We start from the raw sequence: 55,409 nt of genomic DNA, 5'->3' as shown, positions 1-55,409 counted from the left end.
ACGCCGCGCGCATCACCGAGAACATGTCGCCGGGGGCGTCGGTGACGGTGTCCACGCCGAGCCCCGTCGCGATGCCGGACGACCGCAGCCTGCCGGTCTCAGGGTGGCCGTGCCCCATCTGCGACTCCACCACCGGGGCCACCGAGGCCGTGCCGCCGCTGCCGGCGACCAGCTTCAGCGCCTCGTCCGGGATGCCGTTGCAGTGCACGAACAGCACGTCCGGGCCGAGCAGGCCGGCGTCGTGCAGCCGTTCGACCGGGCCCGCGCCGGTGGCGTGCAGGCTGACGCGCAGGCCGAGGTCGCGGGCGAGCGCCCAGTCGGCCCGCGCCGCCTCCACCGAGCCGTAGACCGGGCCCCAGGCGGCCAGGGCGGGGGTGACCAGGCCGTCGTCGGACGGCAGGAGCGCCGAGCGCACCCGACGCACCTCGTCCTCCGCGCGGTCGGCGTCGCCCGTTCCCCGATGGGCGTACCCGAAGACCGCCCGTACGCCGGACTCGCGCAGCGCCTCCACGGCGGCGTCGGTGTGGCCGGGGGTGAGCTGGATGTGCGACCAGTCGTACACGGTGGTGACCCCGGCGTCGAGCGCCTCGATCGCGCCCCACAGGTTGGCTGCGTACACGTCCTCCGCGCGGAACGCCGGGGTGAGGGTGCCGAGGACCAGGTCGAGGTACGCGCCGAGCGTCGCGTCGGCCGCGATGCCGCGCAGCACGCTCTGCCAGACATGGCGGTGGGTGTCCACGAAGCCGGGGAGCACGATGCCGCCCGCGGCGTCGATGATCTCGGTGCCCTCCTCCCAAGCGCCTGCCCAGCCGCCCGCCCGGTCGTCCGGCCGGTCGTCCGGCCGGTCGTCCGGCCGGTTCTCTGCCCGGTTCTCTGCCCGGTCATCGGGTCTCGGCTCGACCGACACGATGACGCCGTCCTCGATGACGACGGTCGCGTCCGGCACGACGTGTGGACGTGGTTCGGTGTCGACGACGGTGCCGTTGACGATGATCGTTTTCATACCGCAGACCTCTTTCCCAAATGCTTTTGGTAAAGCTTTTTAGAAAGCTATCAGGATGAAGGACTAAGCTCAAGGGCATGCGAGAGCGGGACCGGGTCGACGAGATGATCGAAGGGTGGCGGGCCGAACTGCCGGAGGCGGCCACCGTCCAGTTGGAGATCGTCAAGCGCGTCAGCCTGCTCAAGTCCCGCATCGAGGAGGTCACGCAGGCGGTGCTCGGCCGCCATGGCCTGACGTACGCGGAGTTCGACGTGCTCGCCACCCTCCGCAGGGCCGGCCGGCCATACCGGCTCAAGCCGAGCAGGCTCGCCTCTCACCTGATGCTCACGACCGGGGGGACGAGCAACATCCTGCAGCGGCTGGTCGCCGGGGGGCTGGTGGAGCGGGAGCCCGATCCGGCGGACGGGCGCAGCTCGTGGGTGCGGCTCACGCCGCTCGGCGTCGAGAAGGCCGAGGAGCTGGCGCTGGCCACGACCGTGGCACACCGGGAGCTGCTGGCCGACGTGCCGGAACCGGCCATGCGAGCCCTGGCCGACCAGCTCAGGGACGTCCTGCTCGCGCTGGGCGACCGCGCCCGGCCCTGAGCGTCCGCCGGTGCGGCGGCCGAGCCGTCACTAGGCGAGGGCGATCATGCGCCGGACGGTGTCCGGGTCGTCCAGCGCCTTGAGCAGGTATCGGGCCAGGTCCTCCCTGGAGATGCGCGTGCCGCCGCGCACGCTGTCGCCGACGGCGACGCGGTAGGCGCCCGTGGCCGGTCCGTTCGTGAGGCGGGGCGGCTGCACGACGGTCCAGTCGAGGTCACGGCGCTGCTCGAACAGATGCCCGCCCTGGCCCCCGCGGTGGCCCGGTTGCGCGCGACCCTGGGGGAGGGGGACCCGGCCGCGAGCCTGCGGGAGTTCGCCGTGGCGGCGATCCCTACTTCGGCAGGTCGCTGCCGCTCATCGCCGGCCTGCTCGCGGAGGCCTCGCTGCGGGAGGGCTTCCGGGAGATGCTCGCGGGCACCGGCGGCGGTCCGCACATACCCGTCGCGGTCCTCGGCCGTCACCTCGCCGAGGAACAGCGGCTGGGCAGGTTCCCGGCGGGGACGAAGCCCGACGCCGCGGCGGCGCTCCTGCTAAGAGCGTGCTTCCAGCGGGCGGTCGTCGTGAGCCTCGTCGGCGGCCTCACCGACCTCGGCTCGGACGAGGACGCCGCCGCCGATCTGGTGGCGGCGGTCCTGGGAAGCGCGGGCCCTCGCGATCCGGCGCCCCGAAGCCGGCTCTAAGGTGCTTGTCATGCCGCGCAACCTCATCGTGTCCGGGGGAGTGGCCCACGACTTCCCGGCCACCTCCGCCGCCCTCGCGGACGTGCTCGCCGGGATCGGCGTCGAGTCGGAGATCACCGAAGACGTCGCCGGCGCCCTGGCCGCGCCCCCGCCGACCGGCCTCATCACGGTCAACGCGTTCCGCTGGACGATGGACGGCGACGACTTCGCGGACGAGCGAGACCGCTGGCGCTTCGAGACACCCGAATCCGTGAGGCGGACGGTGCTCGACCACCTCGCGAGGGGCGGCGGGCTGCTCGCCGTGCACACCGCCTCGCTCTGCTTCGACGACTGGCCCGAGTGGGCCGAGATCATCGGCGGCGCCTGGAGGTGGGGCCGGTCGTACCATCCGCCGATCGGCCCGGCGAAGATCCGCCTCGGCTCCGGCCACCCGATCGTCGACGGCCTGAGCGGCTTCGAGGTGACCGACGAGGTCTACACCGACCTCGACGTCCTCCCCGATGTGGAGCCGCTGGCGTACTCGGAGGACCAGCCCCTGTTGTGGGCGAGGAGCATGGCGGGCGGCAGGGTCGTGTACGACGCGCTCGGCCACGACACCCGGTCGTACGCCCACCCGGTGCGCCGCACGCTGCTCCGGCGGGCGGCGCGGTGGCTCCTCGGAGACCGACTCTGACCCGCCGGCCCTGGCTGACCCGCCGGCCCTGACCCGCCGGCCCTGGCACGCCCGACTTACACACCGGCCCTGAACGCCGGCCCTCCCCGCAGGCCCTTACGCTTCGGGCATGTTGCGCAGCGCCTCACGGCGGCTCAGCCCGCTGAGGCCCTGGTGCTTCACGTAGCGGAGCACCTCCTGCGGGTTGGTCTTCGCGTACTCGCGCAGCGCCCAGCCGATCGCCTTGCGGGCGAAGAAGTCGGTGTCCGACAGGCTGGGCTCGATGCAGGCGTAGAGCAGGTGGACGTCGGTGCGGTCCTTGAAGGAGTTCTGGCACAGGATGGCGGTGCGCCGCTTCCACAGGTCGGGGTCGTGCGCCCACTCCAGCACCATGCGGCGCATGCTGTCGGGATACAGCCGCAGCAGCGTGCCGATCCGGTGCACGGCGATGTCGTCCACCAGGTCCCACCACGCCCCTGTGACGATCATCTCCTCGTACATGGGGATCGTGTAGAGCGTCTGCCAGGACCGGTAGAGGCGGTGCGCGGACAGCTCGATGGCGGCGTAGCGCTCCTCGCGGTATTCCGCCTCTCGCCACAGCGCCAGCACCGCCCTGCGCCACTCGGGGGCGCTGTCGAGCCGGTGCTCGTTGAAGACCTTGCGCAGCGCGGCCCGCCGCGGCACCGCCGGGACCCCGAGGAACGGCATGTCCGACTTCATGTACGACCGCATGCCCGCGGCCCGGGCGGGGTCGGCGAGCTCGGTCAGCGCGAGCCGTACGGCCTTGAGGAGTGTCATCACGGCTGGCTCGCCCGCTCTCCGGTCGCCAGGCCGTCGAACAGCAGCTTGACGAAGTGGTCGGCAAGGGCGTCGGTGTCGAGCCTGCCGCCGGGACGGAACCAGCGCACGGTCACCCAGATCGTGTCGCGGATCATCCGATAGGTGAGCTTGGGATCGACGTCGGGACGGAACTGGCCGATGGCCTGGCCGCTCGTGATCTGCTCCACCCACAGGCGCTCGACCTCGTCCTCGGCCCGCACCAGGTAGTCGAACCGGTCTCCGGGCAGCGAACGCAGGTAGTTCCAGTCGTTCTGCATGACCGTGATGGCCGCCCGGTGGTCCTCCAGGGTGCCGAAGCCGATGCGGACCATCTCCGCGAGGATCGAGCGCGGGTCGGTGTGCGTGCCCAGCGCCGCGCGATAGCGGGCGATCAGATCCTCGAGGAAGGTGCGGAGCACCTCGTCGACGATCGTCTCCTTGGAGTCGAAGTGGTGGTAGAGGCTGCCGGACAGGATGCCCGCCTCCAGCGCGATCTCCCGCACCGTGGTGGCCTGGAAGCCCTTGCGTGCGAACAACTCGGCGGCGAGCTTGACAAGGTGGTCACGCCGTTCGGACGCCGAACCCGCCGTCCCCCGCTTCGCCCTGACCGGCGCGGCCGTGCCGCCGGAGTCCTTACGCTGGTTCACGGCTCCCATTATGACTGTCGAGCAAGAGCTTGTTCACATTCTCGCCTCGTACGACCTCCCCGCACGGGCGGGATCGGTAGGGCAGGATCGAACCCATGGCGAAAATGGGGTATCCGTTCACCTTGGGGGTGGCATCAGGAGAGCCGTTATCCGACGGCGTGATCCTGTGGACCCGCCTGGCCCCCGAGCCACTGCATCCGACACAGCCCGGCGGCATGCCCAACCGGGCGATGAGCGTACGGTGGGAGCTCGCCGAGGACGACAAGTTCAAGAGGATCGTCCAGTCGGGCACCGCGCCCGCGCAGCCGGACTGGGCGCACAGCGTGCACGTACGCGTCGCCGGGCTGCGGCCCGCGGCCGACTACTTCTACCGCTTCTCCATCGAGGGACACGTCAGTCCGGTGGGTCGCACCAGGACCGCGCCCGCTTCCGATTCGACCGCCCCCGTCCGGTTCTGCTTCGTCTCCTGCCAGCGTTACGAGCACGGCTACTTCACCGCGCTGCGCCACCTCGCCGCCGAGCGCCCCGACCTGGTGCTCCACCTCGGCGACTACATCTACGAGTACGGCAAGCCGAAGAACCCCAAGCCGGGCCGCTGGGTGCGCCCGCTGGAGTCGACGGCCGAGTGCACGACGCTCGGCGCGTACCGCAACCGCTACGCCCGCTACAAGATGGACCCGGACCTGCAGGCCGCCCATGCCGCCGCGCCGTGGGTCGCGATCCCCGACGACCACGAGGTCCGCGACAACTGGGCCGGCGCGCTGCCCGGCGACGGCGGCAGCCCCGCCGCCTTCCTCAAGCGCAGGGCCGCGGCGTTCAAGGCCTACTACGAGCACCAGCCGCTGCGCGTCCACCCGTCCGGCTCCGCGCTGCAGAACTACCGCTGGCGGCCGTACGGCCGGGTGGCCGACTTCCTGCTCGCCGACACGCGGCAGTATCGCGAGGGGCGCGACATGCTCGGCGCCGAGCAGGAGAAGTGGCTGACCGGCCGGCTGCGCGGATCGACGGCCCGGTGGAAGGTGCTCGCGCAGGCGGTCTTCTTCTCCCAGCGCAGGTTCCCGCTCGAAGCCGTCAGCGCCGACGCCTGGGACGGCTACCCGGACTCGCGGGCCCGCGTGCTCGCCGCCGCCCCCGACGGGATGGTCGTGCTGAGCGGCGACGTGCACAGCGCGTACGCGAGCGACGTGCGCGCCGACTGGGCCGATCCGGCCTCGCGCGCCCTCGGGGTCGAGTTCGTCGGGCCGTCGGTGACGAGCGCGCCGGGCATCACCGACGCAAGCGAGATCCTCTCGCTGAATCCGCACATCGCGTTCTTCGACAGCCGCCACGGCTACGTGTCCTGTGCGGCCGACATGGAGAACTTCCGCGCGGACTACCGGGCCGTGGCCTTCGTGGACCGTCCCGGCGCGCCACTGACGACCATCGCGGGCTTCGAGGTGAAGGAGAACCGGCTCCACCGCACCGACGTGTGATCCAGGGCGACAACCCAGGCCCGCCCCCTAGCAAATAGGAAACTTTCCTATTAGATTGCGGGGCATGCCTGAGCGATGCCATGTGGGCGCAGCATGAAGCGAAGCCCTGACCTGCTCCGTCTGGCCGACACGGTCCTGTTGCCCGGCTTCACCGGGACCACCGCACCCGACTGGGTGCGGCGGCGGCTCGCCGGCGGGCTCGCCGGTGTGGTGCTGTTCTCCCGGAACGTCGACACCCCGGCCCAGCTCGCCGCGCTGACCTCGGCCCTGCGCGCGGAGAACCCCGAGATCCTGATCGGCATAGACGAGGAGGCGGGGGAGGTGACGAGGCTGGAGGCCCGCACGGGCAGCTCGCGGCCGGGCAACTACGCCCTCGGCGTCGTGGACGACGTGGACCTGACCGAGCGGGTGGCCCGCGGCATCGGGCGGGACCTGCGCGCGGTGGGAGTGAACATCGACTTCGCCCCGGCCGCCGACGTCAACTCCAATCCCGACAATCCGGTCATCGGCCTGCGGTCGTTCGGCGCCGATCCGCTGCTCGTCGCGCGGCACACGGCCGCCTGGATCCGCGGCCTGCAGTCCACCGGCGTGGCGGCCTGCGCCAAGCACTTCCCCGGGCACGGCGACACGTCGGTCGACTCCCACCACGGCGTGCCGCGCGTCACGGTCTCCCGCGAGGAGCTGGCCGAGGTCGAGCTGTGGCCGTTCCGGGTGGCCATCGACGAGGGCGTGCGCTCGATCATGACCGGCCACCTGCTGGTCACGGCGTACGACGAGGAGCTGCCGGCCACGCTCAGCCCCCGCGTCCTCACCGGCCTGCTGCGCGAGGAGCTGGGTTTCGAGGGCCTCATCGTCACCGACGGAATCGAGATGGCCGCCGTGTCGGGCCGGTACGGCCTGGGCGGCGCGAGCGCGATGGCGGTCGCGGCCGGGGCCGACGCCGTCTGCGTGGGCGGGGAGAACGCCGACGAGGCGACCTACGAGCACATCCGCGCCGCCGTCGCGGACGCGGTGACCGAGGGCAGGCTGCCGGAGGAGCGGCTCGCCGACGCCGCCGCGCGGGTGCGCGCCCTGACCGCCTGGCAGGCGCAGGCCGCCCAACCCGTGGACGACGGCCGAGACGAGGGAGGGGACGAGGGAGGGGACGACGGCAGGGACGAGGCCGGGCTGGTCGCCGCCCGCCGGGCCGTACGGGTGACCCGGCACCGCGCGGACGGCCCGCTGCCGCTGACGGCCGCCCCGCACGTGGTGGAGCTGGCGCCGGAGACCAACCTCGCGATCGACAAGGACATGCCGTGGGGCGCGGGGGAGCCGCTGGGCAAGCTGCTGCCCGGCACCACGGTCACCCGGCTGCGGCAGCCGGACGTGCACAACGGCGTCGCCGGCACGGTGCTGCGCCAGGCCGCCGACCGGCCCCTCGTGGTCGTGGTGCGGGACGCCCACCGGCACCCCTGGCAGACGGACCTGCTGGAGAGCCTGCTGGCCGCCCGGCCGGACGGCGTCGTGGTCGAGATGGGGCTGCCGGGCCGTACGGACCTGGGCGCGGTGCACATCGCCACGCACGGTGCCGCCCGGGTCTGCGGCCAGGCGGCGGCCGAGGTGCTCGCCGGCCTCGCCTGACATTGCCCATAGCATTGGTCACTGCTGACATGCGAATGGGAGCGTAATGAAGGTCGCCTACGTCACCACGGACCATCCGGCCGCCGAGCAGGACGACGAGCGGGAGACCGCCCTCACCGCCTGGCTCGGGGCCGGCATCGAGGGCTCGCCGGTGAACTGGAGGGATCCCCGCGTCGACTGGTCGGACTTCGACGCGGCGGTGGTTCGCTCGCCCTGGGACTACATCCTTTATCGGGACGAGTTCGTCGCCTGGGCCCACCGGGTGGGGTCGGTGACGCGGTTGCTCAACCCCGCGCCGGTGATCGAGTGGAACACCGACAAGACCTACCTGCGCACGCTCGGCGTGCCCACCGTGCCGACGCACTGGGCGGAGCCGGGTACGGAGCTGCCCGAATGGGACGAATACGTGGTGAAGCCCGCCGTCTCGGCGGGGGCGCGCGACACCATCCGCACCACGGACCGGAACGCCGCCGAGAGCCACGCGGCGACGCTGCTCGCCGCCGGCCGCACGGTCATGGTGCAGCCGTACGTCCCGTCCGTCGAGCAGGAGGGCGAGCTGTCGCTGCTGTACTTCGGCGGACAGTTCAGCCATGCCGTACGCCGGCACCCGATGCTCACCGGGGTGGCCGAGACCGCGGAGAACCGCGCCACGCTGCGCGACCCGGACGACGACCAGTTCGCCCTCGCGGAGCGGGTGCTGGCCGCCGTGCCGGAGACCCTGCTGTACGCCCGGGTGGACCTGGTGCGGATGCCGGACGGCGAGCCGGTGCTGATCGAGCTGGAGCTCACCGAGCCCTACCTCTTCCTGCGGCACGAGCTGGCCGCGCCCGACCTGTTCGCCGAGGCCCTCGCCGAGATGCTCAAGGGCTGAGCGCCCGCTCCGCGGCGGCGAGCGCCAGCCGTACGGCGTCGGCCGGGTCGGCGGCGGACACCGGACCGGGCACGGGAAGGCCCTCGGCGTCGAGGACCCGCCACCCACCGAGGGTGATCACGGGCGTGCCGCCCCGCTGGGCGAGCGCCAGCTCGGACAGCGTGCCCCAGGAGCCGCCGACGACCACGACCGCGTCGGCGGCCCGCACGATCAGCGCGTTGCGGGCCTCGCCCAGGCCGGTCGGCAGGGCCACGGTGAGGTCCGGGCTCGCCCCGGCGCGGTCGCGGCCGGACAGGACGCCGACCACGACGCCCCCGGCCTCCCGCGCGCCCGCCGCCGCGGCGGCCATCCCCCCGCCATAGCCGCCGCACAGCACGACCACGCCGCGCCCGGCCAGCAGGCGGCCCACGGCGTGGGCCGCCTCGGCCTCCTGCGGGGTGCACTCGCCCGGCCCGCACACCGCCACCTGCCACATGGTGACCACGTTAGGCGGAGATGCCCCCGTCGACGGGGATCACGGTGCCGGTCAGGTAGGAGCCGGCCCGGGAGGCCAGGAAGATCGCCGCGCCCGCCATGTCGTCGGGCCTGCCGATGCGGCCCAGCGGGACGTTGCTCTCGATCGCGCCGCGCATCTGGGGGTCGTCGAGCGCGAAGGCCATCATCTTCGACTCGAACGGCCCGGGCGCGATCGCGTTGACCGTGATCGACTCCCGGGCGAGCTGGCGGGCCAGATGCCGGGTCAGCATGTGGACGCCTGCCTTGGCCGCCGAGTAGGCGTAGTTCTCCATGAACGGCACCCGGAGCCCGTCGATCGACCCGATGTTGATCACGCGGGCCGGGTCGCCGGGCGACGCGGCGGCGCGCAGCAGGGGCAGGAAGCGGCGGGTGAGGAAGAAGACGCCCTTGACGTTGATGTTCCAGAGCTTGTCGAAGGCGTGCTCCGGATACTCCTCCAGCGGCGCGCCCCAGCTCGCCCCCGCGTTGTTGACGAGCACGTCGAGCCGGCTCTCCCGCTCCGACACCGCCTGCACCAGCGTCTCGACGCCGTCGGAGGTGGACAGGTCCGCCTGTACGGCGTGGCAGCCCAGCTCGGCGGCCGTGGCCTCCAGCTCGTCCTTCTTCCGTGAGGAGATGTAGACGGTGGCGCCCGCGTCGAGGAACCCCCGCGTGATCATCTTCCCGATGCCCCGGGACCCGCCCGTGACGACGACCGTCTTGCCTTCCACCGAGAACAGAGTCATGCGGGCAGCATACCGACCGGTCGGTTCCGCGTCAGGCCCGGAAACCGCCGTACGTTCCGCGGAAGAACACCAGCGGGCCGCCGTCGTCGTGCCGGTCGAGCCCGGTGACCCGGGCGACGACGATCACGTGGTCGCCGGCCGGGTGTTCCGCGTCCACCGCGCAGTCGATCCAGGCGAGCGCGCCGTCCAGCACGGGCGCGCCCGCGGGGGACAGTGCCCACGACAGGCCCGCGAACTTGTCCCCGCCGGGGACGGCGAGCCGGTCGCACACCTGCCGCTGGTGGTCGGCGAGCACGTTGACGCACAGGGCGGGCGCGGCCTTCAGGCGCGGCCAGCTCGTGCTGGCCCGCGAGACGCAGAACGACACCAGCGGCGGGTCGAGGCTCACGGACGTGAAAGAGTTGACGGCCAGGCCGCACGGCTCCCCGGTTTCCGGGTCGATCGCGGTGACGGCCACGACGCCGGCGGCGTACCTGCCGAGGACGTTCCTGAAATGCTGGGGATTGACGGCCGGAATTCTCCTGGCGCCGTCACGGCCGACCTTCCGGGCCACAGGGATGCTCATCGCGCACGTGCCTCCTCGGTCGCCTCCCCATGAAGTCAAGGAGGGCCGGAGTCGATGCATTCCCTGCGCGTGATCAGCGGTGGCCGATTGACGGTGGCCGATTGACGGTGGCTGCTCGGCGGTGGCTGCTCAGCGGGGCTTTCTAACGGTGGCGCGTCCTGGCGGGCGTGGGGGACCCGCCAGGACGCGCTCCGCCCCGGCGCGAGACCTCGACCCCGGCGAGGGTTGGGGTCGAGACCTCGTTCATTCGCGCGGAGTCTGTGGGGAGCGGCCGTTCTCGACCGGACGCTCCGGCGCGCTGTCGTACCGCATGTTCGGGCATGTCACGCCGTTCCCGCACAAGGCGGTCATGTCGGTGGATACCGACAGCTCTGACATGCCGCTCCCGTCGCTCTGGTAGGTCTGGGCTCTGCAGGCCCGGCCTCTGTGGGTCCGGGTTGGGGGCTCGCGCCAGGGCGAGTTCGGCGTTCTCGCACCGACCGCCCTCACGTGTCCCTCCATTGGATGGATTTGTACCAACGTTTGGATAATGCGCGGCTGGGTGGGCTCTGGTCAAGGGGTTGTTTCCCGGTAGACCGAGATCCTCTAGATTTGTTGGAACAAAAGGGTGGATTGAGGAAAGATGGCACGATCGTCGCTCTACCAGCAGGTGGCCGCCGAAGTACGCAGGGCCATCTATGCGGGCGAACTCGCGCCGGGCGACCAGATTCCGACCGAGGCCGACCTCATGGAGGCACACGGCGTCAGCCGCAACACCGTGCGGCTGGCCCTGGGCGAGCTGGAGAACGAGGGTCTCATCCTGCGGATGCGCCGGCGTGGAACGTTCGTACGCGAGCGCCGCCCGCTCCTCATGCGCCCCCAGGACGAGTTTCTCCCGTACGACCAGGAGGGGCGGCGCTTCGACACGTTCGTGCACGCGGTCCGCTCCGAAGGACGTACGGCGGACCAGCGGATCGAGGTCTCGATCGTCGAGCCGCCCGAGGACGTGGCCACCCGCCTCGCCCTCGCCGACGGCGCGCTGGCCGTCGTGCGCCGCCGGCTGCGCTTCGTCGACGGCCAGCCGTACAACACCTTGGACTCCTACTTCCCCCTGGAGATCGTGGGGGACTCCGAGATCGCCCGGCCCGGCGACATCACGCGCGGGGCCAACCGGGTGCTGGAGGAGTTGGGTCATCTCCAGGTACGTGTGATCGACGACCTCTCGGCCCGCATGCCGACATCCGACGAGTCGTCGCGGCTCCAGCTTGAGCCCGGCACTCCGGTCGTCGTCCACACCCGGGTCGGCTACGACGCCGACGACACGCCCGTCCGCGTCGCCGTGTCCGTGCTGCCCGCAGACAAGCATCTGATCCGATACGAGCTGGAACGTCATTGACGAGGCCCGGACGCCCTCTGGCCTGAGCGGGCGTCCCCGGCCGACGGGCCCTCCTCCGGAGGGCCGCTTCCGCGATTCCCGTCCTGACCCCGGCAGGGGACCGCGCCGAACCCGCGCGCCCTAGCGGGCCCGCCGTCTCCCGGACGGACGCTGTACGGCATCCAGCCGTCACTCTCAGTGATCAAATCGCCGCCGTCGGCACGAAAGGAATCAGGCATGCCCGCGAACACCCTGGATCTTGTTATGGAACTCACGCTGCGTCGCGCCACCCCGGCCGACCTTGAGGGGGTCCTCGCCCTGCTGACGCGCACCGCCGGATGGCTGAACGGCCTCGGCGTCCGGCAGTGGCCCGCCGGGGGCTTCCCCGCCGAGCGCATCGAGCCGCTCATCGGCGCGGGCGTCATGTATCTCCTGGACGACGGCTCCCCGGAGCCGGCCGCCACGATCGCCGTGGACGGCCACGCCGACCCCGAGTTCTGGACCCCCGCCGACCGCCCCGGCGACGCGCTCTACGTCCACAAACTCGCCGTGAGCAGGACATGCTCGGGCCAGGGACTGGGGGAGGTGCTGCTCGACTGGGCAGCCCTGCGGGCCGCCGCGCACGACCGGCCCTACCTGCGGCTCGACTGCGCCAAGGACAACGCCCGCCTGCAGGCGTACTACAAGAAGGCGGGCTTCCGGCACGTCCGCACCGTCGACCTGCCGCATCGCGCCTCCGGCGCGCTGTTCGAGCGGGACGCCGGCGCCGCGATCCCGGCCGCGCCGTCCCGTCGGCGCACGCCGATGGTGCCGGCCCAGCGCTCGGGACATGCGGTGCAAGCCTGGAGAGTTCTTGACATCACCGCTCACAACGAGTTGATCGAGTGCTGAACAGGGCGGATGCCGTGAGGCCCCGCAAAGGGACCGGATACTGTTCACTTCATGACGGGATCCCTCCTTGAAGTGATCGCGCTCGACGTGCGTGACGCCGTGGCCGCCGAGGAGGGCGGAGCGGACCGCCTGGAAATCGTGTCCGGCATGGACGTGGGCGGGCTCACCCCCTCGGCGGACCTCGTCGCGGCGATCGCACGCGAGTGTGGGCTGCCGCAGATGGTCATGCTCCGCTGCAACGCCGGGTTCACCGTGTCCCCGGAGGAGCTCGACCGGCTGCGCGGCCACGTCAAGGAACTCGCCGAGGCCGGCGCGGCGGGCTTCGTCTTCGGCTTCCTTTCCGAGGACGGGTCGGTCGACAGGGAGGCGACGGACGCGCTGATCCACGCGGTCTCGCCGCTGCCCTGGACCTTCCACCGCGCCGTGGACAACGCCGCCGACGTCCGGGCCGCCTGGCGTGCCGTACGGCTGCTGCCGAACCTGGCGACCGTCCTCACGTCGGGCCTGCCCGAGGGGGTCGGCAGCGGCCTCGGCGTGTTACGCGCGCGGGCCGAGGCGGGGGACGCCTCGCTGGTGCTCGCGGGCGGCGGCCTGCGCGAGGAGCACGTGCCGGTCCTGCTCGACTACGGCATCCGCGCTTTCCATGTTGGCACCGCCGTACGGGGCTCCTGGCAGGAGCCGGTCGACCCGGGCCTCGTCAGGCGCTGGCGCGGCATCGTGGACCGGCTCTGAGCACCTGGCTCTGGCCACCCGGTTCTGGCCACCCTGGCCACCTGGCTCTGGCCACTCTGCCCTGACCGTCGGGCCCTGACCGTCGGGCCCTGACCGTCGGGCCCTGACCGTCGGGCCCTGACCGTCGGGCCCTGACCGTCCGGCCCTGACCGTCCGGCCCTGACCGTCCGGCGCCGAGACTCAGGCGCGGCGTCGGGCGACCAGGACGGCGTCGCGGCTGGTGACCTCGTGGCCCTCCGGGTCGACCGCCGTGCGCGGCCGGGCCTCGGCCGCCGCGATCTCCCACTCGGCCGGATCGAGCGACGCCGCGACCTCCTCGGCGGTGAACATCATCTGCGGGAAGTGCATCTTCCGGACCCTGGTCACCAGATCGGACGGGTGGTGCCCGACGATCAGCAGGGTGCCGCCCGGGGCCACCGCGGCCGCCAGCCGGGCGAACAGCGTCCGCCTGGCCTCACCCGGCAGGTGCATGTACTGCGCGGACACCAGGTCGTACGCGTCCTCGGGGAAGACATGGTCGCGCAGGTCCGCGCGCACCCACTCGGTGCGGTCGGCGACGCCCGCGTCGACGGCGTGGGCGGCGGCCCGCTCCAGCGCCGTGGCGGAGATGTCGGCTCCCGTCACCCGCCAGCCCCTCGTGGCGAGCCAGACGGCGTCGGCGCCCTCACCGCTGCCGACGTCGAGGGCCCGGCCCGGAGGAAGCTGCGCGGCCTCGGCGACGAGCTGCGGGTTGGGGTCGCCGCTCCAGATCGCCGGCCGGGAGCGGTAGCGCTCCTCCCAGGCCGCCTCCTCGAACATCGTGCGCATGTCGTCGCGGTAGGCCGCGACGGCCTCACGGGTCTCCTCGGCGACGAGGTCCGCGTTGATCGCCGCCCCTGCGGCCAGGCCCGCGGCGGCGGACGCGATCACCACGGCGCGTACGTCCGTCACGTTCCCCGCCACGTAGACCCCCGGCACGGCGGTCGCGCCGGTCGGCTCAGCGGCAATCCGGGTGCCCGCCAGGTGGCCGCCGAGCTCCACCTCGACCGGCTTGAGCCCGAGTGACTCCAGCACCTGGGACCGGGTGGTGAGCGGTGCGCCGACGACCAGCGCGTCCAGCGCGACGACCTCGCCGGAGGCCAGCCGCACCCCGGTGAGCGCGTCACCGGTCACCTCGATCCCCGTGACGGGGCCTTCGGCGACCGGGATCCGCCGCGCGGCGAGCCGCTCGGCATCCTCCTCGGACGGCGCGGGGCAGTGGTGGGCCAGGAACACCACGTCGTCGCTCCACTGCCGCCACAAAAGGGCCTGCTCGACGGAGAGCGGCCCCATGGCCAGCACGCCGATGCGCCGGTCGCGCACCTCCCACCCGTGGCAGTAGGGGCAGTGGAGCACGTCGCGGCCCCACCGCCCGGCCAGGCCCGGCACGTCGGGCAGCTCGTCCACGGCCCCGGTCGCCACCAGCAGCCGGCGGGCCCGGACGGCGCGGCCGTCGTCCAGCGTCACGAGGAAGCCGTCGCCCTCCCGCGTGGCCGTCTCGGCCCGCCCGGTGACGACCTCACCGCCGTACCCGATCACCTCCTCGCGCCCGGCCGCCCGCAGCTCGGCGGGTGGCGTGCCGTCCAGGCCGAGGTAGTTGTGCATGTGCGCGGCCGGGGCGTTGCGCGGCTCTCCCGCGTCCACCACCAGCACCGACCGCCGGGCCCGCGCCAGCGCCAGGGCTCCGCTGAGCCCCGCCGGGCCGCCGCCCACCACGACCACGTCGTACTTCTTCTCGTCCACCTCTGCCTCCCGTGTCGGCGTCTGCTGTCGACGTCGGGCCCACAGTGCGGCACAGGTGGCGAAGGCGGCAAGGAACCTTGCCGATATGGCAAATCCCGTGCGTACTGTCCAGGGTGGGCGCGGCCGGCCGGGGGCAGCAGGGGGCCATGGCCGGCCGGTCTCGGCAGAGGCCGTGGTGGGCCCGGTGTCGGCAGAGGGACCGGTCTCAGCAGAGAGCGCGGTCGGCCCGGGCCAGGGCGGCGACCAGGGTCCTGATCGTCGCCGGCTCGTCCAGCACGCCCCCCGAGGCCGCGCGCCGTTCCTGCCACGCGCGCACCCGGTCGGCGTACTTCTCGTAGCAGGCCAGGTGGAAGGCGTAGACGGTCGCGAAGCGGCTGACCAGATGCGAGGGGTGCATGTCCCAGCCCTGGTAGAAGCCGTGCGCCAGCGAGTGCGACACCAGCGCCGAGTGCCTGCGCAGGAGGGCGTGCACGTCGGCCGCCGCGTCCGAGGCCGGGGCCGCGGCCAGCGAGCCGTCCGACAGCTCCACGCCCGTCCCCGACAGCGCCGTCTGCATGACGTGCCGCGCGTGGTCGCAGGCCGGGTGGTCGAGCCGCTGCTCGTCCGGGGGCAGCCCGAGCGCGGCCGTGTAGTCGAACACGCCGAAGTGGGCGGCCGCCAGCCGGCCGCACAGCGAGGGCACCAGGTCGGCCGAGCGTTGGAGCATGAGCACGGTCTGCGGGGCCTCCACCTGCATCTCGAAGCGCAGCGTGCCCGGGGGCAGGCGCAACCCGTGCTCCAGCGCCTCCAGGCAGCGTGCGAACTGGTGCAGGTAGTCCTCCATGAGGACCTTGGGGAACGTGACCGTGAACCCGTCGGGGACCCTGCCGGCCCGCCGTACGACCCCGGTCAGGAACCCGTCGAGCGTGCGCACCGAGCGCACCGGGTCGCCGTCGGCGAACGACTTCACCCGCAGCCCCCACCTGCGGGGCAGCGTGCCCGCCTCGTGCATCGCGGCCACGGCCGCCGCCGCCGACTCGGCGTGCCCGTCCTCCTCCTCGGGGGAGCGCGTGCCGTAGCCGTCCTCGAAGTCGATCCGCAGGTCCTCGATCGGCTCGGCGTGCAGCTTCCTGCGCACCCGGTCGTGCACGGGCTGGGCCAGCTCGAGGTCGAGATCGAACAGCTCGGCCAGCTCGGTTGGGGTGAACAGGAGCCGGTGGAGGAGATCGGTCGCGGCGTGCCGCCACTGCTGGACGATCTCCGCCGTCACCCGGTCCGCGGGCACATACACCGTGTGCACCGGCTGCCACGCGGGCTCCCTTACGGGGAAGCGGGCGAGCTGCTCGTCATGGGTCCCGGCGAAGCCGTCGAGCAGGCCGTCGAGCAGGCCGCCTGGGCCGGTCAGCGTCGTCTCCATAGGGACGATCCTCGCAGAAGCCCTCGCCACGAAGACCTCATCACACAACGTCGCTGCGCGACCACGTTCGGTTGGCTATTCTTTTCCCCGAACGGCCGATCGAACAGGTGATCGAATCGGTGGGGGAAAAAGAAACGGCCCCCTGCCGGGGGCCGTAGAGCCCGGGGACGTAACCCCGGGCGCGGTGACTCCATGTTAGGAGATGATGGCGTTGCGCGACAACCCCGTTCCCCAGGTCCTGCGTGTCGGGGTCTACGTGGACGGGTTCAACCTCTACTACGGACTGCGCTCCCTGCGGGGACGCCGCTATCTCTGGCTCGATCTCCACGCGTTGGCGGGCCGGCTGCTGAGGTCCGGGCAGACGCTTGCGACCGTCCGCTACTTCAGCGCCCACGTGCGCGGCGAGCCGGCCGCGCTGCTGCGGCAGAAGACCTACCTCGCGGTCCTGGAGAGCCTGGGGGTCGAGGTGGTGCTGGGGCGGTTCCAGGAGCAGCGGGCCTCCTGCCGGGCCTGCGGCGTCTCCCGGCGGACCTACGAGGAGAAACAGTCCGACGTCGCGCTGGCCGCCGCGATGGTCGGCGACGTCGCCCTCGACCGGGTCGACATGGTGCTGCTGCTTTCGGCCGACTCCGACCTGTGCGCGGCCATCGAGGCGGTGCGTCAGGTGGACGCCCGGCGCGGCGGCAAGACCCGGGTCGTCACCGTCTTCCCGCCCGGCAGACGTTCGGACGGCCTTCGCCTCGCGAGCGACGCCTGGTTTCCTCTCGGCGAGGCGCTCGTCAGGCAGTCGCAACTGCCCGATCTCGTGCCCGGCCGCGACGGAGGGCGCTACCACCGGCCCGCCCACTGGTCCTGACCACGCCACCCCGTCAGGACGAGACGCCCGTTCAGGACGTGACCCCAACGAGCCGTGTCAGGAGGCGCCCGTGAGCGCTCGGCCCCGCCGGAAACGCGGCACTCGTCAGGGCGCGCCCCCGTCAGCACCCGGCACCCGCGAGAAATCGACACCCGCCAGAGCCTGGCACCCGCCAGAAACGCGGCACTCGTCAGGGCGCGCCCTCATCAGGACCCGGCACTCGCCAGGACGCGGCCTTGTCAGGCCCCGGTCCTTGTCAGGACGCGCCGCCTGGGCGGGAGAGCCGGCCGCACGCGTTCAGCATCGCGTCCCTGCCCACCAGCTTCACCCGTTCGCCCCTCCCGAGGCTGCCGGCCAGCGCCGCCTCCGCGGCCTCGATCGCCAGCCAGTCCTCGTACGTCACCGGGCTCAGCCCGCGCGCGGCGAGCAGGTCGTCCAGCCGGGCGGTCGCCGTTCCCGGCACCACCTCGGCGAGCAGCGTGCGCACGGTCTCGGCGGCGTCGGACTTGTTGGTCCCGATCACGCCCGTCGGCCCGCGCTTGAGCCAGCCCGCGACGTACTGCCGGTCGGTCACCTTGCCGGCGACGTTCGGCACCGTCATCGTCGCCGGGTCGAACGGCACCCCGGGCAGCGCCACGCTCTGGTAGCCCACCGAGCGCATCACCATGTCCGCCGGGATCGTCTCGAAGTCGCCGGTCCCGACGACCCGCCCGTTCTCCAGCCGGGTCCGCTCCAGCCGTACGCCCTCGACCCGGGACACGCCGAGGATCTCCACCGGGCGCAGCCAGAAACGCACCTCCAGGCGGCGGGGCCGGTCGGAAGGCTTGCGCTCCGACCACGACCGCAGCACGTCCACGTTGCCCCTGACCTGGCGCGACAGCGTGGTCAGGTCCGCGACCGCGACCTCGTCGGGATAGGTGAGGACGTCGGCGTTCAGCAGCTCGCCGAGCTCCCGCAGCTCCTTCAGGGTGAACTTCGCGTGCTCGGGCCCGCGCCGGCCGACCATGTGGATCCGCTTCACCTTGGAGGCGGCCAGCCGGTCGAGCACCTCTTCGGGCACGTCCGTGCCGCGCAGCTCGTCGGCCGTCTTCGCCATGATCCGCACCACGTCCACGGCGACGTTGCCGACGCCGATGACGACGACCTCCTCCGCGTCGAGGGAGAACGTGTCCGGCGGGACGTCGGGGTGGCCGCAGTACCAGTTGACGAAGTCGGTCGCCGCGACGCTGCCCGGCAGGTCCTCGCCCGGGACTCCGAGGTGCCTGTCGACCATCGCGCCCGTGCAGTAGACGACGGCGTCATAGCAGGACAGCAGGTCGTCCGCCGACAGGTCGGCGCCCAGTTCGACGCCGCCCAGGAAGCGCACCCCCGGGGTCTCCAGAACCCTGCGCAGGTAGCCGGCGATCGACTTGATCGACGTGTGGTCGGGCGCCACGCCATAGCGGACCAGCCCGTACGGTGTCGGCAGGCGTTCGAGAACGTCCACCTCGACGGGGTCCTGCGACTGTTTGACCAGCGCCTCGGCCGTGTAGATGCCGGCCGGGCCCGACCCGACGATCGCGACGCGCAGTGTCACCATGGCCTCCAGCATCTGCGGATGCTCCCTGTCTGTGATTCTTTATCACCGCCGGTTGCACTGCCAGTGGAACGCCGTGCCGCGCACACCGGATTGTCATCCGTGTTGTGATGGTTCGCGGGGTTGCGGCGACCATGCGGCCACGATCAAAGTGATGCCCGTGGGCAGTGGGGCTAAAAGACGGGGAAACCCGCGGACGAGAAGGCCGGGCGGTGGCACCCTCCCTGACATGAGGGGACTCCGCGGGGGGCGGGACGAGCCCGGGGCCTCACCGGCCACGGTGCCCGGCCCGCAGAACGGTCAAGAGGACGGCGACGCGCCGCCGTCCGGCTCCGTGCCGGACGGGCTGAGGTATGAGGCACTGGGGCGGGTCATGGCCGCCTTATCCGGTGAGGCGGAGACGCTGGAGGCGTGCCGCGACCTGACATGGTGGCGGGGCACCGACCGCTCCTGGCACATCGAGTGGCGCGACGGCCCGTACGCCGCCGAGGTGGCGGCGCAGCTCCTTGACCGGATCGGCGAGCCCGGCCAGGACGCCGTACGGGCGGCCCCCGCGGGCCCGGCGACCACGTCCACGGCGATGCTGAACGTGATGGGCGTGACCTTCGTGCTGCGCGCCATCGACCCGTTCGGCATGGAGCGGTTGCGGACCAGGCCCGGCCTGTGGCGGCTGTCGGCGGCGCTGGACGGCCCGGCAGGCTCGGTCGGCACGGGTGGACGGGGCCGTCAGCACTGGGAGGAACTGCTCGGCGGCTGACGCCGGCGGCCCTGTATCGGCTCGCCGTTCGTTTTACGTGAGGCGGTGTGGCCCCCGGAGTCGATAGCCTTGGGGGCACATCGTCTTCGTCTCGTCCCTCCGGTCGTCTCCGAGGGTCCGTGAGGAGATCCGCATCGCACCCCGAGGGGGCGCCGCGGACGAGACCTCTTACGAGCAAGGAGTAGCCGTGCTGCTGCGTATGTCGACCCTGTTCCTGCGCACCCTGCGTGAGGATCCGGCGGACGCGGAAGTGCCGAGCCACAAGCTGCTCGTCCGCGCCGGCTACATCCGCCGCGTCGCGCCCGGCATCTACTCCTGGCTGCCGCTCGGCAAGATCGTGCTGGAGAACGTCGCGCGGGTCGTGCGCGAGGAGATGGACCGGATGGGCGCGCAGGAGGTGCTGTTCCCCGCGCTGCTGCCCCGGGACTTCTACGAGCCCACGGGCCGCTGGACCGAGTACGGCGACACGCTGTTCCGGTTGAAGGACCGCAAGGGCGCCGACTACCTCCTCGGGCCCACCCACGAGGAGATGTTCACCGACATGGTGAAGGGGGAGTACTCCTCCTACAAGGACTACCCCGTCACCCTCTACCAGATCCAGACGAAGTACCGCGACGAGGCCCGGCCCCGGGCGGGCATCCTGCGCGGCCGCGAGTTCGTCATGAAGGACTCCTACTCCTTCGACCTCGACGACGACGGCCTCAAGCGGTCCTACGAGATGCACCGCGAGGCGTACATCCGCATCTTCGATCGCCTCGGCATCGACTACAAGATCTGCTTCGCGATGTCGGGCGCGATGGGCGGGTCGGCCTCCGAGGAGTTCCTCGCCCCCTGCCCGACCGGTGAGGACCCCTTCGTGGCCTGCCACAACTGCGGATACGCGGCCAACGCCGAGGCGGTCGTCACGCCCGCGCCGCCCGCCGTCACCGCCGAGCAGCCCCCCATGAAGGTGCTCGACACGCCCGACACCCCGACGATCGAGTCGCTCGTCTCGTACGTCAACGAGACGTACGGCCTGGACATCACCGCAGCCGACACGCTGAAGAACCTCGTCGTCAAGGTCCGTACGCCGGGCTCCGACGAGGTCAAGACGGTGATCGTCGGCGTGCCCGGCGACCGCGAGGTCGACTTCAAGCGCCTTGAGGCGGCGCTCGCGCCCGGCGTGCCGGAGATCTTCGAGGCCGAGGACTTCGCCCGCCACCCCGGCCTGGTGCGCGGCTACATCGGCCCCCAGGTGCTCAAGGAGCTGGGGATCACCTACCTGGTCGACCCCCGCGTGGTCGAGGGCTCGGCCTGGGTGACGGGCGCCAACGAGCCGGGCAAGCACGCCGCGCACGTGGTCGTGGGCCGCGACTTCCAGCCCGACGGCACCATCGAGGCCGCCGAGGTGCGGGCGGGCGACGCCTGCCCCCGCTGCGCGCACCCGCTGTCGATCGACCGGGGCATCGAGATCGGCCACATCTTCCAGCTCGGCCGCAAGTACGCCGACGCCGCCCAGCTCGACGCGCTCGGGCCCGACGGCAAGCCCATCCGCATCACCATGGGCTCGTACGGCGTCGGCGTGTCCCGGGCGGTGGCCGTGCTCGCCGAGCAGCGCCACGACGAGCTGGGCCTGGTGTGGCCCAGGGAGGTGGCGCCCGCCGACGTGCACATCGTGGGCACCGGCAAGGAGAACCAGATCGAGGTCGCGAGCAACCTCGCCGAGACCCTTGAGGCGCGGGGGCTGCGCGTGCTCGTGGACGACCGCCCCGGCGTGTCGCCCGGCGTCAAGTTCAAGGACTCCGAGCTGCTCGGCCTGCCCACCGTGCTGATCGTCGGCCGGGGCCTGGCCAACGGCGTGGTCGAGCTGCGCGACCGGGCCACCGGGACCAAGGAGGAGATCCCGCTGGACGAGGCCGTCGAGCGGGTGCTGGCCGCCTGCCGGGCCTGATCGCCGGGCACATCTGATCACCACACGGCGCCGCCGTCCCCGTACGAAGGGGGCGGCGGCGCCGTGTCGCTGAGCGCTGTCGTGGGCCGCCGTCCGCGGTGCCGGCCCATCGAGCCGGGATGGGCCTCCTGACGAGGGCGGCGGCGCCGCGTTGCTGTGCCTGTGGGGCGCTGCTCCGTGGGCCGCGCGACCTTGCCGGCTCGCTGGGCCGGACTGTTCCGGCAGGGCTTCCCGGTGCCGGGGCGGCGGGACCGTGTCGTTGTGCGCCGTCCGTGGGTCGCGCTGCTTACTCGCCGGGGCGGATCCTGCTGAACTCCAGGGCGAGGGCCCTATTGGCCGCCTTGGGCGGACTGCTCCGGCCGGGCCTCCTGGCCGGGGGCGGCGTCCGCCCCGGCCGATTCGGAGGAAGCGGCATCCGACCCTGCCCCCTCTGACCCTGCCTCCTCTGACCCGGCTTCCTCCGCAGGGGCGGCGTCGACGTCGGCGCCGCCGCGGCCCATGCCCGGGAACGGGTCGCCGATCTTCGGCTGCCAGCCGTACGCGCGGGTCGCGCACTCCTGCGCGGCCAGAGCGGCGAGCCGCCGCAGCGCCGGGTCGCGGTCGGCGGCGAGCTCCAGGGAGGCGGTGGTCACCCGCTGCTCCACCAGCACGGCCAGACGCACCGCGTCGGCCGGTTTGCGCACCTCGAAAGGCAGCAGGTAGGTGGGGCCGGGCTCGGCGGGCGTGCCGCCTCGCCGGGTGATGAGCGTCCGGAGCTGGTCGCGCCGTGCCCGGTGGGCGTCGAACCCTGCGGTGGCGCGTTTGAGCAGCGCGCCGCTGGTCTTCCCGCCGATCACTCCGTAGGCGTACACGGCGGCGTGCTCGGCGGACAGGGCCCGGTCGAGCGCGTCGCCGGTGGGCGCCTTGGAGGGCTCGGCCGCGCTCTCAGTCACGCACCCTCCCCAGGGCGACGACGTGGACGGCCTCGCACGCGCCGATGCTCGCCAGGAGCTGGGAGAGCGCGGGGGAGGCCGTGGCCATCTGCGCGGGTCGCGCCGACGCCGCGCGCCGTTCGGCGTCCCTGAGCGTCTCGACGGACACGACGGACACGGCGGACACGGCGGACGGCGACGGGGCCGCGGAGGACGAGGCCGGCGGCGCGGGGCTCGCGGGGAACGTTCCGCCCCCGGCGGGCAGGAGCGCGCGCAGCGCCTGGAGATGCGCCGCGTGACGCTGACGGAACGGCTCCAGCGCGGTGGCCTGGGCGGGCCGGGCGGCGACCGCCTGCCCGTAGAGCGAGACCAGGTGTTCCTTGCCCGTGATCAGCGAGGTGAGCAGCACGGTCTGCGGATCCGGAGCGGCCGGAGCGGCAGGCTTCCGCGGGGCCGGGGAACACCCCGCCGCGGCCAGACCGGCAGCGGCGGCGGAGCCCAGCAACACGCGTCTCGTCACCCGTGGCCCGCCGCTGTGTCTCACGACACAGCATCGTACGGCGCGGCGCGCACTGGTCATCGCCCGTGACCGTGTCGATCGTGCCCGTGTCGGATCGCCGCCCGGGTGTGGCGCTGTTTCCACCTCCCGGTGTCGATAGGCTGTTGGCACATCGGGCTTGGGCACCAGGGGCTTGGGCACTACGGTCACAGGCAACGATCACAGCCACACGGTCATTTGGGAGGTCGGCATGGGCAGCGACGCTCGACGCGGCCGCCTGGTTGAGCTGCTCGGCCCGGTCGTCGCCGCCGAGGGGTTCGACCTGGAGGACGTCACGGTCACACCGGCGGGCCGCCGGCGGCTGGTGCGCGTCGTGGTGGACCGGGACGGCGGTGTGAGCCTCGACGACGTGGCCGACGTGAGCCAGTCCGTTTCCAAGCGGCTCGACGAGGTGGACGTCCTCGGCGGCAGCCCGTACGTCCTCGAGGTCACCTCTCCCGGAGTCGACAGGCCGCTCACCGAGCCGCGCCACTGGCGACGGGCGCGCGGGCGGCTGGTGAAGGCCGAGCTGCGTGACGGCACCTCCGTGGAGGGCCGGGTGACCGAGGCCGGCGAGACCGATGTGGAGCTGGACGGCGCGCGCCGCATCGCGTACGGCGAGCTGGTGCGCGGCCGCGTGCAGGTCGAGTTCAACCGGCGCGACGCCGGGCTCGACGACGAACTTGACGAAGACCTCGATGTCGACGAAGACATCGACGACGCCGACGACGAGGGCTAGGGGGAGCCTTGTGGACATTGACATGAGCGTCCTGCGCAGCCTGGAGCGGGAGAAGGACATTTCCTTCGACCTGGTCGTCAAGGCGATCGAGGACGCGTTGCTGATCGCGTACTTCCGCACGGAGGGCGCGGCGCAGAAGGCGCGGGCCGAGCTGGACCGCGACACGGGCCATGTGATCATCTGGGCCGCCGAGCTGGACGAGAACGGCGAGGTCGTGCGGGAGTACGACGACACCCCGTCCAACTTCAGCAGGATCGCGGCCACCACGGCCAAGCAGGTGATCCTCCAGCAGCTGCGCGACGCCGAGGACGAGGTGAACTTCGGCGAGTTCGCCAGCCGCGAGGGCGAGCTGGTCGCGGGCGTCATCCAGCAGGGCAAGGACCCGCGGGTGGTGCTGGTCGACCTCGGCAAGATCGAGGCGATCCTGCCGCACAACGAGCAGGTGCCGGGCGAGGAGTACGCGCACGGCGAGCGCATCCGCTGCTACGTGGTGCAGGTGAAGAAGGGGCCCAAGGGGCCGTCGGTCACCCTGTCGCGCACGCACCCCAACCTCGTGAAGAAGCTCTTCGCGCTGGAGGTGCCGGAGATCGCCGACGGGACCGTGGAGATCGCGGCCATCGCCCGCGAGGCCGGCCACCGCACGAAGATCGCGGTGCGGTCGCGCAAGCCCGGCGTCAACGCCAAGGGCGCCTGCATCGGCCCGATGGGCTCGCGCGTGCGCAACGTCATGACGGAGCTGCACGGCGAGAAGATCGACATCATCGACTGGTCGGAGGACCCGGCCGAGTTCGTCGGGAATGCCCTGTCGCCCGCGCGTGTTTCCCGTGTCGAGGTGGTCGACGCCGAGAGCCGCACCGCGCGTGTGATCGTGCCCGACTACCAGTTGTCCCTGGCGATCGGCAAGGAGGGCCAGAACGCCCGCCTCGCCAACCGTCTTACGGGCTGGCGGATCGACATCCGTCCGGACACCGAGCAGGCACCTGCTGATCCCGCTGATGCGTCGGCAAGGTAAGCTGGAATATGGTTACCAGGCAGCCCCGCTGAGAACGTGTGTGGGCTGCCGGGTTCGCACGGTAAAGTCCGAGTTGCTCCGCCTGGTCGTGGTCGAGGGCGTGATCGTCCCCGACACGCGAGGACGGCTCCCGGGACGTGGTGCCTCGTTGCATCCGTCCCCGCGCTGTCTGGAGTTCGCCGAGCGTCGCCGGGCGTTCCCACGCGCGTTTCGCGTGGAGGGACCGCTCGATACGTCGCTGCTGCGGGCTCATTTGGAGGGGTTGACGCCGGGACGGTCCGGGTGAATGGTTACCGCTGGCCCTCGGTATCGGCTCCGGGAGCCAGGGCACGACGAAATTGTCATGTAGGACGCCGAGTTGATGGGCGGAGTCAGATTGCTATGAGCGCCTGATGAGCACGCGGCGATGAGTACGTTCAGGTAGCGACGGTCCGGCGGCACTGCGAGCCTCCCGGGCCGAGTTAGGGAGTGCAGTGGCGAAGGTCCGGGTATACGAGCTCGCCAAGGAGTTCGGGGTCGAGAGCAAGGTCGTGATGGCCAAGCTCACCGAAATGGGCGAGTTCGTGAGGTCGGCGTCCTCGACGATAGAGGCGCCGGTCGTCCGCAAACTGACCGAGGCGTTCAAGGGTGACGCCTCCAAGGGCGGGGGGAAGCCCGCCCGTCCGGCGCAGCCGAAGCCTGCGCCGAGGCCGGCAGAGAGCCAGGCCAACGGGGGCGCCGCGCAGGCGCCCGTTTCACAGTCCACCGGCGCGGTGGCCAAGCCGGGTCCGAAGCCCGGCCCGCGGCCCGCTCCGCGTCCGGTTCCGATGCCTCACCCGCCGGTGTCCCAGCCGGGCGCACCCGGCCCCGAGGCCGCCCGCCCGCAGGCGCCCCGTCCCGAGGGGCCGCGTCCGGCGGCCGCAGGCCCGAGGCCGGGCGCCCCAGGCGCCGGCGCGCCAAAGCCGGGTCCCCGGCCGGCGCCGGCTCCGCGTCCGGGCGGCGCCCCCGCCGGTCCCGGCGCGCCCACCGGTGGCGCTCCGCGTCCCGGTGCGCCCAAGCCGGGCCCGCGTGGCCCGCGTCCGGGCAACAACCCGTTCTCCTCGACCGCCAGCGGCATGGGCCAGCGCCCCGCGCGGCCCGGCGGCCGTGACGGCGGTCGTCCCGACCGTGGGGACCGTCCTGACCGTGGTGACGGAGCCCCTCGCGAGCCGCGTCGTGACGGCGCGCGCGACGGAGCCATGCCGCGTCCGCCGGGCGCGCGTTCCGGCGCTCCGGGCGCCGGTGGTCCGCGTCCCGGGCCTGCGGGTCCGCGTCCGGGACCGGGCATGGGCGGTCCGCGCCCCGGCCCCGGAGCCGGTGGCCCGCGTCCCGGTGGTCCGCGTCCGAACCCGATGATGATGCCGCAGGGCCGTCCGGCCGCGCCGGGCGGTCGTCCCGGTGGTCCCGGTGGCGGCGGTCGTCCCGGTGGTCCGGGCGGCGGTGGCCGTCCGGGTGGCGGCGGTGGTCGTCCCGGTGGCGGCTTCGGCGGTCCGCGTCCCGGCGCCGCGGGTGCCGGTCGTCCCGGTGGTCCGGGCGGCGGTCCCGGTGGTGGCGGCGGCGGTTTCGCCGGCCGTCCCGGCGGTGGCGGCGGCCGTGGTCGCGGTGGCGGCACGGCGGGCGCGTTCGGGCGTCCGGGGGGCCGTCCGACCCGTGGCCGCAAGTCCAAGCGCCAGAGGCGCCAGGAGTTCGACAACATGCAGGCCCCGGCGATCGGCGGCGTGCAGGTTCCGCGTGGCGGCGGCCAGACGATCCGCCTCCCGCGCGGCGCGTCCCTGTCGGACTTCGCCGATCGCATCGGCGCCACCCCCGCCTCGCTCGTGCAGATCATGCTGCACCTCGGCGAGATGGTGACGGCGACCCAGTCGGTCAACGAGGAGACGCTTCAGCTTCTCGGCGCCGAGCTGGACTACGACGTCCAGGTCGTCAGCCCGGAGGAGGAGGACCGCGAGCTCCTCGAGTCCTTCAAGATCGAGTTCGGTGAGGACGAGGGCGACGAGGCCGACCTCGCGCCGCGCCCGCCGGTCGTGACCGTCATGGGTCACGTCGACCACGGTAAGACGAAGCTGCTCGACGCGATCCGCCACACCAACGTGGTGGCCCGCGAGGCCGGCGGCATCACCCAGCACATCGGCGCCTACCAGGTGGCGACGACGCACGAGGGCGAGCCGCGGAAGATCACCTTCATCGACACCCCGGGTCACGAGGCGTTCACCGCCATGCGTGCCCGTGGTGCGCAGGCCACCGACATCGCGGTGCTGGTGGTCGCGGCCGACGACGGTGTGAAGCCGCAGACCATCGAGGCGCTGAACCACGCCCAGGCGGCGAACGTCCCGGTCGTGGTGGCGGTCAACAAGATCGACAAGGAGGGCGCGGACCCGACCAAGGTGCGGGCCCAGCTCACCGAGTACGGCCTGGTGGCCGAGGAGTTCGGTGGCTCCACCCTCTTCGTCGACATCTCGGCCAAGCAGGGCATCGGCATCGAGAACCTGCTCGAGGCCATCCTGCTGACCGCGGACGCCGAGCTCGACCTGCGGGCCAACCCGGAGATGGACGCTCAGGGACTCGCGATCGAGGCGCACCTCGACAAGGGCCGCGGCCCGGTGGCGACCGTGCTCGTGCAGCGCGGCACGCTGCGGGTGGGCGACTCGATCGTCTGTGGCGAGGCCTTCGGCCGCGTCCGCGCGATGCTGGACGACAACGGCGAGACGGTCGAAGAGGCCGACCCGTCGCGTCCGGTCCTGGTCCTCGGTCTGACGGCCGTCCCGCGCGCCGGTGACAACTTCATCGTCGTCACCGACGACCGCATGGCCCGCCAGATCGCCCAGCAGCGGGCGGCCAGGCAGCGCATCGCCGACATGGCCAGGTCCGGCCGTCGCCGCACCCTCGAGGAGCTGTTCAAGGACCTCGAGAAGGGCCAGGTCGACGAGCTCAAGCTCATCATCAAGGGTGACGTCTCCGGTTCCGTCGAGGCACTGGAAGACGCGCTGCTCAAGATCGACGTCGGCGACGAGGTGCGCCTGCGGGTGCTCCACCGCGCGGTCGGCGCCATCACCGAGCACGACGTCAACCTGGCGATGGGCGACGACAACGCCGTCATCATCGGCTTCAACGTGCGTCCCGAGGTGCGGGCGCGCGACCTGGCCGAGCGCGAGGGCGTGGACATCCGCTACTACTCGGTCATCTACCAGGCGATCGAGGAGATCGAGGCGGCCCTCAAGGGCATGCTGAAGCCGGAGTTCGAGGAGGTCAGGACCGGCACCGCCGAGATCCGCGAGGTCTTCAAGGTCCCGCGGATCGGCAACGTCGCCGGTTCGATCGTCCGCTCGGGCGTCATCACCCGCAACAGCAAGGCCCGGCTCATCCGCGACGGCGTCGTGGTGGCCGACAACCTCACCGTCTCGTCGCTGCGTCGCTTCAAGGACGACGCGACCGAGGTCCGCGAGGGCTTCGAGTGCGGTATCGGTATCGGCTACAGCGACATCCGGGTCGAGGACGTCATCGAGACGTTCGAGATGCAGGAGAAGCCGCGCGTCTGACGCGCCGTTCCGCCGCCCCCGCCACGCGCGGGGGCGGCGGCCGGACGTTCGCCGACGTGGTGACGACCCATGTTCATCGGTGCTCTTACTCTTGACATCCTGCTCGGCGACGTCCGTTCGCTGAAGCAGAAGCGCTCGGTGGTCCGGCCGCTCATCGCCGAGATCCAGCGCAAGTATCCCGCCGCCGCCGTCGCCGAGGCGGGCCACCTCGACCTGCACCGGCGCGCCGAGATCGGCGTCGCCGTGGTGTCGGCGTCCGCGGCCAACTGCGACGAGGTGCTCGACGCCTGCGAACGCCTGGTCGCCTACCACCCCGAGATCGAGTTGCTGTCCGCGCGGCGGCGGCTCTTCAACGACCACGAGGAATAGACGGCCGGGGCCCGCGCGTCAGCCGTACAGATACGAGGGAGCGTGAGCATGGACGCAGCGCGTGCCAGGAAGCTGGCCGATCGCATCCAGCAGGTGGTCGCGGAGATGCTGGAGCGGCGGATCAAGGATCCGCGGCTGGGGTTCGTGACGGTGACCGACGCCAGGGTCACCGCGGATCTGAGCGACGCGACCGTCTACTACACGGTTTTCGGCTCCGAGGCGGAGCGTGCCGACACGGCCGCCGCCCTGGAGAGCGCGAAGGGCATCATCCGCTCCGAGGTCGGCCGGCAGACCGGCCTGCGGCACACCCCCGGCCTGACGTTCGTGCACGACCCGCTTCCGGACAGCGCCCGCCACATGAACGACCTGTTCGAGCTGGCCAAGAAGAAGGACGCGGAGATCGCACGCCAGGCGGAGGGCGCGAAGTTCGCCGGGGACGCCGAGCCCTACCGCTTCGAGGACGACCTCGACGCCGAGGCGGCCGAGGAGGAGGGCGAGGACGAGCCCACCGGCCGCGCGGGGCACCCCGCCCGGTGACCACGAACGAAAGCGCCGCCGGCGAGGCGGACTGGCGGCGTGCGACCGAACTGATCAGCGCCGCCGGCACGGTGGCGCTCGCCTGTCACGTGTCCCCGGACGGGGACGCCCTCGGCTCGATGCTGGGCCTCGGGCTGGCGCTCGCGGCCACCGGCAGGAAGGTCGTCGCGTCCTTCGGCGACCGGGTGTTCGCCGTGCCCCGGCTGCTGCGGTTCCTGCCCGGCCAGCACCTGCTGGTCGAGCCCTCGGCCTACCCCGCCGAGCCCGACCTGATGATCACCTTCGACGCCTCCACGATGGAGCGGCTGGGCCTGCTCGCGCCCCATGCGGGCAAGGCCCGCGAACTCCTCGTGATCGACCACCACGTGTCGAACACCCGCTTCGGGACGGTCCACCTCGTGGACCCCGGGGCGGCCTCGACCACGATGGTCGTCGAGGAGCTCCTCAACCGGCTCGGTCTCCCGGTCGACCGTGAGGTCGCCACCTGCCTGTACGCGGGGCTGGTGACCGACACCGGCTCCTTCCGGCACTCCATCACCACCCCGGCCGCGCACGCCATGGCCGGCCGGCTGCTGGCCACGGGGCTGCGCCCGGAGGAGATCGCCAGGGAACTGTGGGACCGCTCGCCCTTCGCGTACCTGCGGGTGCTCGGCACGGCGCTCGGGCGGGCCGCCCTGGAGCCGGACGCCGCGGGCGGCCTGGGCCTGGTGTGGACCTACGTGAGCCGTGCCGACCGCGCCGCCGAGGGCTTGCCGTACGACGAGGTGGAAGGCGTGATCGACGTCGTGCGCCGGGTCGACGAGGCGGAGGTCGCGGTCGTGCTCAAGGAGGACGACGAGGGCGGCTGGAACGTCTCGACCCGGTCGAAGGGCGCGGTGGACGTGGCCCGGGCCTGCGCCGCGCTCGGTGGCGGCGGCCACGCGCGTGCCGCAGGGTTCTCCTCGGCGCTGTCCGTGGCGGACACGATGGCCGCACTGCGTCCCCTCCTCGCTCCGGAAGGGAGCCGGTCATGAGCACGCCCAAGGCGAGAAGGACGCCGCCGCCGAGCGGCCTGATCATCGTGGACAAGCCGGCCGACTGGACGTCGCACGACGTGGTCGGCAAGATGCGCGGCATCGCGGGCACCCGCAAGGTCGGTCACGCGGGCACGCTCGACCCGATGGCCACCGGCGTGCTGGTGATCGGGGTGGAGAAGGCGACCCGCCTGCTCGGGCACCTCGCGCTGACCGAGAAGGTCTACGAGGCCACGATCCGCCTCGGCGTGACGACGAACACCGACGACGCCGAGGGCGAGGTGGTCGCCACCACCGCCGCCGGGCACGTGACCGACGACCAGGTGCACAAGGGCGTCGCCGCGCTCACCGGCGAGATCATGCAGGTGCCGCCGCAGGTCAGCGCCATCAAGGTCGACGGGCAGCGGGCCTACAAGCGGGCCCGCGCCGGCGAGGAGGTGGAGCTGGCCGCCCGGCCGGTCACGATCCACGCGTTCGAGGTGGGGGAGATCCGGCGGACCCCGCAGACGGTGGACCTGGACGCCGTGATCACCTGCTCCAGCGGCACCTACATCCGGGCGCTGGCCCGCGACCTCGGCGCGTCGCTCGGCGTCGGCGGCCATCTCACCCGGCTGCGCCGCACCCGGGTCGGGCCGTACGGAATCGAGGCGGCGCGCACGATCGAGGATCTCTCCCGGGAGTGCGTGATCATGCCCATGGCCGACGCGGTGGCGGCGGCCTTCCCCCGCAGGGACGTGGGCGAGGACGAGGCGCGGCTGGTCGCCCACGGCGGGCGGCTGCGCGCGGCGGGCCTGGGGCCTGGCCCGATCGGCGTCTTCGGGCCGGACGGCACGCTGCTCGCGCTCGCCGAGGAGCGGGGCGGGACGGCCCGGCCTCTGGTGGTCTTCGTCTCCTGAGGCCGGGGGCTGGTGCCTCGGCACCCCCCGGGGCATGGCAGTCTTGTCTACTGCGCGGTTCCCAGACGAGGCGATACGGCCGCCTCGCCGACGGCACGGCAATCGGACACAGAAGCGAGGTCGAGGTGCAGAGCTGGCACGGGCTGGACGAGGTCCCGCAGGACTGGGGCAGGTCCGTCGTCACGATCGGCGTGTTCGACGGCGTGCATCTCGGTCACCAGCGGATGGTGGCCCGAGCGGTCGAGATGGCCCGCGAGCTGGGGCTGCCCGCCGTGGCGATCACCTTCGACCCGCACCCCGACGAGGTGGTGCGTCCCGGCAGCCACCCGCCGCGGCTCACCACCACCGAGCGCAGGGTCGAGCTGCTCCACGCGCTGGGCGTCGACGCCGTGTGCGTGCTGCCGTTCACGCTGGAGTTCTCCCGGATGTCGCCGGACGAGTTCGTCCAGACGGCCCTGGTCGACCGGCTGCACGCCGCCGGGGTCGTGGTGGGGGAGAACTTCCGCTTCGGCCACAAGGCGTCGGGCGACCTGGAGACCCTGCGGACGCTGGGCGAGAAGTACGACTTCACGGCCGAGGGCGTGCCCCTGGTCAGCGACGGCGACGCCATCTCCTCCACGGTGATCCGGGAGCGGCTGGCCGAGGGTGACGTCGAGGGCGCGGCCGCCCTGCTGGGCCGTCCCCACCGGGTGGAGGGCGTGGTGGTCCGCGGCCACCAGCGGGGCCGGGCGCTCGGCTTCCCCACCGCGAACGTCGAGTCGCCGCCCAACACGGCCATCCCCGCCGAGGGCGTCTACGCGGGGTGGCTGCAGTGCACCCAGAGCCCCTCGCCGTACGAGGGGGAGCGCTGGCCTGCCGCGATCTCGATCGGGACCAACCCCACGTTCGACGGGGTGGAGCGCACGGTCGAGGCGTACGCGCTGGACCGCGACGACCTGGACCTGTACGGCGCGCATGTGGCCGTGGACTTCGGCGCCCGGCTGCGCGACACGCTCCGCTTCGACTCGATCGAGGCGCTGATCGAGCAGATGCACGACGACGTGGCCAGGGCGCGGGCGTTCACGTCCTGAAGGGCAGGCGTGACGCGGCGTGTCCTACGGGCTGGTAAGGTTGTATGTCAGCCATGCTCAGGTGGTGTAAGCCACCCGGCTGTCCTGTCACGGCGACTGTAGGCACGCACGGTCGTTCGCGGGATGGGAACCGTTGCGCGTGCCATTTCACCAGAATGGAGAAGCAGTGTCGCTTGACGCCGCTACCACCAAGTCCATCATCAGCGAGTACGGCACCAGCGAGGGTGACACCGGGTCGCCGGAGGTCCAGATCGCGCTTCTGAGCAAGCGGATCAGCGACCTCACGGAGCACCTCAAGACCCACAAGCACGACCACCACAGCCGCCGTGGTCTGCTCCTGCTGGTGGGCCGCCGGCGCCGGCTGCTGAAGTACCTGCAGGCCAAGGACATCACCCGCTACCGCTCGCTCATTGAGCGGCTGGGCCTTCGCCGATAAGGTGAGGAAGGAGCGGCGATTCTTCGCCGCTCCTTTTCCATAACCAGCCACAATGGCTGAGCATGACAACTCGATAGCCGAGACAACTGAATAGCCGAGACACAGTGCCCCGCGTCCGCAAGCAAGCCGCAGCGCGATCCCGCGGCGTGAGAGGGCCGGTCCTCGGTAGTGGCCCCCGGTCGGCGCGGCGACAGCCGCGCGGACGGACCGGGCGCTTCGATCGAAGACCGGCACTGCACCTGAACGGGGAGCCCGGCGAAAAAGAGGACGCGGGGAGACCGACCCGAAGAGGAGGTCCCCCGTGGAGGGTGTCCACAGCACAGAGGCCGTTATCGACAACGGTCCCTTCGGCACGCGCACGATCAGGTTCGAGACCGGGCGGCTGGCCCGGCAGGCGGCGGGTAGCGCCGTCGCGTACCTGGACGACGAGACGATGATCCTGTCCGCGACCACCGCGTCCAAGCATCCCAAGGAGAGCCTGGACTTCTTCCCGCTGACGGTGGACGTCGAGGAGCGGATGTACGCGGCCGGCCGCATTCCCGGCTCGTTCTTCCGCCGTGAGGGCAGGCCGTCCGAGGACGCGATCCTGACCTGCCGTTTGATCGACCGGCCGCTGCGCCCGTCGTTCGTCAAGGGCCTGCGCAACGAGATCCAGATCGTCGCGACGGTCATGGCCCTGCACCCCGAGCACCTGTACGACGTGATCGCGATCAACGCCGCGAGCATGTCCACGCAGCTCGCCGGGCTGCCGTTCTCCGGCCCGATCGGCGGTGTGCGCGTCGCGCTGATCGACGGCCAGTGGGTGGCGTTCCCGACCCACACCGAGCTCGAGCGCGCCACGTTCGACATGGTCGTCGCCGGGCGCGTCCTGGCCGACGGCGACGTCGCGATCATGATGGTCGAGGCCGAGTCGACCCGCGACACGCTCAAGCTGGTCGCCGAGGGCGCGGTCGCCCCGACCGAGGAGGCCGTGGCCCAGGGCCTGGAGGCCGCCAAGCCGTTCATCAAGGTGCTCTGCGAGGCCCAGTCGAAGCTGGCCGAGGTCGCCGCCAAGCCGACCGCCGAGTATCCGATTTTCCTCGACTACCAGGACGACGCCCTGGAGGCCGTGACCGCCGCCGTCAAGAGCGAGCTCGCCGCGGCGCTGACGATCGCGGGCAAGCAGGAGCGCGAGCTGGAGATCGAGCGCGTCAAGATGCTCGCGGCCGAGAAGCTGCTGCCCGACTTCGAGGGCCGCGAGAAGGAGATCGGCGCCGCGTTCCGGTCGCTCACCAAGAAGCTGATGCGCGAGCGCGTCATCAACGAGGGCGTCCGCATCGACGGCCGCGGCCCGAAGGACATCCGGCAGCTCAACGCCGAGGTCCACGTGGTACCGCGGGTGCACGGCTCGGCCCTGTTCGAGCGGGGCGAGACGCAGATCCTCGGCGTCACCACGCTCAACATGCTGCGCATGGAGCAGATGATCGACACGCTCAATCCCGAGCGGACCAAGCGCTACATGCACAACTACAACTTCCCGCCGTACTCCACGGGTGAGACGGGCCGCGTCGGCTCGCCGAAGCGCCGCGAGATCGGCCACGGCGCGCTGGCCGAGCGGGCGCTGATCCCCGTGCTGCCGTCGCGCGAGGAGTTCCCGTACGCCATCCGGCAGGTGTCGGAGGCCATCGGGTCGAACGGCTCGACCTCGATGGGGTCGGTCTGCGCCTCCACGATGGCCCTGCTCGACGCGGGCGTGCCGCTCAAGGAGATGGTCGCCGGCATCGCGATGGGCCTCATCGGCGAGGGTGACACCTACGTCACGCTGACCGACATCCTCGGCGCCGAGGACGCCATGGGCGACATGGACTTCAAGGTCGCCGGCACCAAGGATCTGATCACCGCGCTCCAGCTCGACACCAAGCTGGACGGCATTCCGGCCCACGTGCTCGCCGCCGCGCTGAAGCAGGCGAGGGGCGCCCGCCTGGCGATCCTCGACGTGATGCAGGAGGCCATCGACTCCCCGGCGGAGATGAACCCGACCGCGCCGCGCATCATCACGATCAAGGTGCCGGTCGACAAGATCGGCGAGGTCATCGGCCCCAAGGGCAAGATGATCAACCAGATCCAGGACGACACGGGCGCCGAGATCACCATCGAGGACGACGGCACGATCTACATCGGCGCCACCGACGGCCCGTCCGCCGAGGCGGCCCGTACGCTGATCAACGGCATCGCGAACCCGCACATGCCGGAGGTCGGCGAGCGTTACCTGGGCACGGTCGTCAAGATCGCCGCCTTCGGCGCGTTCGTCTCGCTGCTGCCGGGCAAGGACGGTCTGCTGCACGTCTCGCAGATCCGCAAGCTGCACGGCGGACGCCGGATCGAGAACGTCGAGGACGTCATGAACGTCGGCGAGAAGATCCAGGTGGAGATCGCCGAGATCGACTCGCGCGGCAAGCTCTCGCTGGTCCCGGTCGAGGTGGTCGAGAAGGAGGCCGCCGAGAAGGCCGCCGGTGCCGACAACGGCGAGGCCGCGCCCGCTCAGGCCGAGGCCGGCGCCGCGCCGGCGGAGGAGGAGCAGCCGCGGACTCCGCGCCGCAGCCGCAGCCGTACTCGTGGCGGCCGGGACGAGCGCAACTCGTGACGACCGAGACACTGTTTCCGGGCAAGGACGGCGCGGGGGTCATCCGCCGCACCGTCCTCCCCGGCGGCCTTCGGGTCGTGACCGAGACGATGCCGACCGTGCGCAGCGTGGCGGTCGGCCTGTGGGTGGGCATCGGTTCACGCGACGAGGCCCCCGAGCACATGGGAGCCACCCACTTCCTGGAGCACCTGCTCTTCAAGGGCACGCCCACGCGCGACGCCATGGAGATCTCGGCGTCCATCGAGGGCATCGGCGGTGAGATCAACGCGTTCACCGCCAAGGAGTACACCTGCTACTACGCCCGGGTGCTCGACGAGGACCTGCCGCTGGCGATCGACGTGCTCGCCGACGTGGTGACCTCCTCGCTGATCACCGAGGAGGACGTGGAGTCGGAGCGCGGCGTGATCCTGGAGGAGATCGCCATGCACGACGACGATCCCTCCGACGTGGTGCACGAGCAGTTCTCCGCCGAGCTGTACGGCGACACGCCGATCGGCCGCCCGATCCTCGGCAACGAGGAGTCGATCAACGCGCTCACCCGTGACCGCATCCGCGAGTACTACCAGCGGTTCTACGTCCCGCCCCGCACGGTCGTGTCGGTGGCGGGCAACGTGGACCACGAGCGGGTGGTCGCGCTGGTCGCGGCGGCGTACGAGCGGGCGGGCGCGCTGGGCGGCTCCGCCGAGCCCGCGCCGCCGCGCATCGGCGGCCCCGGCGTGGACGTCAGGACCGGCGTCCGGGTGGTCGACCGGCCGACCGAGCAGGCCAACCTGGTCCTCGGTATGACCGCGTTCCACCGCAACGACGACCGGCGCTTCGCGCTCGGCGTCCTGAACGCGGCGCTCGGCGGCGGCATGTCGTCGCGCCTGTTCCAGGAGATCCGGGAGAAGCGCGGCCTGGCCTACAGCGCCTACAGCTACACCTCGCAGTACGCCGACACCGGCCAGTTCGGCATCTACGTGGGCTGTCTGCCCTCGAAGGTGGACGACGTGCTGAAGATCTGCCGCGACGAGGTGGCCAGGGTCGTGGCCGAGGGGATCACCCCCGAGGAGATCGCCCGCGGCAAGGGCCAGATGCGCGGCGGGCTCGTGCTCGGCCTTGAGGACACCGGCTCGCGCATGTCCAGGATCGGCAAGAGCGAGCTCGTGTACGAGCGGCTCATGACGGTCGACGAGGTGCTCGGGCGGATCGAGGCGGTCACCCCCGAGGAGATCGCCGCGGTCGCCGAGGACGTCCTCAACCGGCCGCTGACCCTCGCGGTGATCGGGCCCTACTCCGACAAGGACTTCGGCTCCGCCATCGCCTGATCGTGCCGCTGAGGCCGCGCCGACGCCCTTCCGCGCCGACGCGGCCTCTTGCGTTTTCTGGGACGTGCGGCCCGCTCGCCTGCCGCCGCCCCGGCCATGCGTCCGCCCGTTACGGCTCGCGCCGGGGGGCGGTGCTTCTCGCCGTCGTGGGCTCGGGCGCGTCGGCCCGCTCCTCGCCGCCTCGCCCGCCGCCGTCACGTATAGCCTTGGGCGCGTGATTAAGGTCGGTGTTCTCGGCGCCCGCGGGCGCGTGGGTGTGGAAGTGTGCAAGGCCGTCGCGGCGGCCGATGACCTGGAACTCGTGGCGGAGGTCGACAAGGACGATCCGCTCGACGCGCTGACCGGCGCCGAGGTGGTGGTGGACTTCACCCACCCCGACGTCGTCATGGACAACCTGAAGTGGTGCATCTCCCACGGCATCCACACGGTCGTGGGCACGACCGGTTTCGACGCGGAGCGGCTGGAGACCGTGCGGGGGTGGCTGGCCGCCAACCCCGGCACGAACGCGCTCATCGCCCCCAACTTCGGCATCGCGGCCGTGCTGATGATGCACTTCGCCGCGCAGGCGGCCAGGTACTTCGAGTCGGTCGAGATCGTCGAGCTGCACCATCCGAACAAGGCCGACGCCCCCTCCGGCACCGCCCGCCGTACGGCGGAGCTGGTGGCGCAGGCGCGGCGCGAGGCGGGGCTCGGTCCCTCTCCCGACGCGACCACCACCGCGCTCGACGGCGCCAGGGGCGCGGATGTGGACGGCGTCCATGTGCACGCCGTACGGCTCGCCGGGCTGATCGCCCACCAGGAGGTCATCCTGGGCGGCGAGGGGGAGACCCTCACGATCCGGCACGACACGATGAACCGGGCGTCGTTCACGCCGGGCGTCCTGCTGGGCGTCCGCCGTGTGCAGGGGCTCGACGGCCTCACCGTCGGCCTGGAGCGCCTCCTCGACCTGCAGTAGTCTCCGCGGCCGCCCGGCCTGTCCTCGTCGGGGACAGGCCGGGCGGCCGGGAGTGGTCCATCCCGGTTGAGACGCCATCCGCAGGGTCGGCATGGACACATACGAGCGACAGCCCCGCGTTCCGGGGCAAGCAATTCCCGCATCGCGGGCATGAGCGGGCGCCTTCGGCGTTTCGCCGCCATCTTCCCAGTTCGCGCGGCAGGAGGCCGCTCAGGGAGTGCGACTCGTCTACCCGGGGCGGCAAAGGTCATCCACGCGGTTCAGGTCCTTCTCCAGAACGGTTTTCGGTGGTCCGAAGCGGTTCGAAACCGCTCCCGTCCTAGGGCATGGTTGTCCCCCGGACCGCCGCTCGGCGGACCGTTCCAAACGACGACCCCCCGGAGAAAGGCATGACTACCATGGCCGGCATGGAGCTCGAAGAGCGCGTCACGGCACTCGAGACGGACGTGCAGTCCTTCAAGATCCTCATCAACGCCGTCGACAACAAGGTCGAGCGTGCGCGCCTGGACATTCAGCAGGCACAGGGCGCGAACATCCGCCTGTTCCAGGCGACGCGCGACGACGTGATGGAGTTCCGCTCGCGCATGGACTCGCGCTTCGCCGAGATGAGGGCGAGGTTCGACCTCGCCGACGAGCGCTTCACGGCGATGGAGGACCGCTCTCTCGGTATCCAGGCCGAGCTTAAATTCGTCAACCGCCGTCTCGACGGCCTGGACACGCGGATGGATCACGTCGAGACCCGTCTCGGCGGCATCGATCAGCGGCTGGACGGCATGGACGCGCGAATCGAGCGTGTCGAGACTCGCCTTGACGGCATCGATCAGCGGCTGGACGGCATAGACGCCCGGTTCGACAAGATGGACGCGCGGTTCGACGAGGTGATCGCGCTCATCAAGGACCGGCTCGTGCCCCAGGGCTGACCGCCTCAAGGGCGACGCGCTCCTCCATGGGATCCTCCGGATGCGGCCCGGCTGCCGGTGACGGCGTTCCGCGTCCGGAGGTCCTCCAGCCCGGCCGGAGCGGCGGTGTCAGCGCAACTCGACGGTGACGTCCACCTCGGCGAACATGCCGAGCAGCTCGTCCAGGGTGACGGGCGGGCCCCAGGAGCGCAGGGCGTACGCGGGCCGGTCGTAGCCGGGAACGAGATGGCGGCGGGCCACCTCCGCGTGATGCCAGACGAGCCGGAAGGGGCGACTGGCGCCCCATCCGCCTCGGAGACAGTCCACCAACGCGTCGAGGTTCCATCCGAAGTAGCCGCCGGGGCCGTTGACGGCCTCACCGACGGCGCAGTAGAAGCCCTCGATGTCGGTGACGAACCGCCCGTCGAGGTGACAGGTCCTGCCCGGCGGCCGGTCCGGTTGATCATGAGTATGGTGGCACAGCGCCGCGCCGACCCACTCGTGCCGCAGGCGGCGGTCGTACCCGGCCCAGAGGTTGCGCCGGGAGGGCCGTCCCGCATGCCAGAGGTCCCAGATCGCGCGGGCGCCGTCGGGGAACGGCTCGTCGAAACCGCCGTCGAGGGTGATGTCGAGGAGCCCGGGGTCCAGCCGGGAGGGGTTCGCCTCGATGACGACGGAGGACACCGCTCTGTGCGTCGGGACGGCGCGGCCGGTGACGTCGACGGCGCAGACGGTCGCCGCGAGGTGCCGCTTCCTGGCGGACCGCCGCCGCAGCAGCGTGAGCAGCGGTTCCTCCGGGCGGCAGCCGACGAGGGTCACCGGCCGCTCCTCCGGATAAGGCCGGTCGTGGAAGACCCCGGTGGTGCGGCGGCACGTGCCCGGTCCCCGGCCTGGCCGTGGAGCAGGAAGCCCTGCGCCTCCGGAGGCTGCGCGGGCGCGGCGAACAGCCCATTGATGTCGGTGCAGACCCCCATCGCGCTACCCGGGGTGTCCGTGAACTCGTCGAGCAGCAGCCACCGCAGCGGCAGGGGCCGGTCCCAGGTCCACGCGCGGTCCATCGGGGATCCGGTCAGAGCAGGGCGAGGCCGAGGGTGAACAAGGCGCCGAAGACGAGTTGCAGGCGGCCGGTCTGCTGGAGCGTCGCGATGAGCGCGGGACCGGTCGCGCCGGAGCGGACCGTCTTGATCGGGGCGGCCACGAGGGGGAGCGCCAGCACGGTCAGCGCGGCGAAGGGCCGTACGGGCACCAGAGCGAGCGCGAACACGAAGGGCAGCACCAGGGTCGCCGAGTAGGCCAGGCGCGTACGGCTGTCGCCGAGCACGACGGCCAGCGTGCGCTTGCCCGAGGGGCCGTCGGTCACGATGTCACGCAGGTTGTTGACCATGAGGAGCGCGCAGGCGAGCAGCCCCACGGGCACGGCGGCGGCCAGCGAGAGCCAGGTCAGCCGCTCCACCTGGACGTACGTCGTCCCGGCGACGGCCACGATGCCGAAGAACACGAAGACCGAGATCTCCCCGAGCGCGCGGTAGCCGTACGGGCGGGAGCCTCCGGTGTAGAACCAGGCCGCGAGGATGGAGGCGAGGCCGACGAGCAGCAGCCACCATGCCTGGGTGACCACCACGAGGACGAGACCGGCGACCGCGGCGGCGAGGAAGCAGCCGAGGGCGGCGGCGAGCACCTGCTTGGGGGCCGCGACACCCGAACCGACCAGGCGCAGGGGCCCCACACGGTCCTTGTCGGTGCCCTTGATGCCGTCGCTGTAGTCGTTGGCGTAGTTGACCCCGATCTGCAGCGCCAGCGCGACGAACAGCGCGAGCAGGGCGCGCCACCAGATCGCGCCGTCTTCCGCGATGGCGGCTCCGGTGCCGACGGCGACCGGGACGACGGCGGCGGGCAGCGTACGGGGGCGTGCGCCCGCTAACCATTGAGCTGGGGTGGCCACGTGACTCCCTTTTCCTACCTGTGCGTAGCCGGTGAAGGCGTACCTAGTTTGGCCAATCCCCCATCTTCTCGTGACAGCGGGGTTGGCGGAGGCGACGCCCCCGGGGGCGCAAGCCGTACGGACGGGCAGGAAAGGAGGCGAGTCAGCTGATGTCGGTGGTGAGGCGGATCATCCGGATCGGGCGGCCCATGTCGAGAACGCGCTCGGCCTCGTCCTCGCCCCAGCCGGCCGACTCCAGGAATCCGATCATCGGGTGGTTGTCGGCGAAGACCCAGGTGACGACGGTGCTGTAGCCGTCCTCGCGCAGGTGGTCGACGGTCGCGTTGAGCAGCCTGCTGGCGTGTCCGCGCCGGATGTGGTTGGGATCGACGAGCAACGTCATCAACTCGGCCGTGGTGGCCGGGTGAAGATCGGGGTCCTCGGCGGGTCCGTGCGACGCCAGCCCCACGACCCGGTCGGAGGCGCGCTGCGCGGCGGTCGCCAGGATGCCGCCGGGACCGAGCGCGGTGAACGCGTCGGTGTCGGGCACCACCCGCTCGACTGCGACGAGCAGACGGTGACGGGGCGTGGGCGGCGAGAGGATCGCCTCCTCCCACTGGCGGCGCCACATCTTCTCCGCCGCCGGCCCCGTCATCTGTTCCAACGGGATCGGTGGCAGGAAGTCGCGATAAACCGCCTTCCACGCCCGGATCTGGGTGCTGGTCACCGCGTCGACGTCTTCGAGGCGGGCAGCTCTAACACCCATTCGACGGGCTCCTTTCTTAGCCTGTAACACCGTACTGGTCAGGAGGGCCTCGGCGTACCTTCCGCCTGGCGTCGTGCCCGATATGCCCGAGTTTTTGTGCGGTTTCCGCAGACGCGCATGGAGCACCAGGAGCGAGACCGGTTTTTGGACGAGTCGATGAACGCCCATTGACAGGTGCTCTCGGCGCAGACCTTCAGCCGCGGCCAGGTGCCGTCGGCGTGGGCGGCCGGAATCAGCGCCGCCAGCCGTGCGAGCCCGCCCGCCACTCCGGACCCCATGGGTTCGAGCGCCGGCATCCCCGCCGAGAGCGTCACGCGCACCGGCAACTGCGCCAGCGCCGCGTCCAGTCCCTCCGGAACCTCGTACGGACCTCCGTCGTGGTTGCCGCGCAGCGCGGCGCGCAGTCCTTCGCGCAGCTGGGTCGCCATCGCGAGGTCCTCGTCGGCGGCGCGGTCGTCGTCGCCGATGAGCCCCCGTTCGCGCAGCCAGACGGACAGCTCGGCCGGCGAGGCCAGCTCATCGGCGTCTCCCTCGACGTCGTAGGTGTTCACGAAGTCGCGGAGCAGCTCCGCCGGGCCCGTCATGATCGATCACCCCTCGTGACCACTTTACGACAGTCGGAGGTCATGAAATAACAACACCACCGCGAGTGTTTCACTGGTGTCGACTATTCCGAGGAGAGCCTCATGCGCTTCAGCTACCTGGCCTATCTGGCGCTGCGGAACAAGGAGCGTCGCGAGCGCCTGTCGGGCGAATACCGGCAGGACGAGCACCGGCGGGACGGGCGTCGGCGGCAGGAGCGCCGATGACGCCCGGGTCGTAGGGAAGCCGTCTAGAGGCCGAGCCGTCGCACCGCGGTCCGCCAGTTCTTGGCGATGGCCTGCTGCGCCTTGGCGAGTGGCACCTTGCCGCGGCACACCGCCCTCCACAGGGTGAGCTCGACCGCGTCCTTGGCGGCCGGGGTCTTGCCCGTGCCCGCCAGGACCGGCTGGGGCCACAGGTTCTTCGCGCTCTTGGGCGAGCCGCCCAGGGAGAGCGGGATCAGGTGGTCCTCCTTGTAGTGCGACGGCTTCCTGTCCGCGTAGCCGTACTGGGCGATCTGCGTGACCCGCAGGGCGTTGAGGTAGCTCGCCGGAGGCGCGACCTTCCTGCTGTAACCGGGCACGCAGATCGTCGACTTGATCGTCTTCTGCGTGACGGCGGGGTTGCGCGCGCCCGGCTGGCACTTCGGGTCCGGCAGCGGCAGGTACTTACGGGAGCACTTCGCCCCCGACGGCTTCGCGACCGGCTTCGGCTTGACGGTCGGCTTGGGCTTGACGGTCGGCTTGGGCTTCGCGGTCGGCTTGGGCGTCGTGCCGCCGGAGGAGCCGGCCGGCTTCCACCGCCAGTAGGAGCCGTCCTGCACGCACCGGTAGGAGTCGCCGTCCTGCGAGGTTCCGCTCTTGCCATGGGCCGCCGCCGGGCAGAACGCGCCGGGCGTGACGCACTCCCAGTGGTCCCCGACCTGGCGGTAGCAGCCCGCCGACGCGGAGGAGGTCCCCGCGGGGGCGGCCACGGCGGCGGACGGGACGACGAGCAGGCCGGCTGACGCGAGCACGGCGCATAACGCGATCAACAGAGAACGGACGCGCACGCTGTCTCCTCTGTGAGGGGTTGAAGGGTGACAGAGAAGAGACGGCTCAGCCGGGGCAAAGGTTCACTGGTGGGACTGATGTGACAGCTGTGACAAGACCGGGGCGAGGCGGCGGATTCCCTCCTCCAGCTCGGCCAGGCCGATCGCGGCCGTGTGGGTGAGCCGCAGCCGTGGTCCCGGGGGCTCGGAGGGGTAGTAGATGCGCCCCGGGCTCACCACCACGCCCTGTGCCTGCGCCGCCTCGACCACTTCCGCCTCGTCGGCGCCGGGCGGCAGCCGCACCCAGACGTGCAGGCCGCCGGCGGGAGTCAGCTGCACCTCGGCCGCGGGCGCGTGGCGGGCGAGCCCCGCCAGCAGCGTGGCCTGCCGTACGCCGATCTCCTGCCGGACCGTGCCCAGGTGACGCCGCCAGGCGGTGGAGCCCACGAACTCGGCGGCCGTCTCCTGCAGGGGCCGGGCGACGAAGAACGACTCCACCACCTGGCAGGCGCGCAGCCGGTGTGCGGCCGGGCCCCGCGCGGTCAGGCCGGCCACCCGCAGGCTCGGTGACGTGATCTTGCTCAGCGACAGGATGTGCACCACCGTGCCGTGGGTGTCCATGGTCACCATGGGCGGCGGAACGGGTCCCGTGGCCAGATAACGCGCGTAGTCGTCCTCGATCACGAACGCCCCCGCCGCCCGCGCCACGGCGAGCACCTGCTCCCTGCGCTCGCGGGTCAGCGTCGCGCCCGTGGGGTTGTGCAGCGTCGGCTGGCAGTAGAACACCCGCGCACCCGTCATCGCGAACGCCTCCGCCAGCAGGTCGGGCCGCACGCCGTCCCGGTCGAGCGGCACCGCGCTCGGCCGCAGCCCGGCCGCTCTCGCCGCCGCCAGCGCTCCCGGGTAGGTGGGGGTCTCGACGAGGATCGGCGAGCCGGGGGCCGCCAGCGCGCGGAACGCGAGGGTGAGCGCCGACTGGCCGCCGCTCACCACGAGCACGTCGCTGTGCGTCACCGCGCCGCCGATCTCCGTGGCGAACCACCGGCGCAGCTCCGGCAGGCCGTTCAGCGGGGGCATGCTCCACGCCTCCGGCCGGCGTACGGCTCGCGCGGCCGCCGCGGCCAGCGCCTTGACCGGGCGCAGGTCGGGGTTGAGGTAGCCGCCGGTGAGCGGCACGACGCCGTCGGGAAGCGGGGCCAGCAGGCTCGCCGTCGCCGAGTCGTCCACCACCCGGTCGCCGAGGGCCACGGTCTGCCACGACAGGTCGGGCGTCCGCGCGACCGGCCGCCGGGCCGGGGCGACGAACACGCCCGCGCCGGGCCGGGTGACGACCCTCCCCTCCGCCGCGAGCTGCGCGATCGCCCGCGAGACCGTCACCGGGCCCACTCCGTGACGGCGCATGATCTCCCGGCTGGACGGCAGCCGCTCGCCCGGCCGCGCCCTTTCCGTCTCCTCCCGGAGGATCGCGGCGAGCCGAGCGATACTGCTATCGTCATTCATGAAAGCTGACAATAGCGCTACTGTAGTTCTCCCGATAGCGGCAGCCCCGCACCGTTCGGCATGGCGGGGCAGCCTGCTGGCCGGCCTGGGCGTGCTGTCGTTCTCCGGCTCGCTTCCCGCGACCGCGTTCGCGCTGCGGGGGTTCGATCCGTACCTCGTCGCGATCGGGCGCGCGGCCGTCGCCGCGGTCGCCGCGGCGGTCTGCCTCAAGGCCGCCGGGGCGCCGCTCCTGCCGCCCCGCGCCCACCTGCGGGCGTACGCGCTGATCGTGCTGGGGGTGGTCGTCGGCTTCCCGCTGTTCAGCACCCTGGCCCTGGCCGGTGGTGCGAGCACGGCGCACTCGGCCGTGGTCATCGGGTTGCTCCCGGCCGCCACGGCCGCGTTCGCGGTGCTGCGGGCGGGGGAGCGGCCCAGGCCGCTGTTCTGGGCCGCCTGTGCGGCGGGCGCATTGTCGATCACCGTGTTCACGCTGACCCGCGGCACCGGCCGCCTCGCCGGGGCCGACGTGCTGCTCGTGCTCGCCCTGCTGTCGGCGGCCGTCGGCTACACCGAGGGCGGCCGCCTGGCCAGGGAGACGCCCGGCTGGCGCGTCATCTCGTACGCCCTGGTGCTGGCGGCCCCGCTCACCGTGCCCGCGACGGTCGTGCTGGCCCTGACCAGATCGGCGGCGCCCTCGGCCGAGTCGCTGGCCGGGTTCACGTACGTCGCGCTGGTGTCGATGTTCCTCGGGTTCATTCCGTGGTACGCCGGGCTCGCGATGGGCGGGATCGCCCGCGCCGGGCAGACCCAGCTCGCGCAGCCGCTGCTCAACCTGGTGTGGGCGTGGCTGCTGCTGCACGAGGAGATCGGCGCCGCGACGATCGCGGCGGCCCTGGCCGTGCTCGCCTGCGTGGCGGTCACGCAGGGCAGCCGGAGGGCCGCATGACACAGGCCGGCCGCAGGCGGCCCGGAGTGGGCACTTGATTGGTGTGACGGCGCGGCGCAGGATGGGGCTGACAGTGTTACAACGTGATGCGGGTCACACGCGCGCGGGATGGTGAGGCGATGTCGGACGTCGTGGTTCCTGAGGGTGGTTTCTGGCCGGCGCCCGAGATCCCGCAGCCCAACATCTACCCGATGGAGTGGCGGGTGGAGACCGAGAAGCTCGCGGCCATCTACGAGAAGTCCAAGCGTATGGTCTGGAACCCCGCCGACCTGCCGTGGGACGCGCTCGACCCGCGGGACTTCACGGCCGAGCAACGGCTGGGGATCATGTACTGGTTCTCCGTGCTGGCCAACTTCGACGCCTCGGGCCCGGCCGTCTTCGCCCGCGCCACGATCCAGGCGTTCGAGAAGCACGAGGAGGATCCCGTCCGCAAGTGCTTCTTCTCGATCACGCGCGACGAGATGAACCACGAGGAGTGCTGCCAGCGGTCCATCGCCCGGCTGTGGCCCGGCGGCCCGCTCGACTGGCAGCCCTCCACCGACCTGGAGCGGGCGGCGCACAACAACATCGGCTGGCTTTATCACAACGGCGGGCGCTACTGGAACGGCTACAACACGGCCGTGGGCAAGTATTCGCTCGCCGTGCTGTTCACGAGCTTCATGATGGGGGAGATGGCGGCCTCGACGCTGTTCCGGGGCATGGCCTCCGGCACCGAGCACCCCCTGTTCTCGGAGATGTTCCACAAGATCGGCCGGGACGAGTCGCGGCACCTCCAGATCTGCATGACGATCCTGGAGAACGAGTGGCCCGGGCTCACCGACGACGTACGCGGCCTGATCACCCGTCAGTTGCGTGCCGGGTTCGTGTTCCTGTCGATGATCCTGTGGGAGCCGCCGGAGGGCTTCTGGGAGCTCCCGCCGTACTTCCTGCACAACCACCGCGTGCTGATGGACCACGCGCGGGAGGGCGGCCTCGGCGTGCTGTCGTACGACGAGCAGGCCGACAACTGGCGCGTGGCGATGGCCCGTGTGCGCGCGATCGTCGAGCGGTGGGGGATCGAGTTCCCCGCGATCCCCGAGCTCGACATCGACGGCGTGAACGTCGACGTGATCGACCCTGAGGACATCATCCCGGTGTTCTGACTCCTGGACGAGTGATTCCGATCGGTGATGAAGGCGCCCAGGAGCTCGTTCGGCAGGGCGTCTCCATTGCGACGTGACGGCGACGGTCCGGCCTGGACGCCGGAGACGACGAGCAGCGTGATGGAGTCGCCGGCCAGGCCCGCGCTCCCGGAAGAGGTGCACGTCCAGCAGGGATGCGTTCCGGCGGTGCGGCTCTCAGGCCACGAAGGCGATGGCGGCGACGACGCGCGGATCGCCCACCGTCTGGGCGGGCAGGGTGTCGCTCTCGCAGCGGGAAGTCTGTCCGGACATGTCGCGCTTTCATCGCACCTGGCCTCGTGCTGGGCCATCTGGATTCGACGTCAAGCGCGAATTGCGGGCGGGGCATACGCTGTTGCATATGACGCAAGAAGACGGAGCGCTGGACAGCCTCGTACGCAAACGGATCCGCGCACTGCGCGTCGCACAGGGCTGGTCGCTGGAAGAACTGGCCACCCGCGCCAACCTCAGCCAGTCCTCGCTGAGCCGGATCGAGAACGGACAACGCCGCCTCGCCCTGGACCAGCTCGTCACCCTCGCCCGCGCCCTGGACACCACACTCGACCAGCTCGTGGAGAACGCCGCCGACGACGTCGTCATCAGCCCGATGATCGACGGCGCCCACGGTCTGATGCGCTGGCCCATAAAGGGCGACCCCGGCATGAGCGTCATGCGTCAGCGCATGACCGAGCCTCCGCCCGGCAATCCCGCCCGCATGCGCGCCCACCCCGGCCGCGAATGGCTCGTCGTGCTTTCCGGCACCGCGATCCTCATGCTCGGCCACCGCCGGTTCCGCATCGAGACCAACCAGGCCGCCGAGTTCCCGACCATGATGCCGCACGCGATCGGAGCCGAGGGCGGCCCGTGCGAGATCATGGGCATCTTCGACCGCGACGCCCGTCGGGGCCACCGGCGCGTCGCGGGCGAGACCGGCGAGTGCGACGGCGCGCAGGGCCCCTGCGAGTAGCCCCCTCGCGAGTACGGGTTGCCCCGCCACATTTGCGCGGCGGGCAGCACACCGAGCCACCTTGTTGCGTTTCTCGCAAGGAGTCATGCCGTAGGCGCATGGGCTGCTTACGGTGATGTCATGACCCCAGCGCACGAGCACACCCCGCACCACGGCGGCTCGCACGGCCGCCACCAGGAGCACGACGACAGCGGCCAGGCGGAGATCCTCGACCTCGACGCCGAGGTCCTCGCCGAGCACATCGCATCCATCACCGCCTGGCTGCCGCTGAAGGTCGAGCCGCGCCAGGTCGTGGACCTGGGCTGCGGCACCGGCGCGGGCACCTTCGCGCTCCTCGAAGGCTTCCCAGAGGCGCACGTCACCGCGGTCGACGCCTCCGTCGGTCACCTGCGGCTCCTGCGTGAGAAGGCATGCGCCCGCGGCGTCTCGGACCGGGTGCGCACCGTGCAGGCCGACCTCGACACCAGCCGCTGGCCCGACCTCGGCACACCGGACCTGGTGTGGGCCTCCGCGTCCATGCATCACATGGCCCATCCCGACCGCGCACTGCGGAGCGTCTACGAACTTCTAGCGCCGGGCGGGCTGTTCGCCGTCGTGGAGCTGGACGGCCTCCCCCGCTTCCTGCCCGCCGACGCCCCCGAAGGCCGGCCGGGGCTCGAGGACCGCGTCCACAGAGCGACCGACGGCTTCCACGCTGAACACGTCCCGCATCGCGGCGCCGACTGGGGGCCGATGCTGGCCGCCGCCGGCTTCACCGTCGAGGCCGAGCGCACCATCACCGTCGACATCGAGGGCGACATCGAGGGCGACATCGAGGGCGACATCGAGGGCGACATCGAGAGCGACCGCGGCGAGGCCATCGGCCGCTACGCCCACCGCAGCCTGCAACGCCTCCGCGGCGCCGCCGCGCCCGCACTCGGCCCTGAGGACCTCGCCGCCCTCGACGAACTCCTGGACACCGACAGCCCGCACAGCATCCTGCGCCGCGACGACCTCGCCGTACGCACCGAGCGCACCGTCTGGGCCGCCCGCCGCACCTGACCCTGGGCTCCCCGGTCGCCTGCCGGGCGGCAAGCGCGCCCAACCTTTCGGAACCACTCGTCCTAGCGGACGGCGGAACGCAGGGCCGCGATCAGCGCGACGACGGCGGGATGGCCGCCGGCGCCCCGGCGGAAGGCCACGCGGGTGCGGCGGCGCATCGACAGCGCGGTCAGCGTGACGCCGTCGGGCGGGTCGGCGGCGCCCAGCTCCGGCACGAGCGCCACGCCCTGCCCGACGGCGACCATCGCCAGGACCGTGGCGAAGTCGTCGATGTGGTGGCGTACGCGTGGGGAGAAGCCGGCCGCCTGGCAGGCGCGCACGGTCATCGTGTGGCAGAGGGTGCCCGGCGTCGAGACGATCCACGGCGCGTCTCGGCAGGTGAGGAGCGTGGCCGCGTCCCCCTCCCCGCCGGCGGGGCGGACGGTGGCCAGATACATCGGTTCGTCGAGAAGGGGGACGGCGTCCAGGGCGAGATCGGGCTCGGCCGGGACGAAGTCGTACTCATGGACCAGCGCCACGTCGAGCTCGCCGGCGCGCAGGCGCGGCGCGACCTCGGCCGGGTCCACCTCGTCCACCATCGGGTCGAGGCCCGGATGGCTGCGGGCGAGCGCCGCCAGGGCCGAGGGGAGGATGGCGCGGGTCGCAGTGGGAAAGGCGCCGATCCGCACGGTCCCGGATAAGTCCCCCTTGGCCGCGGCGAGCTCCGCCGCCGCCTGCTCCAGCCGTTCGAGCACGGCCTCCGCGTGCCGTACGAGTGTCACCCCGGCGGGGGTGAGCGCGACCCGGCGTCCGGTGCGTTCCAGCAGGGCGACCCCCGCCTCGCGCTCCAGCGCGGCGAGCTGCTGGGAGACGGCCGAGGGAGTGAACGTCAGCGCCTCGGCCACCGCGGCGATCGTGCCCCGGTAGGCGAGCTCGCGGAGCAGGCGCAGCCTGCGGACGTCGAGCATCAGCGCGGGAAGTGGACGTCGAGCATCGGCTCAGCTTAACGGTTTCGACAGAAAGGCGAACTGGACCTACATGCTCTGCCGCCGGAAGGATCGCGGCATGACTCTTTCCGGCATCCATGTCCCGCTGATCACCCCGTTCGCCGAGAACGGCGAGATCGCCTTCGACGCGCTCGAAGACCTGGCCCGCGGCGTGCTTGACGACGGTGCGTCCGGGCTCGTCGCGCTCGGCACCACCGCGGAGGTCGCCACGCTGACCGAGCAGGAGCGGCGCGCGGTCATCGAGCTGTGCGGCCGGGTCTGCCGTGAGCGGGGCGCCACGCTCACCGTCGGCGCTGGCTCGGCCGACACGCGGAGCACGGCCGAGGCGCTGCGCGCGCTCAAGGGGGAGGCCGACGCGGCGCTGGTGACGGTTCCCGCGTTCGTCCGCCCATCCGAGGCCGGTGTGCTCGCCCACTTCGCCGCGCTGGCCGAGCAGACCCCGGTGCCGCTGGTCGTCTACAACATCCCCTATCGCACCGGGCAGACGGTGGGCGCGGCCACGCTGCGGCGGCTGGGCGAGCTGCCCATGGTGGCCGGGGTGAAGCACGCCGTCGGCGGCGTCGACCTCGACACGGTCGCCCTGCTCGCCGACCCGCCGGAGGACTTCGCGGTGCTCGCCGGGGACGACCCGTTCCTGTCCGCGCTGCTCGCCCTGGGCGCCTCCGGTGGCATCCTCGCCTCCGCCCACCTGCGCACCGGTGAGTTCGCCGCGCTCTTCCAGGCGTGGCGGGCCGGGGACGTCGAGCACGCCCGCGCCCTCGGGCACCGGCTGTCGCTCATGTCGGCGGCCATGTTCGCCGAGCCCAACCCCACCGTGCTGAAGGGCGTCCTGCACGCCCAGGGCCGCATTCCCACCGCCGCCGTACGGCTCCCGCTCGTCCCGGCGAGCGCGACGTCCGTCGAGGCGGCCCTACGGACGGTGTGACCCGGTGTGACGTGGTGTGACCTTTGCGGATAATCCGCAAGCGGACGAATTGGTAGCCTGGACGCATGACCGCCATGGCGCCCTCACGTGACGAGCCCGACCTGTCCTTCCTGCTCGACCACACCAGCCACGTGCTGCGAACGCGGATGGCGGCGGCCCTCGCCGAGATCGGCCTGACGGCGCGCATGCACTGCGTGCTCGTCCACGCGCTGCAGGAGGAGCGTACGCAGATCCAGCTCGCCGAGCTGGGCGACATGGACAAGACCACGATGGTGGTCACCCTCGACGCCCTGGAGCAGGCCGGTCTCGCCGAGCGCCGGCCGTCCAGCACCGACCGGCGGGCCCGGATCGTCGCGGTCACGGAGAAGGGGGCGCAGGTGGCCAAGCGGAGCCAGGAGATCGTCGACAGGGTCCACCGGGACGCCCTCGCGTCGCTGCCCGAGGAGGAGGCGGAGGTGCTCGTGCGCGCGCTCAACCGGCTGGTCACGGGGCACCTGGCGACCGCGGTGGAGGCGCCGCAACCGGTGAGGCGGGCGCGCCAGCGCGGGTGACCGGTCCGTTAGGGATCGTCTACAACAAAACTATCTGCTACGGTTCTTTCTGTTCCTCATGAACAGGAGGCGACCCATGTCGCGGATATCCCGATCCCGTCTGCTCGTGCTGGGCGTGCTGTCCGCCACGATGCTGATGACGGTGCTCGACGGCAGCATCGTTACCGTGGCCATGCCCGCCATCCAGCGGGACCTCGGCTTCGCGCCCGCCGAGCTGAGCTGGACCGTCAACGCCTACCTCATCGCGTTCGGCGGACTGCTCCTGCTGGCCGGTCGGCTGGGCGACCTGATCGGCCGCCGGACCATGTTCCTGGCGGGCAACGCCGTCTTCGCCGCCGCGTCCCTGCTCGCCGGAGCCGCCGGCAGCCCGGGGATGCTGATCGGCGCCCGCTTCCTCCAGGGCGTCGGCAGCGCCATGGCCTCGGCGGTCGTGCTCGGCATCCTGGTGACGACGTTCACGGACGCGGGGGAGCGGGCGAAGGCCATCGGCGTCTTCAGCTTCACCGGCGCCGCCGGGGCGTCGCTGGGCGCGGTGCTCGGCGGAGTCCTCACCGACGCGCTGGGCTGGAACTACATCTTCCTGATCAACGTGCCGATCGGCGTGGTCACGATCGTGCTGGCGCTCCGGGCGCTGCCGGCCGACCGGGGGCTCGGCCTGGCGGCCGGCGCGGACGCCCTGGGCGCCCTGCTGGTCACGGCCGGTCTCATGCTGGGCATCTACGCCGTGGTCCAGATCGAGCGGTATGGCCCGCGCTCCCTGTGGTTCGGCGTGATGGCGCTCGTGCTGCTGGCCGCGTTCCTCGTCCGGCAGGCCACCGCCCGCACCCCGCTCATGCCGCTGCGGATCCTCCGCTCACGCGCCGTCGCCGGGGCCAACCTCGTGCAGGTGCTGACCGTGGGCGCGATGTTCGCCTTCCAGGTCATCGTCGCGCTGTTCCTGCAGCATGTGCTCCGCTATGACGCGTTCGGCACCGGGCTGGCCATGCTTCCGGCGGCGGTGTCCATCGCGGGGGTGTCGCTGTTCGCGTCCCCTCGCCTGAGCACCCGCTTCGGCGCGCGTGCCGTACTGCTGGGCGGCCTGGTGCTGCTGATCGGTGCGATGGCCTGGCTCGCCCGCGTCCCTGTCGACGCGCATTACGTGACCGATCTGCTTCCCGTTATGGTGCTCATCATGGGCGCCGGGCTGGTGCTTCCGGCGCTGCCCGCGCTCGGCATGTCCGACGCCCGCCCCGACGACGCGGGCCTGGTCTCGGGGTTCTTCAACACGACCCAGCAGGTCGGCATGGCCGCCGGCGTCGCCCTGCTGTCCACGCTCGCCGCCTCCCGTACGGACGGGCTGCTGGCGGGCGGGGCGAGCGAGGCGGTCGCGCTGACCGGCGGCTACCGGCTGGCCTTCACGGTCTCCCTCGCCCTGCTGGTCGGCGCCTTCGTGGTCGCGTACGTGGTCCTGCGGCGGCCCGGGGCGGACGTGGAGCAGGCGGCGGAGCTCCAGCCCGAGGGAGTCTGAGGACCGCCCCGCCCCCGGGGCGCTGTGGCTCCGACACCGTGGCTCCAACACTGTGTGGTCAGACACTGTGGCTCCAACGCTGTGGCTTTGAAGCTGAGACTCCAAAGTTGTGACTCCAGCCAATGGGCGTCCGGCTGTCACCGGCCGGAGGTGGTGCGGCGTCCTCTCACGTGCGACCAGTGTTCCCGGAGGCAACGATGGGCGTCCCCTCGCAGGCCATGCGCGCGCCCTGGGCGCGGGTGACCACCCGCGCCCGCCTCCGGCACTGGTTCGCCCGGCCGGTGAGTGACGGTGACCGCGCCCCCGTGCGACCGGCTTCCGTACGGCGGCGCCTTCGTCGCCGGTCCGTCCCCCGACCACGGAGCCATGGTGGATTCCCAGACCGTTCTCGTCCTCGCCGGGGCCTTCTTCGGCGTCTGGCTCGTCTTCGATTACATACGCAACTACCTGTCGAAATGCCCCAAGTGCAAGGGAAGCGGCACGCTCAAGGCCACCTGGTGGTCGGGGCGCTACCGGCCCTGCCCGCGCTGCGGCCGTAAGGGAGAGGTCTCGCACGCCTTCGGCCCCAAGAGCTGAGCCGGCGGCGCGGCCGCTTTCCGGGTGATCGGTTGTCAGGCTGATCCTGACGGTGTAGCTTTTGGCCGTGCACGTCAGGAACAACCTGACAGCTCACCCCCCTTGGAGGCGTCGTGCCTGCTCCTTCCCTGGCGGACCAGGACATCCGCTGCTCGTTCTGTTCCAAGCCGAAGACCGCCGTAGCCAAGGTGATCGCCGGTGCCGGCGTCTACATCTGCAACGAGTGCGTCGGGCTCTGCGCCGAGATCCTGGCGGCCCAGTCCATCGAGGCTCCGGAGATCCCGTACACCGAGAGCATGACCGACGAGCAGATCCTGGAGTTCCTTCCGCGGATCGCCGAGGTCGGCGCGCAGGTCGAGGACAACCTGAAGGTCTGGGTCCAGCGGGCGCGCGACCGGGGCGTCACCTGGGCCAGGATCGGGGCCGCGCTCGGCATGACCCGGCAGTCCGCCTGGGGCCGGTTCTCCGGCGAGGAATGACGCTCGCTCGGCCGGATTGTCGGTGCGGCCCGCCACGATGTCCCGCATGACGACGATCGATCCCCTGGCGCCGTTCCAGTGGCTCAACGGGTCTCGGTGCGGAGGCGGCGGACCGCTGGCGAGATTTTCAGCGCGGCCTTCTTTCGCGGGCTCGACCGCGCGGAGGTGGTGCGCCGCTTCAGCCCCGGCCGTGGCTCGGGCAAGGAGACGGTCGTTCGCGGTGAGATCAGCGGCGTGAGTGAGGCGTGAGGTCGTATCCGGGCGCGGTGACCGACTGCGACCGGCCGTCGTGGTCGCTTTCCGGTGCGGCTGTCGTTCCGCCGGGGCTCAGGATTCCGGCGGCGATTCGAGGTCGATGCCGAGCTGGGAGTAGAGCTCCAGCTGGTCGTAGTAATCGCGATCGGTGACGATCTTGCCGTTCTCGACCGCGCAGGCGCAGCTGCCCCGCACCGTTATGCGACGGCCCGTCGCGGCCGCCACCCGGCCGCCCGGCAGCAGGAGCGCGCCCATGTGCGTGCCGGTCATCGTGTACTCGGTGAAGGCGGGGTCATCGCAGGGGGCCTTGTACCAGGCGGTGTAGTAGATGTCGGGGAAGACCTTGCAGAGGTCCTCGTAGGCCCAGGCGATCTGCTCATGGCCCTCCGCGATGCCCGCCGGGCTGATGTACACGGCGTCGGGCGCGTAACAGTCCAGCACGTCATAGAGGTCGTGACTGTTGATCGCGGCGAAGAGCCTGTCTTTGAGTTCTCGAGCGCTCGGCATCGTCCCGGCCACCTCCTCGGCGCCTGCTTCCGACGGCGCCGCAAAGCGTGGTTCAAATCTAACGCCATTGGTATTCAGGTGCCCGACCTGGGATGATGCTTTTGGTTATGGCGTGATGTGCAATGTTCATGTCGTTGACGCCATCAAGTCCTGGTCGCGAGCATTGAGGGCATGCAGCGACGCGTGGTCATCGTGATCTTCGATGGCTTTCAGATGTTCGACCTCGCCGGGCCGGCCGACGTCTTCTCCACGGCGAACCTGATCGTGCCGGAGGCCGGCTATCGGCTTGAGGTGACGGCCGTGCGCGCCGGGGCCATACCGGCTCAGAACGGGATCGCGACCCTCGCGGAGACCCCGCTGGCCGAGGTCGCGGGGCCGATCGACACGCTGCTGGTCGTGGGCGGGCTGTCGATGCCGGAACACCTGCGGGATCGTGAACTGGTCGCGGGCATCACACGGCTGGCGGCCGGGGCCCGGCGCGTCGCCTCCGTCTGCAACGGGAGCTTCCTGCTCGCGGAGGCCGGGCTGCTCGACGGCAGGCGCGCGACCACCCACTGGCTGGTCGCGGGCGAGCTGGCCGACCGCTACCCGGACGTCGAGGTGGACGCCGATCCCATCTACATCCGCGACGGGAACGTCTGGACCTCGGCCGGGGTCAGCTCGGGAGTGGACCTCGCCCTGGCGCTCGTGGTCGACGACCACGGCCACACGATCGCCCGGAACGTCGCCCGCGGACTCGTGGTGTATCTGCACCGGCCGGGCGGGCAGAGCCAGTTCAGCGCCCCGATGCGGGCCGCCGTCCCGCGTGCCGAGCCGCTGCGCGAGATCCAGGCGTTCATCGACGCCAACCCGGCCGAGGACCTGAGCGTGCCCGCGCTCGCCCGGCGGGCCGGGATGAGCGAGCGGCACTTCTCCCGCGTCTTCACCGAGCAGACCGGGGTCTCACCCGGCAGGTACGTCGAACGCAGCAGGGCCGACGCCGCCCGGCGGCTGCTGGAGACCACCGCGCATCCCCTGGACCGGGTGGCCAGGGAGTCGGGGCTCGGCGTCCCCGAGACCCTCTATCGGGTCTTCCGCCGTCATTGGCGCGTCTCACCCGGCGACTACCGCCGCCGGTTCCGGTCGAAGGAAAGCAGCAGATCATGAACATCGCGATTCCGCTCTATCCCCGGTTCACCGCGCTCGACGCCGTCGGGCCGTACACGGTGCTCGCGTTCGCGCCGGGCTGCACGGTCACGTTCGTCGCGGCCGAGCCCGGGCCGGTGCTCGACGACCGGGGCAGCCTGAGCCTCGCGGCCACCGCGTCGTACGGCGACCTGCCCGCGCCGGACGTGGTCGTCGTGCCGGGAGGGCCGGGGACGATCGAGGCGCTGTCCGACACGGAGTTGCTGAGCTGGATCGCACGGGCCCACGAGGGCACCCGGTGGACGACCTCGGTGTGCAGCGGCTCGTTCCTGCTGGGCGC

Annotated in this window: 59 protein-coding genes (2 of these 59 only partly in view); 38 read left to right on the top strand and 21 right to left on the bottom strand. The window is 71.8% G+C overall.

The features are described from left to right. A protein-coding gene (locus FLV34_RS15430) for an amidohydrolase family protein (protein WP_147943416.1) crosses the window boundary here: on the bottom strand, positions 1-1,003 show its 5' portion. It extends 365 nt beyond the left edge of the window; 1,003 of the gene's 1,368 nt are visible here — the first part of the coding sequence; the start codon lies at positions 1,001-1,003; its stop codon lies off the left edge, out of view. Positions 1,004-1,080: 77 nt separating this feature from the next. Between FLV34_RS15430 and FLV34_RS15425 the strand changes: the two genes are divergently transcribed. After that, entirely contained in the window at positions 1,081-1,587 is a 507-nt protein-coding gene (locus tag FLV34_RS15425; protein WP_142649956.1) for a MarR family winged helix-turn-helix transcriptional regulator, read from the top strand. 30 nt (positions 1,588-1,617) lie between these two features. Here the strand turns inward: FLV34_RS15425 and FLV34_RS15420 are convergent, their stop codons facing one another. Next, a complete protein-coding gene (locus FLV34_RS15420; protein ID WP_147943415.1) occupies positions 1,618-1,821 on the bottom strand; it encodes an NAD(P)H-binding protein in 204 nt (67 codons plus the stop codon). A 170-nt stretch (positions 1,822-1,991) separates the two neighbouring features. On the opposite strand from FLV34_RS15420, the gene FLV34_RS15415 reads away from it, so the two are divergent. Further along, positions 1,992-2,267, top strand: coding sequence for a hypothetical protein (locus FLV34_RS15415; protein WP_142649954.1), 276 nt, complete (start codon positions 1,992-1,994; stop codon positions 2,265-2,267). A 10-nt stretch (positions 2,268-2,277) separates the two neighbouring features. Further along, a complete protein-coding gene (locus FLV34_RS15410) occupies positions 2,278-2,940 on the top strand; it encodes a ThuA domain-containing protein (protein WP_147943414.1) in 663 nt (220 codons plus the stop codon). Between the two features lie 96 nt (positions 2,941-3,036). Here FLV34_RS15410 and FLV34_RS15405 read toward each other — a convergent pair whose 3' ends face one another. Then, complete coding sequence (locus FLV34_RS15405) at positions 3,037-3,717, bottom strand: DNA alkylation repair protein (RefSeq protein WP_147943413.1); 681 nt, start codon at positions 3,715-3,717, stop codon at positions 3,037-3,039. Further along, complete coding sequence (locus FLV34_RS15400; RefSeq protein ID WP_260617401.1) at positions 3,717-4,385, bottom strand: TetR/AcrR family transcriptional regulator; 669 nt, start codon at positions 4,383-4,385, stop codon at positions 3,717-3,719. Before FLV34_RS15400 ends, FLV34_RS15405 begins: the two co-directional genes overlap by 1 nt. 95 nt (positions 4,386-4,480) lie before the next feature. Here FLV34_RS15400 and FLV34_RS15395 point away from each other — a divergent pair, with 95 nt between their 5' ends. From FLV34_RS15395 to FLV34_RS15385, 3 genes are all read left to right on the top strand, one after another. Further along, positions 4,481-5,857, top strand: a complete 1,377-nt coding sequence (locus tag FLV34_RS15395) for an alkaline phosphatase (protein WP_142649950.1) — start codon at positions 4,481-4,483, stop codon at positions 5,855-5,857. A gap of 93 nt (positions 5,858-5,950) precedes the next feature. Further along, positions 5,951-7,477: a glycoside hydrolase family 3 protein gene (locus FLV34_RS15390; protein WP_147943412.1), complete on the top strand. Its 1,527-nt coding sequence runs from the start codon at positions 5,951-5,953 to the stop codon at positions 7,475-7,477. A 46-nt stretch (positions 7,478-7,523) separates the two neighbouring features. Beyond that, complete coding sequence (locus FLV34_RS15385; RefSeq protein ID WP_142649948.1) at positions 7,524-8,348, top strand: RimK family alpha-L-glutamate ligase; 825 nt, start codon at positions 7,524-7,526, stop codon at positions 8,346-8,348. On the opposite strand, the gene FLV34_RS15380 is transcribed toward FLV34_RS15385, so the two are convergent. From FLV34_RS15380 to FLV34_RS15370, 3 genes are read right to left on the bottom strand one after another with little or no spacing between them, the layout of a single operon-like run. Continuing rightward, entirely contained in the window at positions 8,338-8,823 is a 486-nt protein-coding gene (locus tag FLV34_RS15380) for a TIGR00725 family protein (protein ID WP_147943411.1), read from the bottom strand. The genes FLV34_RS15385 and FLV34_RS15380 overlap by 11 nt on opposite strands. Before the next feature lie 10 nt (positions 8,824-8,833). After that, positions 8,834-9,589, bottom strand: coding sequence for an SDR family oxidoreductase (locus tag FLV34_RS15375; RefSeq protein ID WP_142649946.1), 756 nt, complete (start codon positions 9,587-9,589; stop codon positions 8,834-8,836). 31 nt (positions 9,590-9,620) lie between these two features. Next, the gene (locus FLV34_RS15370) at positions 9,621-10,154 is read right to left on the bottom strand and encodes a flavin reductase family protein (protein WP_142649945.1); all 534 of its coding nucleotides are present in this window, start codon (positions 10,152-10,154) and stop codon (positions 9,621-9,623) included. Between the two features lie 622 nt (positions 10,155-10,776). On the opposite strand from FLV34_RS15370, the gene FLV34_RS15365 reads away from it, so the two are divergent. The 3 genes from FLV34_RS15365 (at position 10,777) to FLV34_RS15355 (ending at position 13,131) form a co-directional block, all read left to right on the top strand. Next, positions 10,777-11,529 (top strand): GntR family transcriptional regulator, encoded by a 753-nt coding sequence (locus FLV34_RS15365; protein ID WP_030510734.1) that lies wholly within the window; start codon positions 10,777-10,779, stop codon positions 11,527-11,529. Between the two features lie 216 nt (positions 11,530-11,745). Further along, on the top strand, positions 11,746-12,399 hold the full coding sequence (locus FLV34_RS15360; RefSeq protein ID WP_142649944.1) for a GNAT family N-acetyltransferase: 654 nt from the start codon (positions 11,746-11,748) through the stop codon (positions 12,397-12,399). 51 nt (positions 12,400-12,450) lie between these two features. Beyond that, complete coding sequence (locus FLV34_RS15355) at positions 12,451-13,131, top strand: copper homeostasis protein CutC (RefSeq protein WP_142649943.1); 681 nt, start codon at positions 12,451-12,453, stop codon at positions 13,129-13,131. 180 nt (positions 13,132-13,311) lie between these two features. Here FLV34_RS15355 and FLV34_RS15350 read toward each other — a convergent pair whose 3' ends face one another. Together FLV34_RS15350 and FLV34_RS15345 are read right to left on the bottom strand one after the other, a co-directional pair. After that, positions 13,312-14,892, bottom strand: a complete 1,581-nt coding sequence (locus FLV34_RS15350) for a bifunctional NAD(P)/FAD-dependent oxidoreductase/class I SAM-dependent methyltransferase (protein ID WP_147943410.1) — start codon at positions 14,890-14,892, stop codon at positions 13,312-13,314. A gap of 205 nt (positions 14,893-15,097) precedes the next feature. Further along, positions 15,098-16,288: an aldolase/citrate lyase family protein gene (locus tag FLV34_RS15345; RefSeq protein WP_147943409.1), complete on the bottom strand. Its 1,191-nt coding sequence runs from the start codon at positions 16,286-16,288 to the stop codon at positions 15,098-15,100. A 202-nt stretch (positions 16,289-16,490) separates the two neighbouring features. On the opposite strand from FLV34_RS15345, the gene FLV34_RS15340 reads away from it, so the two are divergent. Beyond that, entirely contained in the window at positions 16,491-17,144 is a 654-nt protein-coding gene (locus FLV34_RS15340; protein ID WP_142649940.1) for an NYN domain-containing protein, read from the top strand. A 256-nt stretch (positions 17,145-17,400) separates the two neighbouring features. On the opposite strand, the gene FLV34_RS15335 is transcribed toward FLV34_RS15340, so the two are convergent. Further along, complete coding sequence (locus tag FLV34_RS15335; RefSeq protein ID WP_205830694.1) at positions 17,401-18,735, bottom strand: FAD-dependent oxidoreductase; 1,335 nt, start codon at positions 18,733-18,735, stop codon at positions 17,401-17,403. Positions 18,736-18,949: 214 nt separating this feature from the next. Between FLV34_RS15335 and FLV34_RS40460 the strand changes: the two genes are divergently transcribed. Continuing rightward, on the top strand, positions 18,950-19,477 hold the full coding sequence (locus FLV34_RS40460; protein WP_185949033.1) for a hypothetical protein: 528 nt from the start codon (positions 18,950-18,952) through the stop codon (positions 19,475-19,477). Positions 19,478-19,664: 187 nt separating this feature from the next. Then, positions 19,665-21,407, top strand: coding sequence for a proline--tRNA ligase (locus FLV34_RS15325; RefSeq protein ID WP_187280645.1), 1,743 nt, complete (start codon positions 19,665-19,667; stop codon positions 21,405-21,407). 329 nt (positions 21,408-21,736) lie between these two features. Here FLV34_RS15325 and FLV34_RS15320 read toward each other — a convergent pair whose 3' ends face one another. Beyond that, on the bottom strand, positions 21,737-22,339 hold the full coding sequence (locus FLV34_RS15320; protein WP_222709520.1) for a ferritin-like domain-containing protein: 603 nt from the start codon (positions 22,337-22,339) through the stop codon (positions 21,737-21,739). After that, complete coding sequence (locus FLV34_RS15315; RefSeq protein WP_147943408.1) at positions 22,332-22,862, bottom strand: hypothetical protein; 531 nt, start codon at positions 22,860-22,862, stop codon at positions 22,332-22,334. Before FLV34_RS15315 ends, FLV34_RS15320 begins: the two co-directional genes overlap by 8 nt. A 205-nt stretch (positions 22,863-23,067) precedes the next feature. Between FLV34_RS15315 and rimP the strand changes: the two genes are divergently transcribed. The 14 genes from rimP to FLV34_RS15245 all read left to right on the top strand — a co-directional run bounded on the left by rimP (position 23,068) and on the right by FLV34_RS15245 (position 38,287). Next, positions 23,068-23,595, top strand: a complete 528-nt coding sequence (gene rimP, locus FLV34_RS15310; RefSeq protein WP_142649938.1) for a ribosome maturation factor RimP — start codon at positions 23,068-23,070, stop codon at positions 23,593-23,595. Positions 23,596-23,617: 22 nt separating this feature from the next. Continuing rightward, complete coding sequence (gene nusA, locus FLV34_RS15305) at positions 23,618-24,607, top strand: transcription termination factor NusA (protein ID WP_051762251.1); 990 nt, start codon at positions 23,618-23,620, stop codon at positions 24,605-24,607. Then, positions 24,591-24,893, top strand: coding sequence for a YlxR family protein (locus tag FLV34_RS15300; protein WP_142649936.1), 303 nt, complete (start codon positions 24,591-24,593; stop codon positions 24,891-24,893). The genes nusA and FLV34_RS15300 overlap by 17 nt, the downstream gene beginning before the upstream one ends. Positions 24,894-25,080: 187 nt before the next feature. Further along, a complete protein-coding gene (gene infB / locus FLV34_RS15295; RefSeq protein ID WP_147943407.1) occupies positions 25,081-28,161 on the top strand; it encodes a translation initiation factor IF-2 in 3,081 nt (1,026 codons plus the stop codon). A 69-nt stretch (positions 28,162-28,230) separates the two neighbouring features. Then, on the top strand, positions 28,231-28,530 hold the full coding sequence (locus FLV34_RS15290) for a DUF503 domain-containing protein (protein ID WP_142649934.1): 300 nt from the start codon (positions 28,231-28,233) through the stop codon (positions 28,528-28,530). 48 nt (positions 28,531-28,578) lie between these two features. Then, entirely contained in the window at positions 28,579-29,067 is a 489-nt protein-coding gene (gene rbfA / locus FLV34_RS15285) for a 30S ribosome-binding factor RbfA (RefSeq protein ID WP_147943406.1), read from the top strand. Next, positions 29,064-30,080, top strand: coding sequence for a bifunctional oligoribonuclease/PAP phosphatase NrnA (locus FLV34_RS15280; RefSeq protein WP_142649932.1), 1,017 nt, complete (start codon positions 29,064-29,066; stop codon positions 30,078-30,080). The genes rbfA and FLV34_RS15280 overlap by 4 nt, the downstream gene beginning before the upstream one ends. Next, on the top strand, positions 30,077-30,976 hold the full coding sequence (truB, locus tag FLV34_RS15275) for a tRNA pseudouridine(55) synthase TruB (protein ID WP_142649931.1): 900 nt from the start codon (positions 30,077-30,079) through the stop codon (positions 30,974-30,976). Before FLV34_RS15280 ends, truB begins: the two co-directional genes overlap by 4 nt. 125 nt (positions 30,977-31,101) lie before the next feature. Continuing rightward, positions 31,102-32,046: a bifunctional riboflavin kinase/FAD synthetase gene (locus FLV34_RS15270; RefSeq protein WP_142649930.1), complete on the top strand. Its 945-nt coding sequence runs from the start codon at positions 31,102-31,104 to the stop codon at positions 32,044-32,046. Positions 32,047-32,212: 166 nt separating this feature from the next. Next, positions 32,213-32,482 carry a 30S ribosomal protein S15 gene (rpsO, locus tag FLV34_RS15265; RefSeq protein ID WP_142649929.1) on the top strand — a complete coding sequence of 90 codons (270 nt, stop codon included), beginning with the start codon at positions 32,213-32,215 and terminating at the stop codon, positions 32,480-32,482. A gap of 301 nt (positions 32,483-32,783) precedes the next feature. Further along, the gene (locus FLV34_RS15260; protein WP_142649928.1) at positions 32,784-35,105 is read left to right on the top strand and encodes a polyribonucleotide nucleotidyltransferase; all 2,322 of its coding nucleotides are present in this window, start codon (positions 32,784-32,786) and stop codon (positions 35,103-35,105) included. Then, positions 35,102-36,412: a pitrilysin family protein gene (locus FLV34_RS15255; RefSeq protein ID WP_142649927.1), complete on the top strand. Its 1,311-nt coding sequence runs from the start codon at positions 35,102-35,104 to the stop codon at positions 36,410-36,412. Before FLV34_RS15260 ends, FLV34_RS15255 begins: the two co-directional genes overlap by 4 nt. 214 nt (positions 36,413-36,626) lie before the next feature. Then, positions 36,627-37,367 carry a 4-hydroxy-tetrahydrodipicolinate reductase gene (dapB, locus tag FLV34_RS15250; RefSeq protein ID WP_147943405.1) on the top strand — a complete coding sequence of 247 codons (741 nt, stop codon included), beginning with the start codon at positions 36,627-36,629 and terminating at the stop codon, positions 37,365-37,367. A gap of 407 nt (positions 37,368-37,774) precedes the next feature. Then, positions 37,775-38,287, top strand: a complete 513-nt coding sequence (locus tag FLV34_RS15245; RefSeq protein ID WP_147943404.1) for a hypothetical protein — start codon at positions 37,775-37,777, stop codon at positions 38,285-38,287. Positions 38,288-38,395: 108 nt separating this feature from the next. Here the strand turns inward: FLV34_RS15245 and FLV34_RS42445 are convergent, their stop codons facing one another. The 5 genes from FLV34_RS42445 to FLV34_RS15225 form a co-directional block, all read right to left on the bottom strand. Beyond that, entirely contained in the window at positions 38,396-39,085 is a 690-nt protein-coding gene (locus FLV34_RS42445) for a barstar family protein (protein WP_261985783.1), read from the bottom strand. Continuing rightward, positions 39,082-39,324: a hypothetical protein gene (locus FLV34_RS41530; RefSeq protein WP_222709519.1), complete on the bottom strand. Its 243-nt coding sequence runs from the start codon at positions 39,322-39,324 to the stop codon at positions 39,082-39,084. Before FLV34_RS41530 ends, FLV34_RS42445 begins: the two co-directional genes overlap by 4 nt. Positions 39,325-39,335: 11 nt before the next feature. After that, complete coding sequence (locus FLV34_RS15235; protein ID WP_147943402.1) at positions 39,336-40,208, bottom strand: 1,4-dihydroxy-2-naphthoate polyprenyltransferase; 873 nt, start codon at positions 40,206-40,208, stop codon at positions 39,336-39,338. A gap of 142 nt (positions 40,209-40,350) precedes the next feature. Then, the gene (locus FLV34_RS15230) at positions 40,351-40,953 is read right to left on the bottom strand and encodes a GNAT family N-acetyltransferase (protein WP_142649921.1); all 603 of its coding nucleotides are present in this window, start codon (positions 40,951-40,953) and stop codon (positions 40,351-40,353) included. 38 nt (positions 40,954-40,991) lie between these two features. Further along, positions 40,992-41,537: a CGNR zinc finger domain-containing protein gene (locus FLV34_RS15225; RefSeq protein WP_142649920.1), complete on the bottom strand. Its 546-nt coding sequence runs from the start codon at positions 41,535-41,537 to the stop codon at positions 40,992-40,994. A gap of 102 nt (positions 41,538-41,639) precedes the next feature. On the opposite strand from FLV34_RS15225, the gene FLV34_RS42440 reads away from it, so the two are divergent. Next, positions 41,640-41,762, top strand: coding sequence for a hypothetical protein (locus FLV34_RS42440; protein WP_260617400.1), 123 nt, complete (start codon positions 41,640-41,642; stop codon positions 41,760-41,762). A 23-nt stretch (positions 41,763-41,785) separates the two neighbouring features. Here FLV34_RS42440 and FLV34_RS15220 read toward each other — a convergent pair whose 3' ends face one another. Then, on the bottom strand, positions 41,786-42,586 hold the full coding sequence (locus FLV34_RS15220) for a hypothetical protein (RefSeq protein WP_142649919.1): 801 nt from the start codon (positions 42,584-42,586) through the stop codon (positions 41,786-41,788). A 63-nt stretch (positions 42,587-42,649) separates the two neighbouring features. Then, positions 42,650-44,065 carry a PLP-dependent aminotransferase family protein gene (locus FLV34_RS15215; protein WP_147943401.1) on the bottom strand — a complete coding sequence of 472 codons (1,416 nt, stop codon included), beginning with the start codon at positions 44,063-44,065 and terminating at the stop codon, positions 42,650-42,652. Between FLV34_RS15215 and FLV34_RS15210 the strand changes: the two genes are divergently transcribed. From FLV34_RS15210 to FLV34_RS15195, 4 genes are all read left to right on the top strand, one after another. After that, positions 44,064-44,990, top strand: a complete 927-nt coding sequence (locus FLV34_RS15210; RefSeq protein WP_147943400.1) for a DMT family transporter — start codon at positions 44,064-44,066, stop codon at positions 44,988-44,990. The two genes, FLV34_RS15215 and FLV34_RS15210, sit on opposite strands and share 2 nt — an antisense overlap. A 119-nt stretch (positions 44,991-45,109) precedes the next feature. Beyond that, positions 45,110-46,132, top strand: a complete 1,023-nt coding sequence (locus FLV34_RS15205; protein WP_142649916.1) for a hypothetical protein — start codon at positions 45,110-45,112, stop codon at positions 46,130-46,132. 379 nt (positions 46,133-46,511) lie between these two features. Beyond that, positions 46,512-47,117: an XRE family transcriptional regulator gene (locus tag FLV34_RS15200; protein WP_168066251.1), complete on the top strand. Its 606-nt coding sequence runs from the start codon at positions 46,512-46,514 to the stop codon at positions 47,115-47,117. A 120-nt stretch (positions 47,118-47,237) separates the two neighbouring features. Continuing rightward, complete coding sequence (locus tag FLV34_RS15195; protein ID WP_147943399.1) at positions 47,238-48,158, top strand: trans-aconitate 2-methyltransferase; 921 nt, start codon at positions 47,238-47,240, stop codon at positions 48,156-48,158. Positions 48,159-48,220: 62 nt separating this feature from the next. Here FLV34_RS15195 and FLV34_RS15190 read toward each other — a convergent pair whose 3' ends face one another. After that, the gene (locus FLV34_RS15190; RefSeq protein WP_147943398.1) at positions 48,221-49,105 is read right to left on the bottom strand and encodes a LysR family transcriptional regulator; all 885 of its coding nucleotides are present in this window, start codon (positions 49,103-49,105) and stop codon (positions 48,221-48,223) included. 97 nt (positions 49,106-49,202) lie between these two features. Between FLV34_RS15190 and FLV34_RS15185 the strand changes: the two genes are divergently transcribed. The 5 genes from FLV34_RS15185 (at position 49,203) to FLV34_RS15165 (ending at position 53,182) form a co-directional block, all read left to right on the top strand. After that, entirely contained in the window at positions 49,203-50,069 is an 867-nt protein-coding gene (locus tag FLV34_RS15185) for a 4-hydroxy-tetrahydrodipicolinate synthase (RefSeq protein WP_142649913.1), read from the top strand. A gap of 65 nt (positions 50,070-50,134) precedes the next feature. After that, positions 50,135-50,620 (top strand): MarR family winged helix-turn-helix transcriptional regulator, encoded by a 486-nt coding sequence (locus tag FLV34_RS15180; protein WP_147943397.1) that lies wholly within the window; start codon positions 50,135-50,137, stop codon positions 50,618-50,620. 76 nt (positions 50,621-50,696) lie between these two features. Beyond that, positions 50,697-52,127: an MFS transporter gene (locus FLV34_RS15175; protein WP_222709518.1), complete on the top strand. Its 1,431-nt coding sequence runs from the start codon at positions 50,697-50,699 to the stop codon at positions 52,125-52,127. 291 nt (positions 52,128-52,418) lie between these two features. After that, on the top strand, positions 52,419-52,703 hold the full coding sequence (locus FLV34_RS15170) for a hypothetical protein (protein ID WP_142649910.1): 285 nt from the start codon (positions 52,419-52,421) through the stop codon (positions 52,701-52,703). A 113-nt stretch (positions 52,704-52,816) separates the two neighbouring features. Next, complete coding sequence (locus tag FLV34_RS15165; RefSeq protein WP_142649909.1) at positions 52,817-53,182, top strand: ClpX C4-type zinc finger protein; 366 nt, start codon at positions 52,817-52,819, stop codon at positions 53,180-53,182. A 327-nt stretch (positions 53,183-53,509) separates the two neighbouring features. Here FLV34_RS15165 and FLV34_RS15160 read toward each other — a convergent pair whose 3' ends face one another. Continuing rightward, positions 53,510-53,944, bottom strand: coding sequence for an ester cyclase (locus FLV34_RS15160; RefSeq protein ID WP_142649908.1), 435 nt, complete (start codon positions 53,942-53,944; stop codon positions 53,510-53,512). A gap of 171 nt (positions 53,945-54,115) precedes the next feature. Here FLV34_RS15160 and FLV34_RS15155 point away from each other — a divergent pair, with 171 nt between their 5' ends. Next, the gene (locus FLV34_RS15155; protein ID WP_142649907.1) at positions 54,116-55,090 is read left to right on the top strand and encodes a GlxA family transcriptional regulator; all 975 of its coding nucleotides are present in this window, start codon (positions 54,116-54,118) and stop codon (positions 55,088-55,090) included. Continuing rightward, positions 55,087-55,409, top strand: the 5' portion of a protein-coding gene (locus tag FLV34_RS15150) for a DJ-1/PfpI family protein (RefSeq protein ID WP_142649906.1). Its footprint extends 301 nt past the window's final position; 323 of the gene's 624 nt are visible here — the first part of the coding sequence; the start codon lies at positions 55,087-55,089; its stop codon lies beyond the right edge, outside the window. Before FLV34_RS15155 ends, FLV34_RS15150 begins: the two co-directional genes overlap by 4 nt.

It is taken from the genome of Microbispora sp. CSR-4 (assembly GCF_008033685.1).
Lineage (GTDB): Bacteria > Actinomycetota > Actinomycetes > Streptosporangiales > Streptosporangiaceae > Microbispora.
The sequence above is the reverse complement of the archived record's forward strand: the minus strand, read 5'-3'. Positions and strand labels throughout refer to the sequence as shown.

Coding starts and splice junctions, on each gene's coding strand:
- FLV34_RS15370 (WP_142649945.1), bottom strand. CDS start 10,154: ATGAGCATCCCTGTGGCCCGGAAGGTCGGCCGTGACGGCGCCAGGAGA.
- FLV34_RS15415 (WP_142649954.1), top strand. CDS start 1,992: ATGCTCGCGGGCACCGGCGGCGGTCCGCACATACCCGTCGCGGTCCTC.
- FLV34_RS15355 (WP_142649943.1), top strand. CDS start 12,451: ATGACGGGATCCCTCCTTGAAGTGATCGCGCTCGACGTGCGTGACGCC.
- FLV34_RS15160 (WP_142649908.1), bottom strand. CDS start 53,944: ATGCCGAGCGCTCGAGAACTCAAAGACAGGCTCTTCGCCGCGATCAAC.
- FLV34_RS15340 (WP_142649940.1), top strand. CDS start 16,491: ATGATGGCGTTGCGCGACAACCCCGTTCCCCAGGTCCTGCGTGTCGGG.
- FLV34_RS15245 (WP_147943404.1), top strand. CDS start 37,775: ATGGAGCTCGAAGAGCGCGTCACGGCACTCGAGACGGACGTGCAGTCC.
- FLV34_RS15195 (WP_147943399.1), top strand. CDS start 47,238: ATGACCCCAGCGCACGAGCACACCCCGCACCACGGCGGCTCGCACGGC.
- FLV34_RS15175 (WP_222709518.1), top strand. CDS start 50,697: ATGTCGCGGATATCCCGATCCCGTCTGCTCGTGCTGGGCGTGCTGTCC.
- FLV34_RS15180 (WP_147943397.1), top strand. CDS start 50,135: ATGACCGCCATGGCGCCCTCACGTGACGAGCCCGACCTGTCCTTCCTG.
- FLV34_RS15375 (WP_142649946.1), bottom strand. CDS start 9,589: ATGACTCTGTTCTCGGTGGAAGGCAAGACGGTCGTCGTCACGGGCGGG.
- truB (WP_142649931.1), top strand. CDS start 30,077: ATGAGCACGCCCAAGGCGAGAAGGACGCCGCCGCCGAGCGGCCTGATC.
- FLV34_RS15190 (WP_147943398.1), bottom strand. CDS start 49,105: ATGCTCGACGTCCGCAGGCTGCGCCTGCTCCGCGAGCTCGCCTACCGG.
- FLV34_RS15300 (WP_142649936.1), top strand. CDS start 24,591: ATGCGTCGGCAAGGTAAGCTGGAATATGGTTACCAGGCAGCCCCGCTG.
- rimP (WP_142649938.1), top strand. CDS start 23,068: ATGGGCAGCGACGCTCGACGCGGCCGCCTGGTTGAGCTGCTCGGCCCG.
- FLV34_RS15395 (WP_142649950.1), top strand. CDS start 4,481: ATGGCGAAAATGGGGTATCCGTTCACCTTGGGGGTGGCATCAGGAGAG.
- FLV34_RS15290 (WP_142649934.1), top strand. CDS start 28,231: ATGTTCATCGGTGCTCTTACTCTTGACATCCTGCTCGGCGACGTCCGT.
- FLV34_RS15425 (WP_142649956.1), top strand. CDS start 1,081: ATGCGAGAGCGGGACCGGGTCGACGAGATGATCGAAGGGTGGCGGGCC.
- FLV34_RS15230 (WP_142649921.1), bottom strand. CDS start 40,953: ATGGGTGTTAGAGCTGCCCGCCTCGAAGACGTCGACGCGGTGACCAGC.
- FLV34_RS15360 (WP_142649944.1), top strand. CDS start 11,746: ATGCCCGCGAACACCCTGGATCTTGTTATGGAACTCACGCTGCGTCGC.
- FLV34_RS15365 (WP_030510734.1), top strand. CDS start 10,777: ATGGCACGATCGTCGCTCTACCAGCAGGTGGCCGCCGAAGTACGCAGG.
- FLV34_RS15185 (WP_142649913.1), top strand. CDS start 49,203: ATGACTCTTTCCGGCATCCATGTCCCGCTGATCACCCCGTTCGCCGAG.
- FLV34_RS15210 (WP_147943400.1), top strand. CDS start 44,064: ATGAAAGCTGACAATAGCGCTACTGTAGTTCTCCCGATAGCGGCAGCC.
- FLV34_RS41530 (WP_222709519.1), bottom strand. CDS start 39,324: ATGGACCGCGCGTGGACCTGGGACCGGCCCCTGCCGCTGCGGTGGCTG.
- FLV34_RS15225 (WP_142649920.1), bottom strand. CDS start 41,537: ATGACGGGCCCGGCGGAGCTGCTCCGCGACTTCGTGAACACCTACGAC.
- FLV34_RS15380 (WP_147943411.1), bottom strand. CDS start 8,823: ATGTGGCAGGTGGCGGTGTGCGGGCCGGGCGAGTGCACCCCGCAGGAG.
- FLV34_RS15345 (WP_147943409.1), bottom strand. CDS start 16,288: ATGGAGACGACGCTGACCGGCCCAGGCGGCCTGCTCGACGGCCTGCTC.
- FLV34_RS15215 (WP_147943401.1), bottom strand. CDS start 44,065: ATGAATGACGATAGCAGTATCGCTCGGCTCGCCGCGATCCTCCGGGAG.
- FLV34_RS40460 (WP_185949033.1), top strand. CDS start 18,950: ATGAGGGGACTCCGCGGGGGGCGGGACGAGCCCGGGGCCTCACCGGCC.
- FLV34_RS15155 (WP_142649907.1), top strand. CDS start 54,116: ATGCAGCGACGCGTGGTCATCGTGATCTTCGATGGCTTTCAGATGTTC.
- rbfA (WP_147943406.1), top strand. CDS start 28,579: ATGGACGCAGCGCGTGCCAGGAAGCTGGCCGATCGCATCCAGCAGGTG.
- FLV34_RS15405 (WP_147943413.1), bottom strand. CDS start 3,717: ATGACACTCCTCAAGGCCGTACGGCTCGCGCTGACCGAGCTCGCCGAC.
- nusA (WP_051762251.1), top strand. CDS start 23,618: ATGAGCGTCCTGCGCAGCCTGGAGCGGGAGAAGGACATTTCCTTCGAC.
- FLV34_RS15385 (WP_142649948.1), top strand. CDS start 7,524: ATGAAGGTCGCCTACGTCACCACGGACCATCCGGCCGCCGAGCAGGAC.
- FLV34_RS15200 (WP_168066251.1), top strand. CDS start 46,512: ATGACGCAAGAAGACGGAGCGCTGGACAGCCTCGTACGCAAACGGATC.
- FLV34_RS15205 (WP_142649916.1), top strand. CDS start 45,110: ATGTCGGACGTCGTGGTTCCTGAGGGTGGTTTCTGGCCGGCGCCCGAG.
- FLV34_RS15390 (WP_147943412.1), top strand. CDS start 5,951: ATGAAGCGAAGCCCTGACCTGCTCCGTCTGGCCGACACGGTCCTGTTG.
- FLV34_RS42440 (WP_260617400.1), top strand. CDS start 41,640: ATGCGCTTCAGCTACCTGGCCTATCTGGCGCTGCGGAACAAGGAGCGT.
- FLV34_RS15410 (WP_147943414.1), top strand. CDS start 2,278: ATGCCGCGCAACCTCATCGTGTCCGGGGGAGTGGCCCACGACTTCCCG.
- FLV34_RS15335 (WP_205830694.1), bottom strand. CDS start 18,735: ATGCTGGAGGCCATGGTGACACTGCGCGTCGCGATCGTCGGGTCGGGC.